The organism is Porphyromonas sp. COT-108 OH1349 (assembly GCF_000768755.1).
GTDB classification, from domain to species: Bacteria; Bacteroidota; Bacteroidia; order Bacteroidales; family Porphyromonadaceae; genus Porphyromonas_A; species Porphyromonas_A canoris.
The window spans coordinates 60,172-117,842 of record NZ_JRAH01000022.1 but is presented as its reverse complement, the minus strand read 5'-3'; the positions used below and the strand labels follow the sequence as shown (position 1 = coordinate 117,842).

Here is a 57,671-nt window from a genome sequence, read left to right as displayed (position 1 = left end):
GTCAAACTTTGCTCTTTTTAGTGGGGATGACAGCTCTACTCTCAGCTATATCTCTATGGGAGGAGACGGAGTGATATCTGTTATTGGGAATGCGCTTCCTAAAGAGTTCGGAGGATTGGTATCTCTCTGTCGTCAGGGGAAGTTTGCTGAAGCTGCCCATGTGCAAAGGTCTTTGGTAGAGCTTTATGAACTCTTGTTCGTGGAAGGCAACCCCAGTGGTATCAAGAGTGCCTTACACTGTATGGGGCTTATTGAGAATGTCCTTCGTTTGCCTCTTGTCCCTTGTACTCCGGTTGTTTATTCTCGTATTCGTCAGTTTTTGTCCCGGATAGGATATTGTAGAATAGACAATCCTTAGCTTCAAGTTGTGGAGCATCTTGTTTGAAACGAATGTGATGTAAAGCTCTTTTCATGTTATGGAAAAGAGCTTTTTCTGTTGTTTAGTGATAATTTTACTTATGATTTTGGGGATTTGCTGCTTCTTTATATCCGTTGTTTTCTATCTGTCAAAAATTTAAGAATCGTCTCTTTTGAAAGTCTCTTAAACAAATAGTTTTATCTATATTTGCACAGAAGCATCATCAATAGATAAATCCTCGCAATGCAGCAATGAATAAGAAGTTAGAACATTCCTTACAGTCAAGTGGAAAAAATCTTTTGCAGAAAAGAGAAATATTGGCATACTTGTTACGAGTAGGAAACTCTACCTTGACCAGTATCGCAAAGAATTTAGGATTGAGTCTGCCCACTACCAACAAGATTGTTATGGAGCTTTGCAAATCCGGCTGGATTGGGGATTGTGGAAAACTTGAAGCTGGTGGAGGAGGAAGACACCCATTCCTATATGGCGTGAATGCGGATTGTGCGCATTTTTTGGGGATTGATTTTGGAGTCAATACCATCAACATCGCTTTGATGAACTTTGCCGGAGAGATTGTGGAGACATCCATGGAGATGCCTTTTCGCTTTGAGAATACAATGGAGGGTCTCCAGAATATTGTTGCGGAGATAAAGACATTTTTGACTCGCCCGACTGTGGATCGAGATAAGATATTCAGTGTCGAGATCAATATGTTTGGTCGGGTAAATCCGGAGACCGGATATAGTTATAGCTACTTTAACTTCTTCAATGAGCCTTTGACTAACTATTTTAATGAGCACCTTGGCATAGAGACCTATATTGATAATGACTCAAGGGCGTGTGCTTATGGTGAATACATCACTCATTATGCTCCGATGGAGTCTAATATGCTTTTCGTAAATGCTGCTTGGGGATTGGGTCTCGGAGTTATCGTCAATGGTAAGCCCTACAATGGTAAGAGCGGATTTGCCGGAGAGTTTGGACACATCCACGCCTATGATAATGAAATCATTTGTCGTTGCGGGAAAAAAGGCTGTCTTGAAACAGAGGCTTCCGGAAGTGCCATACATCGAAAGTTTATAAACAGAATTCAGAACGGAAGTAGCTCTATTCTGCTTGCAGAAAAGAACTATTCTTCTGAGACAATAGAAAATGTATCGCTCGAAGAAATCTTGGAAGCTACCATAAAAGAGGATATTCTCTGTATAGAGATTCTTGAAGAGATTGGACAGGAGTTAGGTAAACATATTTCTGGATTGATCAATCTCTTTAATCCCAACGTTGTAGTTCTTGGGGGGCTACTTTGCAAGACAGGAGACTACATTATACAGCCGCTTAGGACGGCTATTCGGAAGTACTCTCTTAATATGGTCAACCAGGATACCACGCTCCGGAATTCACAACTCGGAGATATGGCAGGAGTCGTAGGAGCTTGTATGCTAGCAAGGCATAAAATTTTTACAGAAGGATTTTAAGGAGGTGCACACGTGTTAGGGCTTCTTCCCTATAATATCCGTAGAAGCAATGAGTCAGTATATTGTATCGGCAAGAAAATATAGACCTGCTACATTTAGAAGTGTGATAGGACAGGATGCCTTATCAACCACTTTGAAGAATGCCATTACGGAAGATAAGCTTGCACATGCTTATCTATTCTGTGGTCCTCGTGGAGTGGGAAAGACTTCTTGTGCTCGGATATTTGCGAAAACAATAAACTGTACTAATAGGACTTCAGAGGGTGAGGCTTGTAACGCTTGTGAGAGCTGTAAGATGTTCAATGAACAGAGCTCTTACAACGTTATAGAGTTGGATGCAGCATCCAATAACTCTGTGGATGAGATGCGAAATCTTATAGATCAGGTGCAAGTCCGTCCCATGACCGGAAGATATAAGGTCTATATCATTGATGAGGTACACATGCTTTCTTCATCGGCATTTAATGCTTTTCTTAAGACCTTGGAGGAGCCACCGGCTCATGCAATATTTGTTCTTGCTACAACAGAAAAACACAAAGTCCTGCCTACGATACTTTCACGTTGCCAGACTTTTGACTTTAATCGTATTTCTGTTCCGGATATTGCTAACCATCTTGCTTATGTCGCCTCACAAGAGGGAGTATCTGCAGAGCCCGAAGCATTACAGACAATAGCCGTACATGCCGATGGTGGGATGAGAGATGCTCTTAGCATATTTGACCAAATAGCGGGCTTTACACAAGGAAATATCACGTACCAATCTGTTCTGGAAAATCTTAGGAAGTTGGATGAGGCTCTTTATTTTAGATTCTTGGCCTATGTCTTAAGAGGGGACTATCATCAATGCCTGCTTTTATTGGAGGAGGTTCTTGTCAAAGGTTTTGATCCTCTTCAGGTTATGACAGGACTCTCGGCGTTCTTCCGTAATGTATTATTGGCTCAAGACCCTAGAACGGCCTCCATGCTTGAAGTAATAGATAGTGTAAGAGGACGCTATATAAAAGCTGCACAGACTTGCTCCAAAGCCATGATTTGGAATTGTCTGAAAGTCTCTGTCGGCTATGAGGAGAAGTATAGACAGCTTTCCAGTAAAAGACTTTCTGCGGAAGTTGCTCTCATCAATATGTGTGCACAGAATAGTTCGGAACTAAATTCTTCTACAAACACACCTCCTCAGACAGATCAGAGAGAACCTTCCGGACGAGATACCTCGAGGAGTAATGTAGAACCAAATCCTGCACTGTCAACTTCCATATTGAGGGAGTCTCCTTCTCTTACATATAATACTCCCGTAACTCCTCCGCAAAAGCTTCAGAGGGAAGCCTATAAGAGCAAGTTTAGCTTCTCTATTTCTCATGCCAATGATGATGACGAGAAGATACGGGAGAGTAGGTCCGAAACGAATCTGAGAGAAAGTGCTTTTACAGAGGAGCAGCTTGTTAAGGCTTGGCAGAAGTTTGCAGGAATGCAGGATGAACGTATAATCCTTAAAAGAACTCTTATGGATTGTAGGCCGGGTATTGGAAACTCTCCTAAAGACATCTGTGCTCCAACGTATAATCTTCAAAGCAAAATAGAGATAGAAAGAGTAAAGGATGAGCTTCTCGTATTTTTACGGGAGGAGCTATCCAATGATTATCTCTCTCTCTCCACGTTGCTACTGGATGGTCATAAGGATGCTATTCCGACGAAGATAGAAGATAAGTTGGAATATTTTAGAAATATCGACTCGCGCTTTTCGGAAATAGAGGAATTGTGGAAGCTTGTATTGGTGAGATAGGGCGTATATGAAAACTCTTACTATCCTTTATCTGCACGGTTTAACTTCTTCCTGTATGAGTTCTCGTGGGAGATTCTTGAGAGATCTTCTTCCTAAAGATCATATACTGACACCGGACATCCCTCTTAATGCTCATGAGGCTCTGCGTTTTCTTTCGGACATTGTGCATCGAGAAGAACCGGATGTGATTATAGGAAGTTCAATGGGAGGTCTTTTTGCTCATCAACTTCCGGCAAAGAAGAAGATTCTTATCAATCCGGCGTTTACAACATCTGAAGTGATGGGGCGTTATAAGGGACTTCGATTGAGATTTTATCATGAGAGATTTGATCCGGATGAGAAAGATTTTGAGGTAACAGAAGATTTGTTGCTCTCATACATAGAGGTTGAATCCGAACAGTGGAAAAGAATTTCTGAAAAGGATGTAGAAGCAACTGTAGGAATATTCTCCTTGCAGGATGAAGTGATAAAGCAAGACGATCTGTTTGATAAGTACTACAGAAATAAGATTTACATAGAAGCCATGCATCAGCTTTCTTATGAAGAGGTGGAGGCTTATGTTATTCCTGAAATTGAACATTTTAGATTATGCCAGAAATAGATATTCAACGAGCAACAAAAATTGTTCAGAAGATTTCCGGAAAAATTACTCCCGGACGACTCTTTGCCATACTGATTGCACTATTCTTGCTTTGGCCGAGCGATGATAATCTGTACAATCAGATGAAGTACTATGACCAAATCAATGAGTTGGAAAGAGAGAAAGCAGAGTTGCAAAAGCAGATTGCAACAGAGAAAGAGATGTTGGAGGAGCTACAGTTCGATAAGTCTGAGTTGGAGAGATTTGCTCGTGAGACATTTTTAATGAAAGCCCCCAATGAGGATCTTTACATCATAGATAGAGAGAAAGTGAAGAATCTATCAGGCTCATAGATAACAATATAAATATATAGAGATATTCATGTCAGCGGAAAAAAGAATGCCAAAAGGCTATATCGCCGTACTTTTAGGGACGTTCATTACAATGGGAGGAACGTTCCTTGTTTTTCTTGGATCTCAAAGCGGTTTTTTTATTTACACTTTTGGGGTGCTATTACTATTGTTGTACTATTTTCTCTCCATTCCTAAGAGAGATAAAGATATCTCTCCGACAAAACGGCGCTTACATCGCATAGGTTTCTTAGGTGCTGTTGCAATGGCTGTGGCTGCATACTTTGTTTACACGGCTTCAAATTTGTGGATGCTTTTATTTTGTATCGGCTCTGCGCTACACGCGTGGTACATATTTAGGGATGGTGTTAGAAGCTAAGCATATAAGATAGATTTCTTACCTTTGTAATGGTTGGTGTTGTTATTCTTTAATTCCTATTGAGCCATGAGTAGATCTGCAGATATTATATTTACAACAGAAAACGACAATATAAAAGTTCCCGGATTCAGGCGTCGTGTCATTACAAATTGGATTAGAGAAGTTGCGGAGTTGAAAGGTAAGCGTATCGGGGAGATCACTTACGTTTTTTGTGATGACCGCTTCATAAGAAGACTTAACAAGAAAAGTCTCAACCATGACTATGAGACAGATATTCTGACATTTGACAACTGCGTAGACGATCTTCTTTTTGCTGATATTGTCATCAGTCTTGAAACGATTGATAGTAATGCCACAATCTTTGGCGAACCTTCTTACCGAGAGCTTCTTCGTGTAATGATTCATGGCGTTTTGCATCTTTGTGGGTATAGAGATGCCACAGAGGAAGAGCAAGAGACTATGAGACAGGAAGAAGATGCAGCCCTTGCCCTTCTTCCGGAAAAATACGAAGAGATCTGGACTAAGCGTTCTTGATATTAAAACATCGCACGTTTTCGTGAACTTTCCCTTTTTTCCAAATCAATTTCAAGGGGAATCTCCTGAACCTCCCGGATATGACAGCACATTTTTTGTGTTTTCTCTTGTCTTTCTGTTGCTTCTTTTTGCCGTGATGTATGCGGTTCATCCCAACTATTCTCTTGGAAGTATCAAAGGAGCTTTAAGAATTAAGCCGCAGGATGCGCTGGGGGAGAGTGTCTATGGCTTCTCCTTTGGGATGAAATTCTTTTTAGGATTGCAAGGCTTTCTGCTGGCTTCTTGCATCCTGTTTCTTTCAGTAGAGTCTTATCTTTCCGATCCTTTCTTCTCTACATCTCGGTTCTTACTGATAGCCGCCGGAACTGTCCTTCTTTTTATAGTTTTTCATTGGATTATCCGGTCTGTTATAGGGGCTATCTTTATGACGGCAGAGGCAAAGAGACTATGGCAGTTCCAGGAGTTTGTCCTGTTTACAACGTGGGGAGCATTTCTCTATCTGCCTTTTGCCTTATTCTTGAGCTGGAGTAGCAACAAAAGCAGTGCTATATGGCTCTTTTTAGCTCTGTTTCTTCTTTACCGACTAATCTCCTTTTACAAGTCTTGGAAGTTAATAGAGTTTAATCTTCGTTATTCATTGCATCTAATTTTGTACCTTTGCGCCTTGGAAATACTACCCTTTGTTGCTGTGTGGCAATTTATTCGTAGTATGAGTGTGTGATAATCCTAATCTTAGAAGAACAGGATACGACTTTAATGAGCGCAAAAATAAAAAGAATATTGGTGTCTCAGCCGGCACCGGTAACAGGAAAGTCCCCATATATAACATTGTCTGAGCAGTATGGTTTTGAGGTGGACTTTAAGCCGTTTTTCTCTATCCAAACACTTGGAACAAGAGAGTTTCGTGATCAGAAAGTTAATATCTTAGATCATACAGCTATCATTTTTACCTCCAGAACAGCAATAGACCATTTCTTCAAGCTTACTCAAGAGCTACGTTTGACGATGCCGGAAGATATGAAGTATTTTTGTCATAGTGCAGCTATTGCATCTTATTTGCAGAAGTACATTGTGTATCGCAAGCGCAAAGTGTTTTATCACGAAAGCGGACAGGCGGCTCAGTTTCATGCTCTCTTGCTTAAGCACAATAAGGAGACTTACTTCATCCCCGGAATAGAAGGACTAAAGGAAGATATTGTTGCAGTATTGGACAGTAAAAAGATCCCTTATTCTACCAGTGCGATATACCGCTCTGTTCCTAATGGTTTTACAAAGGAAGAGATAGATGGATACGATCTTCTCATATTCTTTAGCCCCAATGGTGTAACCTCTCTAAAGAGCAACTATCCTGAGTATAAGCAAAACAAACAGCTTCTTGCTTGTTTCGGGGAGGCTACCGCTTCGGCTCTTAGAGAGAATGGATTTGAAGTGAATATCGAAGCTCCATCTCCGGAGTTCCCTTCAATGACTGCTGCTCTTGAGCACTATATTAAGAAGCATAAGTAAAACAGGTGTCCAAAGCTACATTCCCAAAGTCGCAGCGTCTCTATCTTAATTCTCATAAAGAAAGGGTATTCTCTTCTCGTACCGGATTTGTAGCTTATCCTTTCAAGGTTGTTTACGCTTGTGGAAAAGAGGTAGACATGCTTGCTCCCGTGGAACTGTTGGTAAGTGTTCCGAAAAAGCGGCTCAAGCATGCGGTGGATAGAAATCTGGTAAAAAGAAGAACCAAAGAAGCTTATCGTCTTCACAAGAACGAGTTGCTGGCTCAAGCCGAAAAGAGTTTCGGCCTTCTTGTTGCTTTTCTTTATATAGGAGATGGCATTTCCTCCTATTCTGCAATAGAGCAGGGGGTAAAGAAGGCTCTGCGAAAGCTCACTGAGGTTTGTCGCTCTTTGGAACGAAAGGAGGAAACAGAATGATAAAGAAACTATTGGTGCAGATACTGCTTTTGCCGATCTATTTCTATCGGAAGTGCATTTCTCCATATACTCCTCCGAGTTGTAGATTCTCGCCAACTTGTAGTACCTATGCTGTTCAGGCTCTTCGGAAGCATGGCCCGTTCAAGGGCTTATTTCTTACCGTTCGACGCATTTTAAGGTGTCATCCATGGGGAGGGAGCGGATACGACCCCGTACCATAGTCTTTTCAGGCGATAAAAATAATGCTATACATAGACAGCCATACACATCTATCGCATCTGCGACAATATGCAGATCGACCGGATTGTATGGCTCTTTTTGTGGTAGATCCCATACAAGAAGAGCTGCCTTCCGGCTCCAATTTTCTTACCATAGGCATACATCCGATGTCTCTTAGGCAAGATTTGACCCTGGAAGAGGGAGAATCCATTCTGCGTGAATACTTGCAGAATCCTAAGGGAAACAATATTGTGGCGATTGGAGAGATCGGTTGGGACAGACGTTCATCCATCTCTCTTGACGAGCAGACCGCATGGGTCGAAATGCAGCTGCGTATAGCATCCGAGTATTGCCTGCCCTGCTTCTTTCACATGGTAGGTGGTTGGGACAGGCTGTTGTCTCTTGCATCCGTGAGAGGGCTCTTGCCTCATCCTCCTGCTTGGATTGTGCATGGGTTCAGAGGCAAGCAGATGCTTTTGGAGCAGCTTTATCGGGCGAGCATTATAGTCTCTCTCCGAGTCGTTCCAAGTGATCCCGGTATTCTATCATGGCTGAAAGAGAAGCCGTTCCTCTTGGAAAGCGATGAGAGCAGTCAGGACATCACGGATGTTTATAGTGTATTTGCCGAGGCTTTGGGCATTTCGATAGGGGATCTCAAGGCTCACATTTATAAAGCATTCCTTGCTAATATCCATATTTAACCTTAACTTTGTCCGAGTAAATACCTTATTGTGAATATTTTCATGTTTTTAGATCGAGGCGAAAGTCTTGGTCTAAATATTTTTTATACCTCATCTCTATGGCGTGAGGTCTCAATATTTTGAAACAAACTTTATATTATGGCAGGATATACACTCCTTACGGAAGAGGGATACAACAAGCTTGTAGAGGAGATAAAGAAGCTCGAATCGGTGGACAGGCTTGATGTGATTAACCAGATTGCAGAAGCGAGAGACAAGGGCGACCTTTCTGAAAATGCAGAATACTCTGCAGCGAAAGAGGCTCAAGGGTTATTGGAAGCACGTATAGCTCAGTTGCGCTCCAAGTTGATGAATGCACGTATTGTGGATACATCTAAGATTGGTACGGACATAGTGCACATGCTGAATAAGGTAACCATAAAGAACAAAGCCAACAATGCTGTCATGACTTATACTCTGGTTTCGGACACAGAGAGCGACCTGCGTGCCGGTAAGATCTCCATATCCACTCCCATTGCTCAAGGTCTTGTAGGAAAGAAGGTCGGGGATGTGGTTGAGATAAAAGTGCCAAGCGGTACTGTAACATTCGAGATCATGAAGATTGAAATCTAAGCATACACATACACTAAGCCATATATACCAAGATGATAAATTTTGTCGAAGAACTCCGCTGGAGAGGTATGATCCATGACATGATGCCCGGTACGGAAGAACTCCTGATGAAGGAGATGACTTCTGCTTATGTGGGTATAGACCCTACGGCGGACTCTCTACACATAGGACACCTTGTGGGTGTCATGATGCTTCGTCACTTTCAGAGAGCGGGACACCGCCCCATAGCTCTTGTTGGAGGAGCTACCGGAATGATTGGAGACCCATCCATGAAAAGTGCCGAAAGAAAGTTGATAGACGAGGATACCTTGCGTCATAACCAGGAGGCAATACGCAAACAGCTGGCAAAATTCCTCGATTTTGAGAGCGATGCCCCTAATGCAGCCAAGTTGGTGAACAACTACGACTGGATGAAAGAGTTCAGCTTCTTGGACTTTATCCGGGATGTCGGCAAGCATATCACTGTAAACTACATGATGGCAAAGGACTCTGTAAAGAAGAGAATTTCCGGAGAGAGTGGAGAAGGGCTTTCATTTACCGAGTTTTCTTACCAGCTGATACAAGGCTACGACTTTACCTATCTTTACCAGCATGAAGGTTGTCGTTTGCAGATGGGAGGATCCGACCAGTGGGGTAATATTACCACCGGTACGGAACTCATTCGCCGGACATTGGGAGGCGAAGCATACGCTCTCACTTGTCCGCTTATCACCAAGGCTGATGGTGCTAAATTCGGGAAAACAGAGAGTGGAAACATCTGGCTGGATCCGAAATACACCTCACCGTATAAGTTCTATCAGTTCTGGCTCAATGTCTCGGATATAGACGCAGCCAAGTACATTAAGATCTTTACATCCCTTACCAAAGAGGAGATTGCGGCATTGGAAGAAGAGCAAGCTGCTGCACCTCATCTGCGTCCTTTGCAAAAGAGACTTGCAGAAGAGGTTACCTGTATGGTGCATTCAAGAGAAGCCTACGAGTCCGCCGTGGAAGCGTCTGCCATCCTTTTTGGAAATGCAACCAGAGAAGCACTTACCAAGCTGGACGAAGATACACTTCTTGCACTCTTTGAAGGTGTCCCATCTGCTACACTGCCCATGGATAAGATCAACGGGGAGGGTATCAACATATTGGATCTATTAGCCGATGAGGTTGCAATGTTCCCCTCTCGTGGAGAGCTTCGTAAGCTTCTAAAGAGTGGAGGAGTGAGTATAAACAAAGAGAAAGTAGAGAGTGAAGGGATGGTATTGACCTCTTCGGATCTTCTTGCCGGGAAGTATATCCTTGCACAGAAAGGCAAGAAAAACTACTTCCTTATCACTTTCGCTTAAACCATAAAGTAGAGGAGTCATGAATTATAAGAGAGTTATAGCAGCACTATTTGTGGTATCCGCTCTTGCTGTTGCTGCCTTGTTCGTCGGTTGCAAGAGTTCCTCTCCGCAAGAGACAGTCCAAACAATTACAAATGTGGAAGTATCACAGCTGGACAAACTATTGGCTGCAAATCCCAATATGCAGATTGTCGATGTTCGGACTAAAGCCGAGTATGATGCCGGCTTTATATCGGGAGCCATTCTGATAGATGTTACTCAGAACGACTTCCTGGAGAGAGCATTGAAGGTTCTTGATCCGAAAAAGCCCGTTCTTGTTTACTGCAGATCCGGAGGTCGTTCGCTCAGAGCTGCAAAGATGCTTTCTGCAAAAAACTTTACCATTTATAATCTGAATGGTGGCTATACGGCTTATGTCGCATATAAGAAGGGATAATAGCCGGATATTTTACGAGAAAATAAAACAGAGAATCGGGATTGTAATCTTTACGATCCCGATTCTTTTTTATGCCCTCTCTTGAATATCTGCCTCCTTCCAAGAACTATGCTAATAATACATTTACTGCTTTTATAAAATATCTATATTTGCAAAAAAGATAAAGCTTAATAACGAGGGCTGATTTCCAAACAATAGATGCTCTATACGTGCCGGTGTTGAAATTCCGACCGGAGAAATCGCCCCTTTAGTCTGATATTGCAGTATGAAAAAACTTCTTCTTTTACTTCTTTTCTGCCCCATGCTCTCCTTGATGGCACAGCACAACAGCTACAAGGTTTCGGGTCATCTCAAAGATCAGGCAGGAGAATCGCTGACCAATGCCATTGTTGTTTTCAAGAACATTCGGGATACAACACAGCTCTATCCGGCAGTATGTGATATTAAAGGATATTTTCGCCAGGAATTGCCACAAGGCAGATACCGCTTTCTGGTCTCTTATTTAGGGGAGCGTTACTATCCTCAAAACAATGCGGTAACCGTTTCAGAAAAAGAGGTAGAGCTGCCTCCGATCGTCATAAATTTGAGGTCGCAACAGTTGGACGAAGTGGTTGTTGTGAGCCGACGCCCGTTTGTGTCTTACAAAGGAAGCAATGCCGTATATAATCTGTCCGCCAATCCTGCTGCCGTGGGCGGAACTCTCTTGGATGGTATAAAGCTCCTGCCGGGTGTACAAGTGAATGAAAACAACAGCCTATCCATCTTCGGGTTTTACAATCTGACCGTTGCCGTCAATGGTCAGATACTTCGATTGTCAAATAATGAAGTGCATACCTATCTTGCTTCTCTCGGTATAGCCGATGTGGAATCCGTGGAACTCATCCGAAATCCAGGTCCTGAGTACGGCACACGTGTAGATGCAGTATTGAATATTATCACCAAGAAAAAGCCGAACGAAGGCTTTAACGCTTTTCTTTCTGCGGATATATCCTATCAGGCATTGCTGTCCGGCAACAGTCGTGTACGCCTTAATTATAACAAAGGAAATACAAGAAACTATCTTGCTTACCAATATTTCGACAATCGCCGAAAAGAGACACTGACAACATCCATAGGAGCCGATACAACCTCTGTAAATCCTTATCGGGGGCATGGTATCCAAATAGGATCGGAGTGGCAGGTATCTCCTCGGCATCTGATCGGGGTGAGAAGTTATCTTACCCTCTCTGACGAAAGATTGGAATACAATACCTCCAACAGGATAGATATGGATAGAAAAGTGGGAACGGTAAATCTTTTCCACTCTTCATCCGGGAAAAGGTGGAGCTGGAACAACTATGCGGACTACACTTTCAGCCTTAACCGTCGAGACTATTTTCACAACTCCGCCATCAACGGCGCATTGGAAGACCGGTATCATTACTTCAGGATCGCAACGGACTTCCTTTTCCGCTTCACCTCTACCATTAGTACTCAGTTTGGCGGTATCCGAAACGACAGCAGGTTTGACACCATGCCCCAAGACTCTCCCGATGGTAAGAGCAATGGCTATAAGGAGAGCAGCACTTCCGCTTATCTCTCTCTACGCTATCGCAAAGAGGCTGTAGATACTTATGCAGGGGTGCAACTCAACTATGACCAACGGGATAACCACTGGATCGGAATGGAAAAGAGCAAGGCGGATGCTTTCTTAAACTGGCAGCCTTACCTCTCTTTCTCTTACGACTTCTCCCGTAAGCATCGTTTTTCGACCATGTTGCAGACCTATTACAAACGCCCATCTTTCCGAGACCTCATGCCTTATGTCTCGTCCTCTTCGGGCTTTCTGTCGCGTGAAGGAAACCCTGATTTGAAAAACAGCACAAGATACAATCTCTCCCTCAGCTATACCTATTTGAGGGCGGCTATGCTGGAAGTGAGCCTGTCGGATGAGAAAAATCCGATCATCGAATACCTGAAGCCTCATAAAGGGGGCTATACTTTGGCTAAAACAAACCTTGAAAACAGCCGTTACTTGCGCTTTGTTGCCGGAGCACCGATACCTCTCATTTACCGGGAGAATGGTTTGCAGTGGTTTGCTTCAATCTATCTGGCATATCATCTTCAGCAGGATAGAGGTATTGTGAACGCTGCGGATTACAATCGTCTGTTCAATGCCTACTATGTCCAACACAAGCAGTCTCTGAACCTGCCTGCCCAATGGTATTTCGATGCCGGGATTACCTATTACAGCCCTCTTTTTGTGGGAGTTTACAAGACAGAAAAACAGTGGTGGGTAGACTTTACTCTCAGCAAACGTATGGGCAGCTGGAAATTCTCCTTAACGGGATACGACCTTTTCAATACCAATATTGCCAGGGGAGAGATAGTGGGAATGAATACCCCGATCTCCTTTTCCAAAAACTGGCATAGCCCTAAGCTCACGCTCGGTGTGAGCTATACGTTCGGCAACAAAGAGCTTAAATCTTCTATCCGAAAGAGTGTCAATGGAGAATCTCGTCTGAATCAATCGGCAGACGAAAGCATAAGTGTCGGTTCCGGCAAATAGTAGAAACACTATTCTGAAACAGGATAAAAAGAGATTTCAAAGCAGCTCCGGCAGTGGAGTTACCTTGAGATTTTTCTTTCTCCACTTTATTCACTTCTTCAGCTATTATTAGCCCTGATGGCTGTGATGGCAATGTTTCAAGCAGTAATCGGATGATAAAACAATCGTAAACCGGTTAATATTTTTGTTTGTAAGTGTATAGAAGTTGCTCTAAACCTTTTGGAAACTCTTTTTCAAGGCTTGATGTGTAGCAATCGGAGTTTGAAGGGTGGAAATCGGGGCTTGAATAATGGCAATCGTGCTTCGGTTTGGAGATGTGAATGCGTTGAGCGGAGAAAATGAATACGATAAAGAGAACTTTTGTACGCATTTATCCTCTTTTATGTCCGCACAGAAGAGAAAAAGGGGGAGGGGTGAGAGTGTGAGTATGGCTCTTTGCTTGTGATAAATATTCGTTATCTTTGTGAAAGGCAATGGCAGAAGAGCTAAAGCCTTGCAGGATAGAATTTAATTCACATACATAATCCATAGAAGATATCAGACATGAAAAGACTTGTCCTTATTCGCCACGGAGAAAGCCAGTGGAACAAAGAGAACAGATTTACAGGCTGGACAGACGTTGATCTTTCCGAGAAAGGCATAGAAGAAGCAATCAAAGCAGGTAAGGAGATGAAAGCTGCCGGATTCCGTTTCGGTAAGGCTTACACTTCATACTTGAAGAGAGCGGTAAAAACCCTTAACAATGTATTGGATCAGATGGATCTGGACTGGATTCCGGTAGAGAAGCATTGGGTGCTGAACGAAAAGCACTACGGTATGTTGCAAGGGCTTAATAAGGCGGAGACTGCAGAGAAGTACGGCGATGAGCAAGTACATATCTGGCGTCGTAGCTACGATATTCCTCCCACACCTCTTGACGAAAGAGATGAGCGTGCACCGCATAACGATCCTCGCTATGCAGGGGTAGACAGAAAGCTGCTTCCGCTTACAGAGTCGCTCAAAGATACCGTGGCTCGTATCTTGCCATACTGGGAGGGTACTATCTTCCCAACCCTTAAGGAGCATGACGATGTTCTTGTGGCTGCGCATGGCAATAGCCTTCGTGGTATCATCAAGGTGTTGAAGAATATTTCAGACGAAGACATCGTGAGCCTTAACCTGCCAACGGCTGTGCCTTACGTGTTCGAGTTTGACGACAACTACAATCTGGTAAAAGATTATTTCATCGGCGATCCGGAAGAGATCAAGAAACTGATGGATGCCGTAGCAAATCAGGGCAAGAAGAAGTAAAGATACTTTTATAGCTATCCGAAGCCATCGCAGAGCTGTTGCTTTGCGATGGCTTTTCTTATCTTTGTGTGGCTGTTTGTCGGCACTATCCGAAAAACCGAGTAGATGGAGAAAAAAAGTGTAGTATCTGTGTTGGGAGCATTGGGCAGAAGCTCTCGTACTCCTTTGGTGGTGTGGGGAGCCGTCTTGCTGTTTGCCTGCTTTAAGAAAATGGCAAGGGGGAAGTTTAACAACTATCGGATTTTCGAGAGGAGTTGGGATCACTTCCTGCAACATCAAGACCTGTATGCCTACTATCCGGCAGAGTATCACGACCGCTTCTTGTATGGTCCGCTCTTCACGCTGGTTATAGCTCCTTTCTCCATGTTACCGCCTGTTGCGGGTGTCGTGCTGTGGCTCATCGTGAGTACAGCCATGCTTTTCTATGCCATCAAGAGCATTCCCGGTCTCTCCATGTCCGGCAGGGCGGTGATCTTTTGGGTTACAGCCAATGAGCTGTTGCTGGGTCTTCTGATGGAGCAGTACAATGTCCTCATTGCCGCACTGCTGATTTTCTCCTATGTTTTCACCGTCAAGGAGAAGCCTTGGGCTGCTACGTTTTTCATCGCTTTGGGCTTTCTGACCAAGATATATGGCATTGCGGGGCTATGCTTCTGGCTCTTCTCCAAGAAGAAAAAGAGCTTCCTGCTCTCCTTCTTCTTTTGGACGCTTCTACTCGGACTGCTTCCGATGCTCGGCGGATGGGATTATGCCGTGAAGCAGTACCGAAACTGGTTGGCGGCTTTGGGTGGAAAGAATACGCAGAATATGTTTGCTCTGATGCAGAACATGGGTCTGGTGGGAATGATTCGTAAGCTGTCGGGAGCCGAACAGTATAGCGACCTGCTGGTGATAGTGCCGGGGATGTTGCTTTTCCTCCTTCCGCTTCTTCGCTTCAAGGCTTATGAGAGTGCGCTGTTCAGGCGTTCGGTCTTGGCATCACTGCTGTTATTTATTGTGCTGTTCAGCTCCGGAACGGAGTCCAACACCTATATAATAGCCTATCTCGGCATTGCGCTGTGGTGGATAGACAGAGACCGGAACAGCCGGTACCGTATATGGGATGCCGTACTGCTTACGGGAGCGATGATTTTCAGCTTTACCACCAGCGATCTGATGCCGAAAACGCTTAAAAATGAGATACTCCTTCCTTATGCCATAAAGGCTCTCTTCCCTTCGCTGATATGGTTGAGGTTGCAGCTCTCCCTGCTCTTCTCCTCTCGTTATCTGCTGAAAGAGAAAGCCTGACAGGGGTAAAGTGACGGCAAGAATATGAAAAAGGCACGTACCGGACAGGTGCGTGCCTTTTCTCTTATGTATCGGATGTTCCGAATGTTACTCGTTGTTGTTTCTGCGAGGTCTGTGTACGAATCGCTCTTGTCGTTCCGGTCTCTCTTGACGAGGAGGTCTGTTGTTGCCTTCGGGTGCTTTGTAACCTTCGGGTTTCTCCAACAACGCCTTTCTCGAAAGCTTGAACTTTCCGGTCTTTGGATCTATTTCGATCAACTTCACTTCTATTTCCGCTCCTTGTTGCAAACCGGTTTCTTCGATTGTTTCAAAGCGTTTCCAATCTATTTCGGAGATGTGAAGAAGTCCGTCTTTACCCGGCAAGAACTCTACGAATGCACCGTAAGGCATCAGCGAGCTTATCTTTCCGGTGTAGACTTTATCCACTTCCGGAACGGCAGCAATAGAGTTGATCATCGCCAAAGCCTTGTCGATGCTCTCTTTATTTGTACCGCTCACTTCGATGAGACCCATTCCGTCCACCTCTTCAATATTGACATTGGCTCCGGATTTCTCTTGTATGCCTTGGATGATCTTGCCTCCGGGGCCTATCACAGCACCGATAAGCTCTTTCGGTATGCGTAGATTGACGATGCGTGGAGCGTGTGGCTTGAGATCTTCTCTCGGTTCGGTGATCGTCTCCATGATCTTACCCAAAATGTGCATACGTCCCTCACGTGCCTGTGCCAGCGCATTTTCAAGGATCTCATAGGATAGACCGTCCACCTTGATGTCCATCTGTGTTGCAGTGATACCTTTCTCCGTACCGGTTACCTTGAAGTCCATGTCTCCCAAGTGGTCTTCATCGCCAAGGATATCCGAGAGTATCGCATAGTTTTGACCCTTGTTCTCGGAGATAAGTCCCATGGCAATACCACTGACAGGGCGGGTAATGTTAACCCCTGCATCCATAAGAGCAAGTGTTCCGGCACATACGGTAGCCATGGAGCTGGATCCGTTACTTTCAAGGATATCGCTCATCACACGCACGACGTAAGGATAGTCTTTCGGTATCATGCGTTTGAGCGCACGGTGAGCAAGGTTTCCGTGTCCGATCTCTCTACGTCCCACTCCGCGTTGAGGGCGAGCCTCTCCTGTGGAGAACGGAGGGAAGTTGTAGTGTAGCAAGAATCTCTCCTTGCCGTGGAAGAGTACATCGTCCACCAGTTTCTCATCACTCTTTGTTCCGAGCGTTACCGTTGTAAGCGATTGGGTCTCTCCACGTGTGAAGATAGAGCTGCCATGAGGTCCGGGAAGGCAGTCTACCTCCGACCATATAGGGCGAATGGTGCGAGTGTCTCTACCATCGAGACGCTTGCCTTCGTCGAGTATTGCACGGCGCATAGCCTCTTTCTCTACATCGTGATAGTAACGAGCGATGAGGGGAGCCTTTGTTTCGAGCTCTTCTTCTGTGTATTGAGCCTTGAACTCTTCCACTATCGCTTCAAATGCTGCTGCGCGTTCGTGCTTGGACGATCCGCTTACAGCCACGGCATAAACTTTGTCGTAAAGATCTGTTCGTACCTTTGAGCGCAACTCCTCATCGTGCTCTTCGTGGCAGTATGTACGCTTTTCGGTTGTGCCGCAAGCCTGCATAAGCTCTATCTGTGCCCGGCATTGCGCTTTGATCGCTTCGTGTGCAACCTTTATGGCATCCAGCATTTCTGCTTCGGATACTTCGTTCATTTCGCCTTCGACCATCATGATATTGTCGAGCGTTGCAGCCACTACCATGTCGATGTCTGCGCTTTCGAGCTGTTCAAAGGTCGGGTTGATGACAAACTTACCATCTATTCGTGCCACTCTCACTTCGGAGATCGGGCCGTTGAATGGTATGTCTGAAACGGCAAGAGCAGCAGATGCAGCCAATCCTGCAAGTGCGTCCGGCATATCTACGCCATCGGCTGAGAAGAGTATAACATTAACGAAGACTTCTGCGTGGTAATCGTCCGGGAATAGAGGACGAAGGGCACGGTCGATGAGTCTGGAAGTTAAGATTTCGTAGTCTGAAGCCTTACCTTCACGTTTGGTAAATCCTCCGGGAAAACGACCGAACGCAGAAAACTTCTCTTTGTAATCTACTGAAAGGGGCATAAAATCGACGCCCGGATTGGCGTCTTTTGCAGCTGTCACGGTGGCCAACAATACGGTGTTGCCCATGCGCACCGTTACCGAACCATCTGCTTGCTTGGCGAGTTTGCCGGTTTCAATGACAATCTCTCTACCATCAGCCAGCGTGATGGTTTTTGAAATAGGTTGAATCATACTTGATTTGTTTATTTAATCTTTTATCCGCTGAATTATCGTACAAATGTAGCTAAATATTTGGTCTCCACCATGTATCGGTATCATTATTTCTGTTTTTGTACTCTGTTTCACGGTTTGTTGTGTACTATTTTTTGTGTTTCGGGGGAAAAAGGAAAAAACGAACCCGAAAATCTCCTCTCCGAATGGTGATTTTTATATATTCCATACCGATGTCTCCGGCTTATTTTTGCCCTTCTCTATTTTGATCGGAGGGGTCGTTTTCAGAGGTGTGCCGGATTTGTTAAATCAGCTCGTTTTATTAACACAAATTTCGATGTCTGTTAAGCCAAAACGCTAAACGAGCATATTCTTTCGGCTTAACGTGTTTAATTTTTCAACGAACACGTTTAGTGATTTCATTTAATACGTTTACCGGATTCGATTAAAGTGTTTAGCTAAAACGATTAAAACACTAACAATCAATCGTCTACGTATTTTTGCCCTAAAATGCCCCTGAAAAGGCAAATTTCTTTATTAGGAAACGTTTACAGGAATGGATGTTAAAATTTACACCTATTAACGCGAAAAAGCCCCATCAAACGGACTGAGAAAAAATTTTTTGCGAATTCGCAATGGTTTGTAAGTATCTTGTTTGTAGTAAGTTATGGGTTTTCGTCTGAAAGGAGAGTGTGAGCAAGAGAAATTTTGAGTGCTTCCGACGCAAAATTTTGGAACTCCGTTTTTATATAAAAGCTCCCGAAAAATGCCCCCTTTTTATGCTTCCCTTTATTCTTTTTGCTGTCACGGATTTTCACTTTATATAGCAAACACTATGGAAAACAAGAATTTTTGTTAGCTTTGCACATAAACCGTCTAAAAATGCCATTTGCATATGCATAAGATCTTTTACACTCTTTTCTTAATGCTTGCGCTATCTTTTTGGGGCGTGGAAGCACAGACAAAAGTGGAAAAACATACAGACACAGGCGGAAAAAAGTCGCCGGGAGTCGTCTATTCACTGCCTGAGACTAAGATTCGCCTGCATCTGCTGGTGGAGAAGAAAGTCTCTACTCCCGGAATCTACGCACGTTTCTCCAGACAACATTTAGGCTTAGAGGCTATTTCGGTAGCGCGTACTCTGTACGAACTAAAGGGTATCCGGCTTGAAACCTATGGTGTACCCGATAGAGACAAGGTGTATCATGTTCAGTTCAAAGAGGGTAGCGTGGCTCCTTTTGTGATGCTGACGGAGGACGGATTGCTTTGTGCCATCAACACGGAGTACACTCCCAATGAGATACAACCGTTTGCAGAAGAGATTCGCAAGGCGGAAGAGGCAAATGTTCGTCGCTCCGAGCCATCGTTCTCTCCGGAATATCTGCAAGCCACATCCCCTCAAAAGCGAGCAGAGATTGTCGCTCGTGAGATACACACACTGAGAGAAGCGCGCACTTCTATCGTTAGTGGCGAAGCGGAACAGTCTTTTCCCGATGGGCAGGCATTGAAGTTGGCATTGGACAATATCAATGCTCAAGAGAGAGCGTTATCCGAGCTGTTTACAGGCTATACTACTTCGACGCTCGAACGGATCACCATAGATAACCTCTCCGCTGACTCTATATCCAACAGTGTGGCTTTCAGATTTTCCGAAATGGAGGGTGTACTGGATAAGGAAGATCTTTCCGGCGAACCGATCTATATGGGTGTGAAGATAGAAGATCAAGCCCCGGCACTCACTCCGAAAGAGGCAGAAAAGGCAGAAAAATCGCTCAAAGGGATTGTCTATAATCGTCCCGGACGTGTGGAGATTACCCTTAGGAGAGATGGTAAGATACTGTTGCAAGAGAAGGTATATATCGCTCAGCTCGGAACGAAAGAGGCTTTGGCTCCGGCTCTTTTCAATAACAAAAAGCACGCTCCTGCCGTTATCCGCCTTACTTTCTTCCCTGCAACGGGAGCGCTGGAAAGGATCTACGAGCAGTGATGCCCTCTTTCTTTCTCTTTCATAAATGAAAAAATCAATATTTATAAACTTATAATCCAATCACTTAATTTCAATGGGACAGAACGTAAAGCAAAAGACGAAGCACCCTAATGGGCTTATAGCGGCAGCTCTGGCGAATATGGGAGAACGCTTTGGTTTCTACACGATGATGGCTATCCTTGTACTCTTCTTGAGTGCAAAGTTTGGCTTGGCTGAAGATGAGGCAGGACTTATCTACTCTTTCTTCTATTTCGGAATCTACGCATTGGCTATAATCGGAGGACTTGTAGCAGACCGTACTCGTAACTACAAGAGAACGATCATCATGGGACTTGTCATGATGACTGTCGGATACGGTATGCTCTCTATTCCTACCACAATCACACAGGACTCGAAGACCATTATGCTCGTCTTTACCTGCGTGGCTCTTTTCGTGATAGCCCTTGGTAACGGTTTCTTCAAAGGTAACTTGCAGGCTCTTGTAGGACAGATGTACGACAAGTCCGGTGTGGATAGCAAAACACGTGATGCGGGTTACACCATCTTCTACATGTTTATCAACATCGGTTCTATCTTTGCTCCTTGGGTGGCTCCTGCCGTTCGCTCCTGGTGGTTGAAGATTCACGGATTCACTTATAACGGTCAGCTTCCTGAGCTTTGCCACAAGTATCTCAACGGTGAAACGCTTTCGGACACTGCTGCTGCCAACTTTACAACATTGGCGGGAGAGGTATCTTTGAACGGCGCACCTACCGATCTTGGTTCTTTTGCAGCGGAATACTTGCACGTTTTCAATACCGGATTTCACTACTCTTTCGGTGTTGCCATTGTAGCGATGCTTATTTCATTTGCCATCTTTATGCTTAACAAGAAGAAATTTCCGGATCCGGGAACTGCTGCGGTTAAGCATGACGGAAAACCTGCAGAGCCTGTTCAAGAGATGGATCCTGCAGAAGTACGTCAGCGTATAATGGCTCTTGGTGCTGTTATGCTCGTTGTTATCTTCTTCTGGTTCTCATTCCACCAAAACGGTTTGACGCTTACATTCTTTGCTCGTGACTTTACGAGGCTCGATCTGTTCGGCTTTGCCTTAGAGCCTGAAATGTTCCAGAGTGCGAATCCATTCTTCGTGGTTACTCTTGCGCCTATGGTCTTGGCGTTCTTTGGCTTGTTGGCAAACAGTGGTTACAACGTAAGCACCCCGATGAAGATTGCCATCGGTATGGGACTTGCCGCTATCGGTTTCATACTTATGACCATGGGATCTTTCGATCTTCCATTGTTGTCAGAGATGAAAGAGATGAGCACCGAACAACAAAACTTGGTTAAGGTTACTCCTTGGTTGCTTATCGGTACATACTTTGTTCTTACTGTTGCAGAGTTGTTTATCTCTCCGCTTGGTTTGTCGTTCGTATCTCAAGTGGCTCCTCCAAAGCTTCAAGGTTTGATGCAAGGTATGTGGCTTCTTGCGACAGGACTTGGAAACCAACTCCTATTCATTGGTGCAATCCTCTACAAGAACGTTCCTCTATGGCTCACATGGTCGGTATTCGTTGTAGTATGTCTGATCTCCATGGTGATTATGTTCTCTATGGTAGGTTGGTTGAACCGAGTAACTTCTCAAAAGAAATAATTGATCATCCGGATAGATGCTTATCCTGACACATAACAGAGGCAGTAAAGCCTTACGGTTCCGCAGGTGGAGCCGTAAGGCTTACGCCGTTTTTATGAGTGTCGGCAGGGTTGTAACCATCGGAACTCTCCATTTGTCTGTTGCCGAAAGGCTGTTGCAAAAGTCTCGGAACACCGTTTCGGCAGCTGTTCAAGAGTTTCTTTCCGCCATCAAAGAGCCTTTCTGCGAAGAAGAGGAACAGGAAAAGAGCATGGAGATACTCTGCACAGCATCTTTCGTAAACGAATCGGACTGTAGCACTGCTACCGTCTCATCATATCCATACCCACTTTTCGGCTTTTGTCGAAAGGTGGGTATTTTCTTATCCTATGTTTCACAATGACAAAGCGAGAGTATAGAGACTTACCGGAGACCGCTTCCGAGTTGGCACAAGATATTATTGGCGGCAGGCGTCTTCGGAGTATGGAAGAAGTAGAAAAAGCGATAGAAAAGTATCCCATAGAGGAGCTTTATGAAGCGTGTCATACCATAACCCGGACGCTGCATGGGGACGGATTCGACACTTGTAGCATCATCAATGTAAAGAGCGGTAAATGTCCGGAAGATTGCAAGTGGTGCGCCCAGAGTGCGCACTACAATACCGGATGCAAGACATACCCTATACTCTCTCCCCAAGAGTGTTTGGAGCAGGCGCTGCATAATAGAAACAAGGGGATCAAAAGGTATTCACTCGTAGCGAGTGGCAGGCGTCCGAGCATGGTGGATACACTTCGATATGCCGCCATATACAGGGAGATCCGAAAAGCCGAACCCTCTTTGCATCTTTGCGCATCGCTCGGATTGGCTACGGAAGATACCCTAAAGGTGCTTCATGAAGCCGGTGTTACCACTTATCATTGCAATATGGAGAGTGCGCCGTCCCACTTTATCACACTCTGTTCCACGCATACACAGCAGCAGAAAGAAGAGACCATTGCCGCAGCCCGAAAGGTCGGGATGAAAGTCTGTTCCGGAGGAATCATCGGCATGGGCGAGAGCAGACGACAGCGTATAGAGTTTGCTCTCTATCTCCAAACGCTTGGAGTGGAAAGCATACCCATCAATATGCTCCAGCCGATACCGGGAACACCGCTTGGAGATACCGCACTGCTCTCTGCCGACGAACTCCTTTTGGCGGTGGTGATTTTCCGTTTGGTCAATCCCACAGCCTACCTTCGCTTCTCCGGCGGACGTGCACAGATGGATAGAGAGACACAGAAAAAAGCACTCTATATCGGTATTAACTCCGCCATCACAGGCGATTTACTCACAACCACTGCATCTGTTACGGACGAAGATATGCTGCTCTTCCGGGAGATGAAGTACGATACTAAAGCAGAGACAACATGGGAACGATGAACCATTTATGGCAGGAAAGACTCCGCTGGGACAGGGATCATCTTTGGCATCCTTACACCTCAACCATAGACCCTTTGGAGGTTTATCCGGTGGTTTCAGCCAAAGGAGCTACCATTACGCTTGCGGATGGAACAGAGCTTACAGACGGTATGAGCTCCTGGTGGGCGGCTATACATGGCTACTCTCACCCGGTACTGGTGCAGGCTCTTCAGGGTCAGGCAGAGACGTTGAGCCATATCATGTTTGGCGGATTGACGCATGAGCCGGCTGTGGAGTTGGGCAAACTCCTGTGCGAGTCGGTATTGCCCAAAGGGGTAGATACCATTTTCTATGCCGACTCAGGCTCCGTAGCCGTGGAGGTTGCCATGAAGATGGCATTGCAGTATCAGCATGCCAAAGGGGAGCGACAGCGTACACGATTTGCGGCACTCTCTTCCGCTTATCATGGCGATACCTGGCACGCAATGTCCGTATGCGATCCGATCACCGGCATGCACGGGCTCTTTGCCGGAGCACTTACACCTCAATATTTCCTTCCACAACCTTCCATCCCTTTCGGGGGAGTATGGAGCGAAGAAGCGATGCGCCCTCTGCAAAATCTCTTGGAAGAGAAAGGCGAAGAGATCGCTGCTCTTATCCTTGAGCCGATAGTGCAGGGCGCAGGAGGGATGTACTTCTACCATCCCGAATACCTGAGACAGGCAAGAAGACTCTGCTCTCATTTCGGACTGCTGATGATATTCGACGAAATCGCCACAGGCTTTGGGCGGACGGGCGAGATGCTTGCCGCTTATCATGCAGATGTGTTGCCCGATATTATCTGTATCGGCAAAGCCTTGACGGGAGGGTGTATGACGCTTTCCGCAACGGCAACCACCAAAGAGATAGCGGATATTATCTGTTCCGGAGAGGCGGGTTGTTTCATGCACGGGCCCACCTTTATGGCAAATCCTCTTGCCTGTTCGGTTGCTCTTGCATCTACCCGGCTGCTTCTCTCCAAGCCATGGAGGAAGAGGGTCAAAGAGATAGAGCAGACACTCCGAAGCGAGCTATCCTCCCTTGCCGACCTTTCCACCGTGAAAGAGGTACGCTGTCTCGGTGCCATCGGAGTGGTAGAGATGAAACAGCCGGTAGATATGAAGCGGCTCATCCCGCAGTTTATCGAAGAGAAGATCTGGGTACGTCCGTTCGGCAGGCTCGTTTATCTCATGCCGCCATTCATGGCGGTTACGGACGAGGAGCTGTTCAAACTGACCTCCGGACTCTCTAAAATAGTAAAGCAAAATGCAGTACAGCGATAGAATAGATGCCTTGAAAGCAGCAGGCACTTACCGTAAAATTCCTCAACTTAAAGTGGAGGGGAAATACGTATGGGCAGATGGTAAGAGGTATATCAATCTTGCCGGGAACGACTATCTCGGTATCTCCACCGATACAGACCTTAGAGATAAGTTCGGAAATCGGGCATTGGAGCTGCCTTTCTCCTCTTCATCTTCTCGTCTGCTCACGGGCAACTCTCCCGAACATGAGGCTTTAGAGGCGGAGTTGTCCCGGCTCTATGGCAGAAAATCCGCTCTGCTGTTCGACAGCGGATACCATGCCAATCTCGGCATTCTGCCCGCACTCTCCGATGATAAGACGCTCGTCCTTGCGGACAAACTGGTACACGCCAGCATCATAGACGGTATAAGGCTCTCCGGACGGGAGTTCCGCCGTTTCAAGCATAACAGTCTGCCCGACCTCGAAGCCCTTCTGCAACGCTTTGCATCCGAGTATGAGACCATATGGGTCGTGGTTGAGAGCCTTTACAGTATGGATGGAGACTTTGCGCCCTTGACCGATATTGTGGCTCTCAAACAGCACTATCCTCAGCTCCGTATCTATGTGGACGAAGCTCATGCCGTGGGTGCAACAGGCGAGAAAGGGCTTGGCTGTGTCGAGGATTTAGGACTGTTGGAGCAGGTGGATATTCTCATCGGAACCATGGGAAAGGCTCTCTGCAGTGTCGGAGCGTTTGCACTTTCCGGTGCGGAGGTGCGCGAGCTGTTGGTCTCTACCTGCCGACTGCTTATTTTCTCCACGGCTCTTCCTCCTGTCTGCACGGCATGGTCGCTTCATGTGGTGCGTCATCTCTCCGGTATGGATGCGCAGAGGGCGCATCTTAACCGCCTTGTTGCTCTGCTGAAAGAGCGTACCGGTCTGCCTCTCTCCTCTTATATCGTGCCGGTTCATGCCGGAAGCGAAGAGCGTGCAGTACGGATGGCAGAGGAGTTGAAAGCCTCTGGTTTCTTTGCTTTACCCATACGTAAACCGACCGTTCCTCCCGGTGGGGAGCGGGTCCGACTCTCTCTCTCGGCAGCTCTTACCGAGCAGGAAGTGGAGCTTTTGGCGCAAACTATTGTAAGGGTAATGCAGACCGCCTGATATATATCGCTTTAGAGAAAATGTTTTTGACACTATCACAAAATATTTTAATCACCTTAAAGAGTTTCGATGAAGCCGAACAGAGTTGTAAACCAAGCACCGGTTGGTGGAAATCAAGCTTTGAAAAGAGCCAACCAAAGCTTGATTTCCACTCTTCAAAGTTCGACTTCAAGTTTTTAATCCGTTCAGAGAAGAAAACAGAGCCGTTCGGCACTTTTTCCGAACGGGTTCAAAGAAATTTATAAAAGGAATAGAAACAAGAGATCACAGAGATGAAGATAAAGCAGATCGCGACTCCTCACTCCGCCAAAGCCCTTCTCTACTTCGGGGGATGGGGTTCTACGCCCGAATCGGTCGGGCATCTTTCCCTGCCGGACGGGACGGATTATTTTGCATTTTACGACTATCGGGAGGTCTCACCCGAAGAGCTGCCTCCGTTGGAGCGGTACGAAGAGATTGCCGTAGTAGGCTGGAGCATGGGGGTATGGGCTATCTCCGTCCTGCGAGAGTATCTGCCCGACAGAGCAAGGCTGATAGCCGTGTGCGGTACACCCTATCCGATGCACGACGAATGGGGCATCCCGGATGAGATATTCCGCGCCACGCTGACCAACTTGGACGAAATGAACAGAGAACGATTCAATAGACGGATGTGCGGAGGGCGTTCTCTCACGGCTCTTTACAACAGCTTTGCTTCTCGCTCTACGGAAGATCTCAGAGAGGAGCTTACCTCTGTTTTTGAGCATCAATCCTCTCGTCTTGCCGTCATAGCTTCTCGATACGCTCCCGATAAAGCTCCCTCTCCGTTCCATCAGGCTTGGATTGCCGAGAAAGATCTTATCGTTCCCACCCCCAATCAGGTCAGATATTGGAGCCATGTAGGTGTGGATGCCAAGATTATCGAGGGCGTGGGGCACTATCCATTCCTCTCTTTCCGGAGTTGGAACGAACTTATTTATCCCTTGGCGGATACGAACCGATGAATAGCAGCAGTAACATAGACAAACAACTTGTGCAGAGACGCTTTGCCAACGCTCTGCACACCTACGATAAAGAGGCTTCCGTGCAGCAGCAGATTGTCCGGCACATTGCCGAACTGCTTCCTGCCTCTCTTCCCGACGGGGCTATCTTCGAGGTGGGATGCGGTACGGGATTTCTGAGCCGGGTGTTGGCGGAGCGTTATCCGCTGCATCCGCTTCTGCTCAACGACCTCTGTCCGGAAGTGGAAGAGAGTCTGGAGGTGTACAGCGAGTTTATCCCCGGGGATGCAGAGCTTCTAAACTGGCACAACGATCTTGCAATGGTGGCATCGTCATCGTGTATCCAGTGGTGGCACCAGCCGTTGGGCTTCTTCTCCAAAGCATACGATGCGCTCAAGAGAGGCGGTGTGCTGCTCTTTTCGACCTTCGGACCGGAACAGATGCACGAGCTTAAAACCATCTTTCCCCCGGCTACACTCTCTTACGATACCGTTTCTGTTTTGCAGGAAGCCATGGAGCAGGCAGGGTTCAGGCATATCTCCATCCGTCGGGAGCAGACCACGCTCTACTTCGACTCTTTTCTTCTGCTCTTGAAACACCTCAAGCAGACAGGAGTAAACGGCATCCGGCAGGAGGAGAACCTTACCCCGGGAAAGATGCGAGAAATGGAGGAGGCGTACAGAAAGGCTTTTGCCAATGAGACAAACAACTTCAGGCTGCCCCTTACTTATGATGCGATATGGGGTAGAGCCGAAAAAATATAATGCGACCAGATGAAATATTTTAAGAGCAACGGCATAGACCGGCTTTCGGATCTCCTGACAGAGAGCGTTTACTTCGTTTCCGGCATAGATACAGACGCCGGGAAAAGTGTGGCAACCGGTTTGCTTTCCAAGCAGCTGCTATCGGAGGGTGTCAGGAGCCTTACTCAGAAAATGGTGCAGACCGGTGTAACCGCTCCGGTGGCAGAGGATATCGTTACCCATCGCCGTATAGAGGGGCGTCCCTTGCTGGATGAAGACCGGAATGGGAGTACCTGTCCGCTTCTGTTCAGCTACCCTTGCTCTCCGCACATGGCTGCTTCGAGGGATGGGAAACCTCCGATAGATACCGCTCTTATATCGGATGCAACGGCGAAGCTGACCGCTCTTTGCGATTGTCTTCTCCTTGAAGGAGCGGGCGGACTCATGGTTCCTCTCACGGAAGATCGCCTTACAATAGACTACATCGAAGAGCAGAAGATCCCCACGATACTGGTTGCCACCGCCAAGTTGGGCAGCATCAACCATACGCTTCTCAGCCTCGATGCTTTGAGACAAAGGGGGATAGCCGTGCCGTTGTTGGTCTATAACAGACACATCGCAACAGATTGCGAGATCACGGAAGAGACACTCAGATGGCTCTCGCAATACCTTTCCCGTCACTATCCTGATACCATACTTCTGGAGATGGAGAGCATCGTTCTGTGAAACGGTATATTATAACTACTTTTGTATATAACATTACGTAAGAAATGAAACATAGGACAGAGTATAACAGAATGGGAGTCAGAGCAATCCTCAGCTCTGTTTTTCTCTTCTCCATAATCCTTTCCGGGTGTGTCAGTCATAAGAAAGCGTTGGAGCGGAAAGAGCAGCTGCATTACAAGAAAACCTATCACTCTCCCAAGCGAGAGATGCGTGCGGCATGGATTCAGACCGTTCACCAGGGGGAGTATGCACGCATGAGCGTGGAGGAGATGCAGCAAGACTTCTTGCGAAAGCTGGATAAGCTGCAAGAGCTTCGTTTCAATGCCGTTTTCTTTCAGGTTCGTCCGGAGAGCGATGCGTGGTACCGGAGCCGTCTGGAGCCTTGGAGCCGTTTCCTTACCGGCACTCAGGGTGTTGCGCCTTCGCCTCTATGGGATCCGATGCGCTTTCTTATCGCAGAGTGTCATAAGAGAGGGATGGAGTTTCATGCGTGGATCAATCCTTATCGTGCCGCAGCCAATGCATCTATTCCTCTTGCTCCGGAACATCCCTATTCCCGTAATCCGGAGTGGTTTGTGAGGTATGACAATCAGCTTTTGTACAATCCTGCTCTTGAGCAGTGCCGTCGGCACATCTGTTCGGTGGTGGATGACATTGTCTCCGAATACGATGTGGATGCCATTCATATGGATGACTATTTCTATCCATACCCTAAGCCCGGTCTTCCTTTAAGGGATGAAGCTTTTTTTCAAGCAGACCCAAGAGGTTTCGAGAACATCGCAGACTGGCGGAGGGATAATGTCAACAAGCTCATTAAAGAGATCAGCACCACCATTCGGACACGGAAACCGTGGGTGAGGTTCGGTATCAGTCCTTTCGGGATATTCCGAAACAAGCGCACGGCAAAGATGGGTAGCGAAACCAACGGACTGCAAAACTATGATGACCTTTATGCGGATATTCTGCTCTGGGATCATGAAGGCTGGGTGGACTATATCGTTCCGCAAATATACTGGGAAATGGGTCATTCGGCGGCTGACTATACTGAACTGGTTTACTGGTGGGGCAAGAACATCAAGCATGCTCACTATTACGTGGGACAAGATATAAAGCGTACCATGAACACGCAACAGCTACACCCGAAGCTCTCGATGGCTGCGGAGGTGGCGCAAGGCAATGTAATGTGGCCCGCCAACGAGGTACTCTGGAATACCGGAGGGGTTCAGGATCTGCTCAAGAGGGAGTATTACAGCCACTATGCACTTATTCCGCCTTACACACACATTGCCGGTGATGCTCCGAAACAGATACGAGGCATCAAAGCACTCTGGACAGAGCAAGGCTATACCCTTACCTGGCTTCCGGACGAAAGCTGTGAGGGACTTCCTTCTGCACCTCACTATTATGTGGTTTATGCCTTTGCCGGAAAGGAGAAAATCAATACTTCCGATCCTGCACATATTGTGGCAGTCTGCCGAAGCCCTTACTACATTCTGCCATACAGGGATGGCAAAGAGAAGTTTACCTATGTGGTTACTCCGGTATCCCGTATGCACATTGAGGGTAAAGGGGTGAAGATTAAGGTTAAACTCTAACCCCGATCTTATTCAAAACTATGAGTAAAACATTACTGACTTATCAAAGAAGAGTCTCATCTCCGGTAAGAGTGGGAGATATTATTATAGGCGGAGATGCCGATATTGTTGTCCAATCCATGGCAAGCGTAGACACCATGGACACGGAGGCATCTGTCGCACAAGCCGGACGTATAGCGGATGCCGGCGGACAGCTTGTCCGTTTTACGGCACAAGGTGTACGCGAAGCCAATAATCTGAAAGCCATCCGTGACGGACTGCATGAGAGTGGCTACGATCTGCCTTTGGTGGCGGATATACACTTTAATCCGGCTGCCGCTTATGCTGCTGCCACCAGGGTTCAGAAGGTTCGGATCAATCCCGGAAACTTTGTCGATCCTGCCCGAAAGTTTATCTCCGTCGAGTACAGCGAGGAAGAGTATGCGCAAGAGTTGGCTAAGATAGAAGAGGTATTCGGAAAATTCCTCGACATCTGCATTGCCAACGGAACGGCTATCCGCTTGGGAGTCAATCACGGATCACTTTCGGATCGTATCATGACCCGTTTCGGAAACACACCGGCAGGGATGGTGGAGAGCTGTATGGAGTATCTTCGCGTCTGTCGAAAGAAGTCGTTTCACGATGTGGTTATCTCCATCAAGTCGTCCAATACGGCAGAAATGACCACCACAGTGCGTCTCCTGGTAAAAAGAATGGATGCGGAAGATATGCACTACCCGTTACATCTTGGCGTTACAGAGGCCGGAGACGGAGAAGATGGCAGGGTAAAGAGTGCCGTAGGTATAGGTTCTCTGCTTGCCGATGGTATTGGCGATACGATCCGGGTATCTTTGAGCGAAGAGCCGGAAGAGGAAATCCCCGTGGCGGAAACGCTTGTCGCTTGCGCCAAAGCGATGAAAGAGGATAGCACACCCATATATATCTATGGAGAGGATGCAATGAGTTCCCCTCGCATAGCGTTGTTGCAAGGCAAGGTACACCCTGTTGTCGTGAGCCGTTGGCACCCTTCTCTTTTGACGCTTTCGGCTTCGGAGCAGCCCGACTATATTTTAACCGAAGAAGACATGGCAGATGTGCCGTCCGATTGGCAGGACAAAATCCTGAACCATAAGGATGGATACCGGGCGATGAACTGGGACGAACTCTTGAATATGCCGGATGAAGCCCTCTCCAGACTCTCTTCAAAGGATATACTTCTCGTTTCTTTCTATCCTCCGACAGTTGTCAGAGCACTCAAAGCAGTAGAGTCGCGTCTGAAAGAACTGGCTCCGAACACTCCTCTCATTGCTCGTCTTGTGATGCCTAAGCAGGATCGGGGCAAACTCTATACGGAAGCCGGCTTCTATCTTGGCGGTTGGTTGCTCTCGCGTAACGGTGCCGGCTTGATGATGGATATAGCCGGAGAAGATCATACGCACCTTTCTTTCTCTCTTCTTCAGGCGAGTCGTCGCCGCATTACAAAGACCGAGTACATCTCCTGTCCGGGGTGCGGACGGACACTGTTTGCATTGCAGTCCACCGTTGCGCGTGTAAAAGCTGCCACCGAACACCTCAAAGGGCTGAAGATCGGGGTGATGGGCTGTATAGTGAACGGACCCGGAGAGATGGCGGATGCCGATTACGGCTACGTTGGAGCCGGTCCCGGAAAGATAGACCTCTATAAGGAGAAAAACTGCGTGGCTAAAGGTATCCCTCAAGACGAGGCTGTGGAAAGACTTGTACAGCTTATTAAAGATTGCGGAGACTGGAAAGATCCCGACTAAACAGATGAAACAACAGACCATGAAACTGAACATAGAAAAGATAAGGGCAGACTTTCCTGCACTTGATACAACCGTTTACAACAAGCCGCTTGTCTATCTCGATAATGCAGCCACTACACACAAACCGAAGAGCGTCTTGGATGCCTTGACGGACTCTTATACCCACCGGAACGCCAACATTCATCGGGGAGTGCATCGCTTGAGTCAGGATGCCACAGAAGCGCACGAGGCGGCTCGTACCCATATTGCCTCTTTTCTCTCTGCACCTTCAAAAGATGAAGTGCTCTTTACTCGCGGAACGACCGAAGGTATCAATCTTGTCGCCTCTTGCTACTGCGAGAAGTTCTGTAAACCGGGTGATGAGATCCTTGTTTCCCGTATGGAGCATCACTCCAATATCGTTCCATGGCAGATGGCAGCGGAGAAAACGGGAGCGGTTGTCAAGGCTGTGAATGTTACGCCGGAGGGTTTACTCGATTTGGAACACCTTGCTTCTCTTCTCTGCGAACGCACCAAAGTGGTCTCTCTTTGCCATGCTTCCAATGTGCTGGGTACTATTAACCCCATCTCCCGAATAGCGGAAATGGTTCATGCCACAGGTGCTATTCTCGTTGTGGATGGCGCACAAGCCGTGGCGCATACTGCGGTTAATGTACAGGATTTAGGAGCAGACTTCTATGCCTTTAGCGGACATAAGATTTACGCTCCTACCGGTATCGGCATCCTTTGGGGCAGGTCGGATTTGTTGGAGAGTATGCCTCCGTATCAGGGAGGAGGCGAGATGATCCGCACCGTTTCCCTGGATCACGGCACCACTTACAACGACCTCCCTTTCAAGTATGAAGCCGGAACGCCCGACTTTATCTCCAGCGTTGCTCTCAGCGAAGCGGTCAGGTATGTCGAGGAGACAGGTTTTGTGGAGATAGCAGCATACGAAAAAGAGCTGTTGGACTATGCAACGGCACAACTCATAAGCGAGATTTCCGATGTTCGTCTCATAGGTACAGCTCCTCAAAAAGAGGCGGTACTCTCGTTTCTTATAGGGGATCTTCACCCGTTTGATGTAGGTACTCTTCTCGACAGACAAGGCATTGCCATCCGCACCGGACACCATTGCGCACAACCTCTGATGCACCATCTCGGCATAGAGGGAACGATGCGAGCCAGCTTCTCGTTCTACAATACAAAAGAGGAGATAGATGTTTTCATCCACGCTCTTAAACGTGCGGTGGATATGCTGAGGTAAGGAAGAAAAAAGGATTAAAAGAGTGAAAGAGATTGTCCGAAATATGCTCCGGATAATCTCTTTTCTTTTGCTCTTTTGGGGATGAATAAAAAGCCTTTTTGGTGGGAGCTTTTATATAAAAACGGATAGCCTGAAAACGATTCCGAAATCCTCTTCTCCGAACCGATTTAAGATTAGTAAAATTTCTTTATTCGTCCAAAACGCTATATATCAGCCGAGTAAGAAAAATCGCGAATTTGGAAAAAATTTTTTCTCAGTCCGTTTGATGGGGCTTTTTCGCGTTAATTGGCGTGAATTTTAACACCCTTTTCTGTAAACGTTTCCTAATAAAGAAATTTGCCTTTTCAGGGGTATTTTAGGGCGAAAATACGTAGTCGGTTGATTGTTAGAACTTTAGTGATTCTGGCTAAACACGTTAATCGAATCCGGTAAACGTGTTTAATGAAATCGGTAAACGTGTTCGTTGAAAAATTAAACACGTTAAGCCGAAACAATATGCTCGTTTACTGTTTTTGCTTAACAGGTATCGAAAATCGTGTTAATAAAATGGCTCTGATTTAACAGTTCGGTCGTGCTCTGAAAACGACCCCTCCGATCAAAATAGAGAGCGAGAAAAAAGCGAGCATTTTTCGGTATGGAATATATAAAAAATCACTTTCTTCCGCCGGCATAAAACGGGAGGATTTTTTCTCTACTCTGTTTCCAAAAACAGTCTCCTGCTTTTACCTTTTTTCTTATCTTGCCACCATGTTAGGGCAGAGAGTGGAAAAGTGCTTTCCGATGCCTTTATACACACCACCATTACAAGACTGTTTCCCATGAAATCCAAGCTGATATTTTCTCTCGTTACCGCCATTCTCTATCCCGTACTCGCAGGAGGACTGGCTTATCTCTTAGCTTCGTTGGCTCGTGATCAGGGTGCGGACACTCCAAGTGCAGGTATGTTGCGAGGTTTTCTGCAGATATTCTTGTCGATACTCTTTTCTATTGTTCTGTTTGTCGTGAGTCTGCTGCTTTCCAAACGCTGGTTGGACAGCTATGTGCCTGCTTTCATTGCACCGCTTATTATACTTCTGATTTATTGGCTTGTCGGTACTGTTCGAGAGGTTATAAAGAGTCGGGGTACCCCTTATGTGGAGTATTATGAGAGCGGTGTCCTGAAAGAAGAGGGCAGGAAGAGAGGGCTTTATGGCGAAAGAATCGGAAAGATAAAGCAGTATAGACCGGACGGCTCTTTGGAAGCTGTGGAAACGTACAGAGAAGGTACGGTGGATGGAATGTGTCGTTACTATCATCCCAATGGGCAGCTGTGGGCAGAGGGGGACAAAATACCGGTGGATAAAGGGACCTATTGGGATCATATAGAAGTAGGGAAGTGGCACTATTACAGAGAGAATGGCGAGCCGGATGATGTTCGGAGCTATTCCGAAAAAGGTGTACCCAAAAGGTCCAAAGCGTATAAGCTGTACAAAGATTCTGTCGGTCTGATACGCCGGATAGGAAGCAATGACCCTTTCTCCGGAGAGATGGATATGGTGCCTGTCGTCGAGAGCGGTATGTTCTTTCCGAGACACTACAAAGGGGCTGTGGTAAACGGAATGTTGAATGGCAATATTCGGATATACTGCAATACCGATGAGGGTTTTGTGCCGGTTTTTGAAGGCAGCTTCAAAGATGGAGAGCGGCATGGAAAAGTGAGACGATTCTATCTGGACGGACAGCTGGAAATGGATGGATACTATCTCAACGGGCTGTTGGAGGGAGAGTTGATCTATTACTATCAAGATCCGTCCGGTACTCAGCCTCACGGACAGATAGAGTACTGCTGCTATTACAATAATGGTGAAAGGAACGGCACAGCACGTTGGTACGAAGAGGATGGTACGCTCTCGGAAGAGGTTGAGTTCAGAAATGGTGTGCGTCACGGCATATCCCGTATTTACAATAAAGACGGATCTTTCGAGGAGTATATCTATGAAGAGGGCGAGCGGATAGAGGAGGAAGATTAGAGAAAGATTGTCGCGGAGTTGTCCTTGTGCCGGTCGGATATAGCCCGAACCGGATGGAACCGTATCGCAGATGTGTAAGATCTTCTTAAAGAAGAGCTATCCAACAGAGAATCAAAAAACTATTATTAACTTTGTACCATAATCTCTTGGAGGAGGATAGAAGAAAATCCTGCTTCGGGAAGCACCTTACGGAGAGACACTAACAGGGGTGCTGCTTTTAGATTTGGTATGAACAAAAACTATGGAAGTAGGAAGAGAATGAGGCTGGGGCATACACTTCCCAAACTTCTGCTTTTTATAATCTTTACAATTACGATCTCCATGCCGGCTCTCGCCATAAAAGTGACGGGAAGGGTATTAAGTGGCGAAGGGACAAAAGCTCCGCTCAAGAGAGCTTTACTCGTGATTAAGGGGTCTTCTTTACGAACCATGACCGACGGCAACGGGGTGTACGAGATGGATCTTCCTGTCGGTCGTTACACCTTTGTGGTCTCTTATGTGGGGTTTAAGCCGGAAACACGTTTGGTTAATATCACCGGGGAGTCTGCCGTAACGCAGGATTTCATTCTCGAACCTCTGGATATCGAAATAGAGGAAGTGGTAGTAACCGGGACAGGGACAGAGCACAGACTCAAGAATGCACCGGTTCAGACGGAGGTAATGACCTCTCGAATGCTGAAAGCATACGCCGGTAGGACTTTGAGTGATCTGCTTTCGGGGTTGAGTGCTTCGTTCGACTTCTCTTCGTCGGATATGGGTTCGGGAATCTCTCTTGGCGGTTTGGGCAATGCTTACATACTGATCCTCATAGACGGAAAACGCATTCACGGAGATACCGGAGGGCAGAACGATCTTTCGATGATCTCTGTTTCGGACATAGAGCGTATAGAGTTGGTCAAAGGTGCAAGCTCTTCTCTCTATGGCTCTGATGCCATGGCAGGCGTTATCAATATCATAACCAAAAAGAACTATCGAACAGCTCCGCTGATGCTTGAAAACAGCACCAGAGCAGGCTCTTATGCCGATATACGGCAGAGCAATATGTTGTCTTTCAAGGTGGGATCCTTTACTTCTGCCACACGCTATGCCTATCAACACACCGACGGATGGCAGAACAGCTCTCAAGAGCTTTACCGTAACAAACTCTATGAAGGCTCTACGACGCAGACGGTAAGCGAGTATTCCAATCACCGCATCCAGCAGGATTTCGAGTATCAACCCGGGAAAGATCTTCTGCTCTATGCTTCCGGGATGTACTATTATAAGAAACTGCTTCATAAACCGGGCGCACCACGCTGGCGGACGTTCCACCCATTCTATCGGGATATGGCGGTAATGACCGGAGCGCAGTACAGGTTGAACGGAAAGAGTATACTCTCTTTGGATGCCTCTTTTAACCGCCATGCCTACTTCTATTCTTACTACGAGCGGACGATGGATGAGTATTTCCGTAAAGAGATGATAGATGGCAAAGAGGTGCATGTGCCGCATCACATCTTTTACTATCCCGGTCAGGAGAGTCGCGAGAGCGATCAACGCCGTTGGCTTGTACACCTTAAAGGGGTATTCGATCTATCTTCCAGGCATAAACTTTCCGCCGGTGCGGAGTATATCGGAGAGCATCTGATAGCTCCTCGAAGGCTTATCACAGACCGGGTTTGGACTTATACGCTCTCTGCTTATGCGCAAGACGAGTGGAATGTAATGCCGGATCTGAATGTAACGGCAGGTGTTCGGCTCGTGGGGCATCAGGCTTTCGGGATGACGGTTACACCCAAGATTTCGACCATATATAAGATTGGCAATGTCAATCTTAGAGCTACATATTCCAATGGATTTAAGGCTCCCACACCGAAAGAGCTATATTACTTCTATGAGAGAGCCATGATGGGCAAGTTGCGTGTATATCTTGGAAATCAGGAGTTGAAGCCTCAACGCTCTCACTTTTTCTCCGGAGGGCTGGAGTACAGAACACCTAAAATCACGGCAGGAGCAACGCTTAGTCATAATCGGGTCAAGGATATGATCGCGCTTGTAAGGGTTCCGATTCCTCCTCAATACGAAAGCGATGAAGGCTCCGATTACGATGGCGCGATGCAGTATATCAATATGGAGAGTGCCGTGATTACGGATCTTGATCTCTCTTTCACTGTACGTCCCATCCGCTCACTTGCCATAGGAGCAGGATATAACCTGCTTAGTGCACGGGCGCATCTCATCAACAACGAAGAGAGTGAGAAAGCAGGCAAACCCGTATTGGAGCATAGAACAATAGATGGAACGGCAACGCATCGTGCAAATATCCGTGCCACATGGGATAAGAAATGGGGAGACTATGCTCTCGGAGTGGGTCTGTATGGCAGAATACAATCGGAACGCTTCTATCGTGAGTACGGCAATGCTCCCGGCTATATGCTTTGGAGGCTCAACACGACGCATACATGGAAAAACGACCGAACAGGGCTGCTCTTTGAGGGGTCCGTAGGTATAGATAACATATTGAACCATTACGAGCGTCATCCCTACGGCTATAACTATGGTACTACATCGCCCGGACGAACATTTTATGCCGGGCTGACCATAAGATGGGGCAAGGCTCAACGCAAGATGAGAAACCTGAACAGTATGATGGAAGAAGAGTAACACAATTACTTTATACCGAGAATAAATAGGAATACTAACATTTAACTTTTACACAGATCGTTATGAAACCATTACGTAATCTTTGGGCAGTGATGCTTTTACTATCTACAGCCCTCTTGTTTTCCTGTAAACAAGATGCACCCGATGTGCCTCAATCTCCTGTTAAGTATGAGAAGAAGCACAACACAGCCATTCTTCTTGTAACATTTGGCTCTACTTGGGACGATCCTCATACAACTTACAAGGCTCAGATCAACCAGTTCAAGAAGGAGTTTCCTAATACAGACATTTTCTTCTCTTTCACTTCAAAGACCTGTATCAACCGCTGGTATGCCGAAAAGAAAGAGCAGTTTATCACACCGGATCTCTATTTGAAGTCTTTCATTGACAAGAACTACGAAAATGTTTACGTGCAAAGTCTTCACGTCATACCGGGAGAAGAGTATATGCTTCTCAGGGACGGATATGTGAAGAGCCACTATAACTTCATCGTACAAGACCTTAAACCGGAAAGAAAACCTGCCGTTTGCGGTAAAGCTCTTCTGGTATCGGACGAAGATATTGAAAGTGTCGGAAAAATCCTTGTAGATGCTTTTGCCGAAGAGCTGAAAGCCGGTCATGCGGTGGCTTTCATGGGACACGGCAATCCGGTATCCGATTATGATCATGCCAATGCTTCTTATATCAAGATCGAAAAGAAGATGAAAGAGTATGCCAAGAAGACCTATAACAATGAAAATGTTTTCGTTGGAACGGTGGACTATCCGGCTATGCTTGTGGACTATGTTATGGATGGTCTGAAAGAGTCGAGCTGTAAAACAAAGACCGTTTACCTGCATCCTCTTATGTCTATTGCCGGTGATCATGCCAACAATGATATGCAAGGCGAGTACGATAAAGATGCTCCGGAAGACGAACAGAGCTGGAAAGTTCAGATAGAAAAGAAGCTTGGCTGGACCGTGAAGACCGTTACAAAAGGACTTGGAGACTATCCATCCATCAACGCTATCTGGATAGGTCATCTTAAAGATGCCATCAAAGACGCAGAAGAAGAGGAATAAGGTCTTTTTCTCACAACCGGTAATATAAATTACTTACAGGCAAAGCGGCCGCAGTGAAGAGGGTTACCTCTCACTGCTACCGCTTTGTCATGAAATACCAAATATGATGTTCAAACAAATTATTACAGCACTAATCATTATTCTTTCCTGTACCGCCACTGCTTTGGCACAGGATACCACAGCAAAAGGATACGTAATAGATGCCGATACGAAAAGGCCTGTCGAAGGCGTTGTCATACGTGTAAGCGGAACACTTGCCAGGGCAACAAGCAACAGCAAAGGCTATTTTGAGATACAGCGAGTCCCTTCGGATGCGGTATTGAAGTTTAGTCATGTCAGCTATCTGGCACGTACAATCTCGGCGGCAAAGCTATCCAAAGATCAAACCGTAGCCCTAACATCTTCCATGGTGAATATAGAACAAGTAACCGTTACAGGCACCGGAACACACAGACGAAACAAGGATGTTCCCATTCCGGTTACTGTTTTTACAGAAAAAGATCTGAAGAGACAAAACATCTCCAATCTGAAAGAAGCTTTGCTCAAACTTATTCCATCCGTGACAGAAACACCTCTGGGAAGCATGGGATCCGTCATGACATTGAATGGTTTGGACGATAAATACATCCTTTTCTTAGTGAATGGGCAGAGACTCTTAGGCAGTGGATCTTCTGCTCTGGACCTTAGCAGAGTCAATCTTTCTAACGTTAAACGGATAGAAGTATTGGATGGAGCCGGTTCAATGATTCACGGATCGGATGCCATAGCAGGAGTAGTAAACATTATCACGAACGATATTCAGTCCGGAGTGGAGTTGGCTCTTAGCTCTTCGCTAAAAGATCACGGACGTCAGACCTATTCGGTTAATTTGGATGCAAAAGAGGGAAAATTCGGAAGCTATACTTCTTACAATAAACAGCTTACAGATGGTTGGATTCTTAATCCAATGGAAGAAGACAAAGAGGGCAAGCTTGTTCCCACGACCCGAATGGTGGTTATGGCATCCACAACTCACACGCTTTCTCAGCGTTTTACGTATGATTTCATGAGAGGAATGTCCCTGTATGCCGAAGGCTCTATTTCTCGTTTTATCCAAAACAGACCGGAGATGATCAATGGAACTAAAACGTCATACAACTACGATTTAGAGCATAAAAACGACTCTTATGCCTTTGGCGGACGATACGCAGTATCTCCAAAACTCTCTCTCTTTGCCGATTATTACAGAGATCACTACACCAGCTCTTACAACTACTTCCTTCCTGTGGGCAAAACAATCCGTCCGGGAGACAGTCAACTGCGTGTAGAGACTCGTTGGCACAAGACTTCCTTAAAAGGGATATACAATCTCAATCGCCAACACAAACTATCCTCCGGCATGGAGTACACCCTCGATGCGCTGGACAACTACTTCTCCACTTCGGACAAACTGAGAGAACCCGTAAGTACCGGAGCATTCTCTTTCTATGCTCAAGACGAAATGCGTTTTTCAAGAGCCTTTCAAGCGGTTGTCGGAGCAAGGGTTACACGCCACGATGTTCTCGGAAGCTATGTTACTCCGAATGCGGCAGTGATGTACACATTAGGGGATTTGAAGTTCAGAGGATCGTATGCATCCGGATATAAGACACCTTCCCTGAATGCAATCTATACCTTTAACGTCAATAAGGATGGTACTCTGACCATTGGTGATGAGTCTTTACGCCCGGAACGCAGTCAGTTTTTCTCTGCCTCGATGGAGTACGCAACTAATCGTCTTGCCCTCTCTGTCGGAGCATATGCCAACTATCTCAGAGATAAAATAGAGCTTGTGGCTTTTGAAGTAACTCCGGAAGAGTTGGCACAATATCAAGCCAAGTATGGACCGGAAGTTACTCAAAACGTGGTGCGAAAGCGCAGTAACATAGACCGTGCAAGGGTTATGGGGCTCAAGGTTGGAGCAAAAGCATACCTCGGAGCCGGATTCATGTTGCAAGGCGACTACTCTCTTGTCGATGGCAAGAATCTGTCTGCGAAAGAGGGTGAAGACGACAGGCTGGACAAAACAATCCGTCATGCCGGAAATGTCTCCGCACAATGGACGCACTCTTGGGGTGGATACCATCTGAACGTAAACCTTACGGGAGAGTTGAGAGGACCTCGTTTCTCTTCTATTTATTCTCCAAGGATAGGGGATGCACCGGGTTATTCGCTTTGGAATATCAATACAACCCATACTTTTGAACTGGGTAAGCTGATACTGATGCCAACGGTAGGTATAGAGAATATCTTCAACTATGTGGACAATCGTCCCGGTTATCGTCATTATCTTAACGATAAAGGCAAAGGAGCCACAACGATGTCTCCTTATGCGACCATTACTCCGGGACGGACTTACTACCTCTCTCTCAGTGTAAGATTCAAGCAGTAAGGGAGGCATAGAGATTTAGACCATTCTCGGAATGGATCGGAGCGGGGATCGGATATGTATGGGGCATATATATTTCGATATCCGCTCTTTTTTATTCCCATTGCTCCGGAGTGTCTCTGCTTATTATCCACTCGGAGAGTGCAAGAGAAAGATGAAATAAATAGGTCTCAAAAGCAGACTGAACGCTTATATTGTTTCATCCGAACAGGTTAAGAGGTTAAAGTCAGGGTTTGATTTGTGGAAATCAAGCTTTAGGATTTGCAAATCAAGACTTGAATTGTGCCGTTCAAGGTTCGGTTTTTGGCAATTGGGTCTTGATTTCCAAAATTGTACGTATTTAAGACATTTTTTTAGAGAGATAAACCGATTTTGTGAACGGGTTTAAGTTTTAGTCGGACTTGGCAGAAGCAAAAGAAGTCCGATATTGTGCATATTTTTGTAACCTTTTAATTTATAATTGTTTAGTGTCTGTTTTGGGAAGCGAATGTGGGAAAAATCTGCCCTTAAACAATCGTCCGGCGGTATTGTTTCTTTCTTTCGTTATTGTTAAATTTGCGTAGACCTTCGCAGGGGGAGTTACGCCCTGCGTTCTAATATTGATGGCTATGCATAATAAACAAACTTATTGCGTCATACTTGCGGGAGGAGAGGGAAACCGATTCTGGCCTTATAGTCGCAAGAGTATGCCCAAACAGTTTTTGGACTTCTTTGGTTTGGGTGAGACACTTCTTCAGATGACTTATCGTCGCGTTTCAAAATCTTTTTCAACGGAACGGATTTTGGTTTCTACCAATATCAACTATGTGCAGATCGTGCAGGAGCAGCTCCCCGAACTGCCTCTCGAAAATATCATCGTAGAGCCGTGCCGCAGAAATACCACAGCCACGTGTGCGCTGGCAACTCTTCATCTGTTGAGTAGAGATAGAGATGCGAAGGTCTGCTTTGCTCCATCGGACCACTTGGTATTGGATCACGACCTGTTCATAAAGACGATGAGGCAGGCATCTGCATACATTCACGAAAACGATAATGCACTACTTACGATAGGCATTGCACCCTCTCGTCCGGATGTCGGATACGGCTATATCCAAGTGGATGGTAAGGGAATGCCGGAAGATCCACTGGGTCATGTCTTCAAGGCAAAGACATTTACCGAGAAGCCCAAGGCAGAGATAGCGAGAATCTTTATCGAGAGCGGGGAGTTTTTCTGGAACTCCGGGATGCTCTTCGCAACCGGAACAGTCCTCCTCCAATCCCTTAGAGAGTATGCGCCCGAACTGATGGAGCGTCTGGAAGGACCGGACAAAGAGAGTCTGGCGCCCTATGGCACTCCCGATGAAGATGCCCATGTGGCAGAGACTTATCCCTACTGTCCCAATGTCTCCATAGACTATACGGTGTTGGAGAAAGCGGAAAACGTACACGTCTTGGTGGCAGACTTCGGATGGGCAGACCTGGGTACATGGGGTTCTGTCTACGAGATAGGGGAGAAGGATGCACGGGAAAATATGACGCTGCATGCTTCCGTGCTGGAAAATGAGAGTCGTCGCAACCTCGTGGTGAGCGATACTCCGGGTCGTCTTGTGGTGATGCAAGGTGTGGAGGATCTGTTCATCGTGGAGAAAGATGAGGTTCTGCTCATCTGCAAACGAGGTGAAGAGCAGAAGTTGAAGCAGCTTCACCTGGCAGCGATGTCGAAAGGAAAAGAGTATGTATAACCTTACAGAGAAAAAGAGAAACTATGAAAAAGCTGTTTTTGACCGCATTGGTCGTTCTGCTTGCCGTTGCAGGCTTGTCTGCGCAAGAGAGTATGGAAGTGATGAAGAGCTATGAAGGGGTCTACTCTTCCCCTCAGATTCCGATACAGCTCCATATCTCCGTACGAGGAGAGCATCTCACCGCTCAAGGTACGGGGCAACCCTCTTTCGAGCTGACCTATATCTCTCCTGCCCGATACGAGAACAGGCAGGCCGGGATCGTGATAGAGTTTGTTACAAAGGAGAATAAGCTCATCATGGAACAGAGTGGTATGCGCATAGAAATGACCCGATCCGCTGCCGGTTCTGCTACAAAAGTGGTGGTAAAGCCTGAAGTACTCGACACTTATGTAGGGGTATATGGTTCGCCGAACTTCCCTGCAAAGATTACGATAAAGCGTACCGGCAACGACCTTACGGCTCAAGTGACATCGCAACCCACGGTGGCTCTCGACTGTAAGAGCGAACGTCTGTTCGTGAATGCCGCTTTGGGACTTGAGATAGAGTTCTTCCCGAAAGAGAAGAAGCTCGTTTTGAGACAGATGGGACAGACTTTGGAGATGAAAAGAGAAGAATAGCAAGGTGCAAGCATGAGATATATCATGATGGTTGTGGCTGTTGCAGCCACATTTTATTCCCTTACTGTTCAGGCGCAGGATACTACTATCCTCCGCCTGAACAGGTTTTTGGAGATGGTGGAGCAGGAGGAAATGGTGATGGGAAATATCTCTGTCTTCCATTCCGGAAAGGAGATCTGCTCCAAGGTAATGGGGTTCAGAGATGTGGAGCATGGGGTAAGGGCAGATTTGGAAACACGTTATCGTGTCGGCTCTGTAAGCAAAACCTTCTGTGCGGTGGTGATACTACGCCTTGTGGAAGAGGGCAAACTCTCTCTGCAAGACAAGTTGAGCCGTTTCTTTCCTTCTGTTCAAGGCTCCGAAAATATCTCCATAGAGCAGATGATGAGGCACAGAAGCGGTCTGAAAAATTTCCTTGAAACGCCCGACTATATCCACTGGAAGCAGCAGGTGCACACGAGAGAACAGCTGCTGATCCGTATTGAGACTGCCGGCTTGTCGTTCGATACTCCCGATTCAAAAGCGGAGTATTCCAACAGCAACTATGCCCTTTTGGCGATGATAGCCGAGCAGGTCTCCGGAAAGAGCTATTCCGCACTGGTGCGAGAGTATATCACCGATCCGCTGGGGCTTTCCGCTACTCGTGCAGAGGGAAACATCGAGCCGAAAGAGAATGAAGCGCTCTCTTACCGTAGAAGTTCGGAGTGGAGCTTTGCCGGCTATACCGACAGCTCCATTCTGCTTGGTGCCGGAGATGTGATCTCCACGCCAACGGAGCTGAACAAGTTCATTTCTGCCTTGATGAGCGGCAGGCTTCTATCTTCAGCCTCTTTGGTAAAGATGTTGGAACTGAAAGAGAAATACGGCATGGGGATATTACCGCTCTACTTTAACGATAAAGTGGCTTACGGACATACGGGAGGTATAGATGGTTATGCCTCTGCGCTCTTCCATTTCCCGGACTCCGGCTATTCGTATGCCTATACATTCAACGGTGTGCAAGAGGATCTTTCCGTCGTTGTTGCCGGTCTGGTGAGTGCCATATACGATATGCCGTGGCAAAAGCCGCAGTCGGACGATCCTTCTACCTACCATCGCTACGAGGGGATATATGTTTCGTCCGACTTCCCTCTGCCCATATTTATTGGTGTACAAGAGGGTAAGCTCATGGCACAAGCACTCGGACAGTCCTCTTTCTCTTTAAAAGGTGCCGGCAAAGGGGTATTTGTCTTTGTCCCGGCTGCAATAAGAGTTATCTTTGAACCGGAGAAAGATGAAATGCTATTCCTGCAAGGAGGATTCCAAATCAGGATGAAAAAGATGTCTAAATAACCATAAAAACAGAGCTGCTGTATGAAAAAGAAGAAGATTGTGTTCTTAACCGGAGCCGGAATGAGCGTAGAGAGCGGTCTTGAAACATTTCGAGATGCCGACGGACTCTGGGCAAAATATAGAATAGAAGATGTATGTACTCCGGAAGCACTGCGCCGAAACCCCGATCTTGTCCGTGAGTTTTATAACATGAGACGGGAGGAGATCGCGAAAGTAAAGCCTAACGGAGGTCATCTTGCCATAGCTGCGTTGGAAGAAGAGTACGATGTTGTGGTGGTTACTCAGAATATAGACGACCTGCATGAACGTGCCGGCTCCACGCAGATAGTACATTTGCATGGCGAAGCAATGAAGTGCGCCTCTCTCTCCGATCCGCATACTCCTCTTCCATTACCGGAAGGAAGGCTTGCGCTAACTGCCGAAGATGTGGATGCCCGTGGTCTTCCTCTCAGACCTTTTGTGGTATTCTTCGGAGAATCTGTGCCTATGTTGGATGAGGGTATTCGTCATGTTTCGGAAGCGGATATATTTGTCATCGTCGGAACAAGCCTGAATGTCTATCCTGCCGCAGGGCTTATACACTATGCCAAACCGGATACACCTATCTTTCTGATAGACCCGAAGGAGGTTGCGATGAGTGGATTGGAGTTTACTCATTTCCGTTGCGGAAGCAGTGAAGGCATGCAACTCCTAACCGCGAAACTGGAACAACTAAAACAACATTCGTAATATGATGAGATGGGAACAGCTCCTGCAAGATACGCGTCTGGGTATGGAGGACTATCATGTCAAGTCTGTAGGACGGACAGACTTTCAGAGAGACTATGACAGACTGATCTTTTCCGCTCCTTTTCGCCGTTTGCAGAACAAAACACAGGTATTCCCTCTGCCGGGAAAAGTGTTTGTTCACAACAGGCTTACGCACAGCCTTGAAGTTGCTTGCGTCGGACGCTCGCTGGGTAACAATGTAGGACGTATTCTGAGGGAGAAATATCCTCAAAGCGAAGCTACATTCGAGGAGATCGGAAGCATTGTCGCCGCTGCCTGTCTGGCGCATGATATGGGAAATCCTCCCTTTGGACACTCCGGAGAGAGGGCTATATCCGCCTATTTCAACGAGGGTAACGGGGCAAAGTACAAGGAGGAGGTGATCAGTGAAGGCGGCAGATGGTCGGACTTTGGACATTTTGAAGGCAATGCCAACGCTTTCCGCCTGCTCACTCACAGCTTCAAAGGGCGTCGCAGTGGCGGTTTTGCTCTCACGTATAGTACACTTGCATCTATCGTCAAGTACCCCTACCCTTCGCACTGTTCCCTTGCGTTGAGAAAGAAGAAGTACGGATATTTCCAGACAGAAGAGCAGACTTATGCCAATATAGCCGACCGGCTCGGCATCCCGGTAGTGGAAGAAGATAACGGTATCCTGCTTCATGCCCGATACCCTCTTGTTTATCTGGTGGAAGCTGCCGATGATATATGCTACCAGATCATGGATATGGAGGATGCTTTTAAGCTGAAGCTGATTGACGAAAAGGAGGTCAAAGATATTATGTCCCGCTTCCTCAGCCCGGAGAAAACCGATAACGTGCAAAAAACAATGGACCGGGTGACGGACAAGAACGAGCAGATTGCTTACATCAGATCGGTTGTGATAGGCACTTTGGTAGAGGAGTGTACTCGCGTATTTGCGGAAAATGAAGAAGCTATCCTTGGCGGTACATTCAAGGGAGCACTTACCGACAACCTTTCGACCCAGGTACAGGCTGCCTTTAAGCATTGTGCCGAAACGGCAAAAACAAAAGTCTACTGCGCCAGAGAGGTTAAGGATATAGAGATGGCAGGTTTTACCATTTTTGCAGACCTCCTCGAACGCCTTATCATTGCCCAAAAATATCCTCAGAGAGCCTATTCCCAACTTTGGTTTGGTCGTGTCCCTGAACAGTACAACCTCAAACACGCCACACTTTATGGCAAGATCCAGACAGCTCTGGATTATATTTCCGGTATGACCGATATATATGCACTGGATCTTTACAGGACATTGACCGGAATGAGTCTTCCTGCCGTTTAGACGAACTATGAGAGAATAGATGAAAAACCACATATTTATTCTGATACTGTTGCTCCCTTTCTTTTGTGAAAGAGTTCACGGAGCTACTCCTCCGCAGTCTCAATGGAGCGGAGATGTCGAAGCATTTTTATGGCAGGGCGGACGGCTTTCGATAAGTCCCGAAACGCCTTTGAGCCGGGCGTCAATATCTCACGACTACGCATGGAGAGGGAATGAAACCACCTGGGTAATGCAGACTGCTTTTACAGGTGTGCCTACCGGCAGAAACGGTTTTCGCTGGACGCTGTTTGCTTTGAAGAGTAACCGGAAGATGCTGTCCTATCTCATCACACCGGAAGAGAACGGATCTGTTTTGTTGTTACAAGAGAGGAGTCGGTCGCTGTCAAAAGAGGATCAAAACGATGTCTCTGTCCGAAGCCTGCTACGAGTATCTCTCTCGCCGGCACAGATGGCTTGGCAGGAACTGAAGATTGTGGTGCGCTATTCCGACTCTCGCCTCAACCTTTCCCTTTCCGGCGGTAATGTCGCCGAGCAGAAAGATGTCGAAATACCCGATGTGTCCGATTGGGAGATCGTCTCTACCATGACACTCGAAGCCTTTTATACGAAGATAAAACGCTCCATGCTTGTTTGGGATAATATCGAAGCGGGAGGAGACGAAGTATTGGATGCAGATCCTAAAATCGTGGATATGGGTTACGATCCGGAGGAGAGTGTCGCAAGACTCACTTTTACCGAATCTGTCGATCACTCTTCCGCCATGGCAAAGATTTCCGATGAGTCTGTTGCCGTATCTCTACGTGAAGGGGCAAAGCCGGAAGAGCTGCTGCTTCATTTTTCTCCAGCACTACTTCTTAGCCATACCTATACTTTAAGTATCGAAAATCTTCGAACAATAAAAAGTTCAAAGGTTTTTAATGTCAGTTTCACATTCTCTTTGGAAGATACGGAGGCCGTTTCATCTCTTCTCCTTTCAGAGTTTCTCACAAAACCTTTACCCGGCAAGGCGGAGTATATAGAGCTTTTTAATAGCTCTCATTCCGAGCTTCCTCTCTCCTCTTACACGCTATACTATAATAACACAGCCTATGAACTGCCGGATGTAAAAGTGCCTGCTCGCTGCTTTGTAGTGCTTTATAGAGAGGGATTGCCGGCTCCTATTCCCGAAGCGATCCCTCTCAAGCGGTTTCCGACACTCGCCAACACACGTTTCTCCCTCTCTTTATTCTTGGAGGAAGAAGTGGATAGAGTGGTTTATGGAGACCATATTGCCGGGAAAGATGGGCAGAGCGTTGAGCGGTTGGATATTCTCAGTCCACACAAGACATCGGCACAGTGGAGACCGACACTCTCTCCTTCCGGAGGAACACCCGGTATGCCTCCCGTACAGCAACCTTTTGAAGAGATTGCCGTTTCCGATATTGTCATCAACGAAGTATTGGCACACCCTGTATCGGGAGGGGATGAGTTTATAGAGCTGTACAACCGTTCCGATAAAGAGATAGATTTGAAAGATTTGGCACTTGAGATACGCACCGGAACAGAGCTTAAGAACATCAAGAGCTTTGCGCTTTCCGATACCTCTTATATCCTTCCGGCTTCCGGCTTCATTGTCCTTACCCGATATAAAAAGTCTGTTTCATCTTTCTATCCGCAGACAGATCCGAAAACATTGTACGAGAAGATACATCTCCCTGTACTGCCCAATACCATCTTCTCTCTGCATCTGCGTTCTCAAGCAACGGGTCAAGTCATAGACGAGATGCTGTACAGACGTCAGTATCTTGGTGTATCTCCGAAACCTCAAACCGGAACATCTTTGGAGCGAATAAGTCCGGATGCTCCCGGAATGGAGCCGACATCGTGGCGTGCTGCCCTTCTTTCTGCCGGGAAAGCCACTCCGGGTCTTCCGAACTCTGTATTGGGGCTGCCTTCCGATTCCGATGACGGAAAGGAGCAAGCGTGGCCGAAAGAGGAGGTAATTCCTTTTGACGATATTGTGCGTCTGGTTCAAGCCTATTCGCAGAATGCTTCCGGCACTGTTTTCAGCCTTAGAGGAGTACCGGTTTTGAATATCCGAAAAGAGGCATTGCTCCTTTTTGTCGAACAGATAAAGCAGGGTGAAAACAAACACCATCTGCCGTCCGGCATTTACATCCTCCACATTCATTTGGATGGTCCGGAGGGGAAACATCCTGTCCGTAGCAGTCTAAAATGGCTCTCTCCATTCCCTTGATTTACCTCATGAAAAGGTGAAATCTCTATACTTGTCCGTTCTTCTCATTCCGTTTTTCTAAATATCAGTCAATTTTAATGTGGTAATCTTTTGATATGTAGAGATGTAAAGGTTTTTTGATGCCGTTGAAAAAAAAGAATTGTTCACTGTCAAGAGAGTTATTATATCTGTTCGTGATAACCTCTTTGCCGTTCTTTGCTGTGAATGAATGCTCTTAGCTCCATGAAATTAGGCATCTTGACACCATACTTTTTTCCGCTTGCTATCACATCTTCCAGCATTTGCTGAATTTCGTCAGGAGAGTGATTGATGTGTCCGTCAAATATAGACTGCAAAGCTTTGCCGGAATAAACTTTCTGCGCAAGAGGGATGAGAAGAAGCAGAGGTAGCTTTTGGAGTCTGTTAGTAGGCTCCACACCAAGATCCACGCCCCTTTTCACACAAATCTCAAAACCTTCTCGAATGCAGAATATTGTCTTTTTCAAGATCTCTCTATCCCGTACAAACCTTTCTGCACTTCCTGCACAAAGTACACCTGCAGAGAGTCCGGCAGCTACTGCATAATGGGAAATCAGCCAATCTGATATACGTTTGTAGATGCGAGGTTTCAGGTTTGCTCTTTCGAGGATCTCTGCAAAGAGCCTGACCCTACCGCTTATCGTGCCATCTGCTTCCCCTATCGGCGTATGTGAGAAGGTCAGTCCGGAGATCGTTGTCCGTATTTCATTTTTGTTGCGTCCTCCTCCGACCATGAAGGGGAAGCTGAAGAAATACTGCTCCGGACGCAGATAGGAGGCAATCTCATCGAAAGAGTCCCACAGGTTTAGAAAGAAGACGATGTTGGCTCTCCCCGAACGCTCTTTCAGTACAGGTAGTACTTTGGAGATTTGCAGCTTGTTGGTGGCTACGATGATGTAATCAAAGTCGTTGTCCGGAGAGAGTTCGTCTATCACATGAGGCTTGAAGATAACATCCGAAATCTTCTTGTCTCTTCGTCTGAAGTCTTCACAGATGATGTGTATGCCCTGTTTGGAGTAGAGCTTATGCTTCTCTTTGCGAACAAGGACCGAGATGTCGTGCCCTTGTAAATGGAGTTGCCAGCCGTACGTGCTACCTACAACTCCCGGTCCGTAGATGAGTATTTTCATGGAAAGGCCTGTCAGTGTCGTTCGATATGAACAAATGTACCCCAATAATAGGGCAGTTACAATCGCTAAGAATAGGGATTTTGGTAACATTTCAGGTAGATGACGAGGTGAATAAAAGCCTTTTCCTCCGAAAAGGGGAATATTCGGCACGCTTTTCAGAGCTTTTCACAACGCTCTCGCTATGCCTTTTCCCTTCACGGAATGAGTGAACGAATTAAGGCACAAAGCCATAGATTATATAGGCAGAGTCCGAAAGGTTTTGTACATTTGCAGTAAATACTAAAGAAAACAAACCATATCATGGAACTTTTACAATCATTTGTACAGCGTGCGAGCGGTAATAAGCAACGTATAGTGCTACCTGAAGGAACAGAAGAGAGAACGCTAAAAGCAGCGGACCGACTAATAAAAGATGGTGTAGCAAATATTATTCTTATCGGAGATGAAAAGGAGATTGCTGCGAAAGCAGCGGAGCTGTCTCTGAGCCATATTGCTCAAGCAGAAATCGTTAATCCTGATACTCATGCAGAGATGGAGAAGTACACCAACCTCTTATTCGAGCTTAGAAAGAGCAAGGGAATGACTATCGAAGAGGCTCAAAAGAAGGCTAAAGATCCGCTATATCTATCTTGTTTGATGATCAAAGCCGGAGATGCCGATGGAGAAGTAGCCGGAGCGAAAAACTTTACAGGCGATGTGCTTCGTCCTGCATTGCAGATCATCAAGACCGTTCCGGGTGTAAATACCGTATCGGGCGCATTCATCATGATCACTCCGGCTAAAGAGTATGGTAAAGATGGTGTACTACTTTTTGCCGATTGTGCCGTTACTCCAAATCCGGATGCACAGCAGTTGGCTCAGATAGCGGTATCTTCCGCTCACACCGCAAAGGATCTTTTGGACATGGAAGCCAAGGTGGCTATCTTGAGTTTTTCTACCAAAGGAAGTGCTAAGAACGAACTTGTGGACAAGGTGATAGATGCAACACGCATTGCAAACGAGATAGCTCCTCAGTTGAATATTGACGGAGAGTTGCAGGCAGATGCTGCTCTTGTGCCTAAAGTGGGTGAAATGAAAGCTCCAAACAGCAAGATAGCAGGACATGCCAATGTTCTTGTATTCCCTTCTCTTGAAGTGGGAAATATTGCATACAAGTTGGTTCAACGTCTTGCAGGCGCAGAGGCCGTGGGTCCGGTACTTCAAGGTATCGCTGCACCGGTGAACGACCTGAGCCGTGGATGCTCTGTGGATGACATCTATTACATGGTGGCTATTACGGCATTGCAGTCTATCGGCCTAAAGAGTGCCAAGTAAGCAGTTTCGCAATAGAAGAAATACATTACAATAATAGCGATATGAAAATCCTCGTATTAAATTGTGGCAGCTCGTCTGTAAAGTACAAGTTGTTCAACATGACCTCTAAGGAGGTATTGGCAGAGGGTGGAGTAGAAAAACTCGGCCTGCCGGGATCATTCCTTAAGTTCGTTGGGAAAGACGGCAAAAAGGTAATCCTGGAAAAAGATCTCCCTGAGCATACTGCCGCGGTGGAGTTTATTTTGTCTGTGCTTAAAGATAAGGAGCACGGTTGTATCTCCTCCTATGATGAGATAGAAGCTGTGGGACACCGTCTTGTTCACGGAGGAGAGAAATTCTCCAAGAGTGTCCTCATAACGGACGAAGTGATCAAGCAAGTTGAAGAGTGCATAGAGCTTGCTCCTCTTCATAATCCACCCAACATCAAAGGAGTGGATGCAATAAAGGCTCTTCTGCCTAAAGTTCCTCAGGTAGGTGTGTTCGACACAGCATTCCATCAGACTATGGAGCCGTTTGCATATATGTATGCTCTGCCATACGAACTGTATGAGAAGTACGGTATTCGCCGTTACGGATTCCATGGAACAAGCCACAGATATGTGAGCCAACGTGCTTGCGAGGTGCTTGGGCTGGATATCAACAAGACAAAGATTATTACCGCACACATTGGTAACGGAGCTTCTATCGCGGCCATAAAGGATGGTAAAGTGATGGATACCTCTATGGGACTTACTCCTACCGAGGGTCTTATCATGGGAACACGCTGTGGAGATGTTGATCCGGGTGCGCTTGCGTTCTTGGTCGAAAAGCTTGGCTTGGATGGTGAAGGCCTTAGCAATCTTATCAATAAAAAGTCCGGTGTTCTCGGTGTTACGCAGATCTCTTCCGACATGAGAGAGGTAGAAGCCGGTATCGAAAGAGGTGATAAGAAAGCGATATTGGCTATGGAAATGTACGACTATCGCATTAAGAAGTACATCGGAGCCTATGCTGCCGCAATGGGAGGTGTGGATCTTCTCATCTTTACAGGTGGTGTGGGAGAGAATCAATGGACTACCCGTGAAACCGTATGCGAGGGTCTCGGCTTCCTCGGATTGGAGATAGACAAAGAACTCAATACCAACATGAGAGGTAAGGAGATGGTTATCTCCAAAGATGGATCAAAGGCAACCATCATGGTAGTGCCTACGGACGAAGAGCTCATGATCGCAAAAGACGTTCAAGCATTGGTATGATTTGCTCTCGTGTAAGCGAGAAGAGATAAAGATAAAGACCGGTATCTGTTTTGAGATACCGGTCTTTTTTTGTGCTGATGCTGCAATTTCCCAACAATTAGGTACGATCTCTTCCGCCCCAAATACCTAAAATTCGGGAGTTCGGCATGTATTCGAAATCTTTAAGTTTGCATTCCGTAAACAGTACACTAAAACATAATCTTTATGAAAAACAATCTCAAATTTATTTTCATGCTGCTTGCTCTTGTGAGCTTGCAGTCTTGCGACAAAAAAGGAAAAGGTCCGGATGGACCGGAAACAGGTCCATTCAATGTAGAGATAAAGACTCCTAATAGCTCTTTGCAAGAAGGAACCGTAGGCGAGTTCGTTTACTTCTCGTTTGTGAATAATAAAACAGTAGAGGTAAAGGCTGCCGATGTTGCATCGAGCAGTGAATGGGATATTGCATTTCTCGGTTTGGAAGGTCGTACAAATAGCGGAGAGAGCGGAAAAGGAAAGGGCTCTGTTTATAAGACCAATACGAATGACTTTGACGGAATAGAGAGTGCAGAGCCGTTTTTGAAAGAGCCGGGTCTTTGGGAAGAAGACATCCGTCGCGAGCTGGCACCCTCTGTGGTTCTCTCTACCAATCCTCTTCTTGCCCAAGGTGGATGGTACACCAAGGATGCCGAAAGTGCTGCTTTGAAAGTGTCTGACCGAGTATTCATTATTCGTATAGCGAAAGAAAATCGCTACGTTAAGCTACAGCTCATAGAGGCAAAGGGTAAAGATGGTGCAGTAGAAAGTGTTCGTTTCAGATACGACTTCATCAAAGATAAAGGAGGCAATAGCAAACTGAAAATAGTACCACGTGAAAATGAGAAGGTTGTTACCGGAGAGGGTCGTCTTTCTGAGAAGATTTCAGAGCAAGAAGCCGGTACGATAAAGTATCTTGTCGTAAAGAATATGGCAATAAGGCAGGTCGACTTCTCTTTCATAAAGAATAAAATGAAAACATTGGAAGAGATAGACATGGCAGATGCAACATTTGATTTGGACTATGACGACTCTGTTTTGAAAGACAATAAGACCGTAAAGAAGTTCATTGCTCCACGCAATCTTGAGAGTGTCGGCAGGGGCTGGTTTGGCTATTGCAATCTTGAGACTATCGTCTTCCCCGGTACTTCTCTCAAACGAATAGGGGATGGAGCCTTCTGTGCTTCTCAAAAACTAAAGAATATTAAGCTTCCATCATCTGTGGAGAGTATCGAAAATAATGCTTTCTGGGCAGATATGGCATTGGAGCATATCATTATTCCTGCGGGAGTGGAACTAATACCGGAGGGAATGTTTCTTTCTTGTAGAAACTTGAAGAGTGTAACTTTCCTCGGTAAGATTAGAAGCATCGGGTACGATGCGTTCTCCGGATGTTCCAGTCTTCGTTCCATAAGATTTCTCACTTCTACTCCTCCTGCGTACGAAGGCTTCCCCTTTGAAGGTGTTCCATTTGTAAAAGATGGCAAGCAGTATTTCCGTTTTTATGTGCCTAAAGGATCGGCTCAAGCTTATCTTAAGTCGTTCAATGGCTTTAAGAAGGATGAGCTTATTGTTTTCTTCCAAGAAGATGAGAAGTAACAGTGTGTCAAAAGCCGGTTTCGCTCTTCTGCTGTTCGGAGCACTGCTCTTATCTCCCGGTTGTAGGGCGGACAAGCCGGAGGCGGAGGACGAAGGAGCGAAACGAGAGGAGTTTATCTCCAACGATCGCATTGTATCCTTTCTCAAGCAGCAGCTCGATAAGGAGGATATTGCATTGGCTCCTGTGGCGATGTACAGAGAGTACATCACACCGGACGAACTGAAATCCGAAAGAGATCAGATATGGATGCTTTGGAAAGAAGCCAATAAAGAGCGACTCGAAAAGTCCGGTCTGGCGGTCGAGCTTCCAAGCAAAGAGATCATCTGGAATATCCCTCAGCAGGAGCGCATGAAGATCAAGTGCTTCCCGAAAGGGGATATGCCCGGCGGAGGATACCCTATGGTCATCAATCTTCATGGCGGTGGCTCTTATCCCCAAACACTTTCGGAGTGGGGCTCTACTATCAATGAAAACGAGTGGAATGCGGCACTCTCGCTGAGCCGTCAGTACGACGATGCGCCATCTTTTTACTTTGTACCCCGTATGTCGGACGACCGTAAAGGTCGCTGGTACTACCAACCGCAGAGAGCTGCATTCCTAAGAGCTTATCAGCTGGCAGTGTTGAGCGGAATAGCCGATCCCGATAGAGTCTATCTGACGGGTATCTCTGAGGGCGGATACGGAACGCTTCGTCTGGCTCTGTTCATGCCCGACTACTTCGCAGCCGCAGGTGTTCTTGCCGCAGCGGAGAAGCCCTCTACGGAAGCTGTAAACCTTAGAAATCTCCCGTTCCGTATGGAAGTGGGCGCCAACGATTTCGGTTTCAGCAGAAACCTCTACGCATACAAGTGGAAAGACAGGCACGAGGAGCTTCAGAGAGAAAACCCTGCGGACTATGAGGGGATGGTGATCATCCAACCCAACAGAGACCATCTGGGTACACGCTATTTCGATATGGCTCCTTGGTTTATCAAGCAGAGACGCCGGAGCAATCCTCGCCACGTTACCTACGAATACTACAACATATTCCCCGGAGGTAAGGTCGGCACGGGAGGTTATGCCAATGCCGTTTACAACTTGGACTTTCGTTCGCTCAAGCGTTCATCGGATACAGACCGGATTCTATTCGATCTCGTGAAAGAGGGAAACAAGATAGAGCTGAAAACCAAAGAGATTGCCGGAAAGGTTACGGGCACACTCTCCATCTATGTAGACGATATAAACTTTGCCTTACCGGTGCAAGTCTATCTGAATGGAGCGTTGGTCAAAGAGACCAAGCTCAAACCTTCAAGAGGCGTTATGGCTGAAACGATGGCTCTCTTCGGGGATCCCAAGAGAATATATCCGAGCAAAGTGGAGATACCGCTCTGATAAAGCACATCCCTTTTGCCCGATAATAGAACAGGCTACTTCGGAAAGGTTTCCGGAGTAGCCTGTTTGCTTCTATTTTACTCTTGAAAAAGGGGAAAGTGGGAGAGGTTGTTTTTATATATTCCATCCCGAAAAATGCTCGCTTTTTTCGGTCTCTCTATTTTGATCGGAGGGGTAGTTTTCAGAGCATGACCGAATTTGTTAAATCAGCTCATTTTATTAACACAAATTTCGATAGCTGTTAAGCTAAAATGGTAAACGAGCATATTTTGTCGGCTTAACGTGTTTAATTTTTCAATGAACACGTTTACTGATTTCATTAAACACGTTTACCGGATTCGATTAACGTGTTTAGCCAAAATCATTAAAGTGCTAACAATCAACCGGCTACGTATTTTCGCCCTAAAATACCCCTGAAAAGGCAAATTTCTCTATTAGGAAACGTTTACAGAGAAGGGTGTTAAAATTTATACTAATTAACGCGAAAAAGCCCCATCAAAGGGACTGAAGAAAAATTTTTTCCAAATTCGCGCTGATTTATATTCTGCTCTATTTCAATCTCTTACGGCTATAAACAAAAATCTCCACTCCCCAAAGAGAGGGAGCGGAGTAGTTTTGGAGCAGAATGTGAGCACTCCGTTTTTATATAAAAATACCGGTAAAAAGCCCCTTTTTTCGGGTCGTTTCGGAGCAGTTTTCGGAGACGATTTATACCGTTTTTATTCTGATTCGGAAGCGTGTCTTGCCATCCTCTTCCGTCCGAAGCGAATAGGTGAAGTGGTGTCTGTCCAACACCTCCATGATGAAGAGCAGTCCGATGCCCTGCCCATTGGGTTTGGTGGAGAAGAAGGGGTTGAATATCTTGTCCGAAAGCTCCTTTGATATGCCCGGTCCGTCGTCGGTAATGACAATCTCCGGAGCAGGAGAGAGCGAGGAGGATAGCGTGATATTGCCATCGGTGCCTATGCTCTCCATGCTGTTTTTGAGGATATTGAGGATGACCTGCTCTATGAGTCCGTCGTCGAAAGAGGTGTTGAGCGGCTCGGGGGACAGCTCCAGATGGAGGGCAATGCGGTTCTCGCTGAACTGGTGCTCCATGAATAGAGCACACCGTTTCAGCAGAAGATTGATGTCCGAAGTGGCAAACTGTGGCTGCGGAATGCGGACAACATCGGCAAACTGCGTGATGAAACGGCTCATCTGCCTTGAGCGGTGATTGCAGCTGTCGAGTACCTCCACGAGATCTGCCTTGTCCGGCTCTTCCTGCAAAATGTCATGCAGGCTTTGGAGAGTGGATGTGAGTCCGGCAGTGGTATTGTTTACCTCATGGGCTATCATGCGTATCACTTTGGAGTAAGCCTCTTTTTCCGCTTTTCTCACCTCGTCCGTGAGACTCTCTATGAGGAAGAAAGGCTGCTTGAATCCCTGATTCTGAAAGGTAAGATGAGAGCATCGCAGGATGGCAGAGCCGGATGGCTGTGCCGTAATGGAAGATCCCTGCGGAATGTCGGACAGGGTCAGCGTGAAGAGCCGTTCGGCTTCTTGCAGCTTCTTGCCCAGTATCTCCGTTTCGGGATCTATGCCGAGCAGGGAGAGCGAAGCCGGATTTACACTCTTGATATTGTGATCCAGATCCAGGATGATCACTCCCATGGGAGAGGCGTTGATGAGCAGATCGAGCAGTGAATTGGCTTCTCTTACTTGCAACCGCTCTTTGCGCAGCTGCTCTATCATTTCATTGAATATCGCAACAAGGTTATCGGCATCGTTTTGCCCCACCGTGGCAAGTCTTGAGGAGAAGTCTTGCGAGCGCAGAAGGTTCATCCCGCTGTCCAGAATGTGCAGAGGCATCACGATGCGTCTGAAAAAGAAGATGAGCAGAACCAGCAAGAGCAAGCTGTTGATACCGAGAGCGACGAGCGACCATGGTGTTCGGGTCTCGACATAGAGGGCTGTAAAGAGAATGGTGCCCATGACCAACAGAACCAACAGATAGTAAGAGAGTCTGTAACTCATAAGGAAAGGAGGAGGTAAGATTCGGTTAGTACTTGATGCCGTAGCGGTCGAGCCTTCTGTATAGTGCGCCTCTGCTTATGCCGAGAGCCTTTGCCACACGGGAGAGATTGCCGTTGTATTCCGTAATTTTCTGTCTTATGGTTTCGGCTTCTATCTCTTCGAGCGTCTGCTCGGAAAGCGGTGGGGTGTCCGGCAGATACTGCTCCTCTCTGTGCTGAATGTCTCCTTTGTCCAGAACGGACTTGCCGGAGATGAGGATGGAGCGTTCGATGAGGTTTTTCAACTCCCGAAC

At 46.5% G+C, this 57,671-nt stretch carries 48 protein-coding genes (2 of these 48 only partly in view); 44 read left to right on the top strand and 4 right to left on the bottom strand.

Annotation, left to right across the window (positions count from 1 at the left end; translation table 11 throughout):
- From dapA to JT26_RS06125, 18 genes are all read left to right on the top strand, one after another.
- Positions 1-358, top strand: the final stretch of a protein-coding gene (gene dapA, locus JT26_RS06205; protein ID WP_036847668.1) for a 4-hydroxy-tetrahydrodipicolinate synthase. Its footprint begins 557 nt before the window's first position; the window shows 358 of its 915 coding nt (coding positions 558-915); the start codon falls outside the window, past its left edge; the stop codon is at positions 356-358.
- A 251-nt stretch (positions 359-609) separates the two neighbouring features.
- Positions 610-1,836, top strand: a complete 1,227-nt coding sequence (locus JT26_RS06200; RefSeq protein WP_036847666.1) for an ROK family transcriptional regulator — start codon at positions 610-612, stop codon at positions 1,834-1,836.
- Between the two features lie 49 nt (positions 1,837-1,885).
- On the top strand, positions 1,886-3,616 hold the full coding sequence (gene dnaX / locus JT26_RS06195; protein ID WP_036847664.1) for a DNA polymerase III subunit gamma/tau: 1,731 nt from the start codon (positions 1,886-1,888) through the stop codon (positions 3,614-3,616).
- A 7-nt stretch (positions 3,617-3,623) separates the two neighbouring features.
- Positions 3,624-4,217, top strand: coding sequence for a YqiA/YcfP family alpha/beta fold hydrolase (locus JT26_RS06190; RefSeq protein WP_036847662.1), 594 nt, complete (start codon positions 3,624-3,626; stop codon positions 4,215-4,217).
- Positions 4,205-4,549 (top strand): septum formation initiator family protein, encoded by a 345-nt coding sequence (locus JT26_RS06185; protein ID WP_052090051.1) that lies wholly within the window; start codon positions 4,205-4,207, stop codon positions 4,547-4,549. Before JT26_RS06190 ends, JT26_RS06185 begins: the two co-directional genes overlap by 13 nt.
- 28 nt (positions 4,550-4,577) lie before the next feature.
- The gene (locus JT26_RS06180; RefSeq protein WP_036788279.1) at positions 4,578-4,925 is read left to right on the top strand and encodes a hypothetical protein; all 348 of its coding nucleotides are present in this window, start codon (positions 4,578-4,580) and stop codon (positions 4,923-4,925) included.
- Between the two features lie 66 nt (positions 4,926-4,991).
- A complete protein-coding gene (gene ybeY, locus JT26_RS06175) occupies positions 4,992-5,459 on the top strand; it encodes an rRNA maturation RNase YbeY (protein ID WP_052110398.1) in 468 nt (155 codons plus the stop codon).
- 97 nt (positions 5,460-5,556) lie between these two features.
- On the top strand, positions 5,557-6,180 hold the full coding sequence (locus JT26_RS10190; protein WP_160217640.1) for a DUF4271 domain-containing protein: 624 nt from the start codon (positions 5,557-5,559) through the stop codon (positions 6,178-6,180).
- Positions 6,181-6,215: 35 nt separating this feature from the next.
- Positions 6,216-6,965, top strand: coding sequence for a uroporphyrinogen-III synthase (locus JT26_RS06165; protein ID WP_036847660.1), 750 nt, complete (start codon positions 6,216-6,218; stop codon positions 6,963-6,965).
- 5 nt (positions 6,966-6,970) lie between these two features.
- Complete coding sequence (locus tag JT26_RS06160) at positions 6,971-7,381, top strand: ribonuclease P protein component (RefSeq protein WP_052110396.1); 411 nt, start codon at positions 6,971-6,973, stop codon at positions 7,379-7,381.
- Positions 7,381-7,602, top strand: coding sequence for a membrane protein insertion efficiency factor YidD (gene yidD, locus JT26_RS10450; protein WP_081966398.1), 222 nt, complete (start codon positions 7,381-7,383; stop codon positions 7,600-7,602). The genes JT26_RS06160 and yidD overlap by 1 nt, the downstream gene beginning before the upstream one ends.
- 21 nt (positions 7,603-7,623) lie before the next feature.
- Entirely contained in the window at positions 7,624-8,301 is a 678-nt protein-coding gene (locus tag JT26_RS06155) for a TatD family hydrolase (protein ID WP_081966395.1), read from the top strand.
- Positions 8,302-8,439: 138 nt separating this feature from the next.
- Positions 8,440-8,913, top strand: coding sequence for a transcription elongation factor GreA (gene greA / locus JT26_RS06150; RefSeq protein ID WP_036788268.1), 474 nt, complete (start codon positions 8,440-8,442; stop codon positions 8,911-8,913).
- 35 nt (positions 8,914-8,948) lie between these two features.
- Positions 8,949-10,244 (top strand): tyrosine--tRNA ligase, encoded by a 1,296-nt coding sequence (gene tyrS / locus JT26_RS06145; protein ID WP_036847792.1) that lies wholly within the window; start codon positions 8,949-8,951, stop codon positions 10,242-10,244.
- A gap of 19 nt (positions 10,245-10,263) precedes the next feature.
- Positions 10,264-10,680: a rhodanese-like domain-containing protein gene (locus JT26_RS06140; protein WP_052110395.1), complete on the top strand. Its 417-nt coding sequence runs from the start codon at positions 10,264-10,266 to the stop codon at positions 10,678-10,680.
- Positions 10,681-10,945: 265 nt separating this feature from the next.
- Complete coding sequence (locus tag JT26_RS06135; RefSeq protein WP_052110394.1) at positions 10,946-13,228, top strand: TonB-dependent receptor; 2,283 nt, start codon at positions 10,946-10,948, stop codon at positions 13,226-13,228.
- 543 nt (positions 13,229-13,771) lie between these two features.
- Positions 13,772-14,518 carry a 2,3-diphosphoglycerate-dependent phosphoglycerate mutase gene (gene gpmA / locus JT26_RS06130; protein ID WP_036788258.1) on the top strand — a complete coding sequence of 249 codons (747 nt, stop codon included), beginning with the start codon at positions 13,772-13,774 and terminating at the stop codon, positions 14,516-14,518.
- 105 nt (positions 14,519-14,623) lie between these two features.
- The gene (locus JT26_RS06125) at positions 14,624-15,805 is read left to right on the top strand and encodes a glycosyltransferase family 87 protein (RefSeq protein ID WP_052110393.1); all 1,182 of its coding nucleotides are present in this window, start codon (positions 14,624-14,626) and stop codon (positions 15,803-15,805) included.
- An 87-nt stretch (positions 15,806-15,892) separates the two neighbouring features.
- Here the strand turns inward: JT26_RS06125 and pnp are convergent, their stop codons facing one another.
- Complete coding sequence (gene pnp, locus JT26_RS06120) at positions 15,893-18,109, bottom strand: polyribonucleotide nucleotidyltransferase (RefSeq protein ID WP_036847652.1); 2,217 nt, start codon at positions 18,107-18,109, stop codon at positions 15,893-15,895.
- An 874-nt stretch (positions 18,110-18,983) separates the two neighbouring features.
- Between pnp and JT26_RS06115 the strand changes: the two genes are divergently transcribed.
- From JT26_RS06115 to JT26_RS06010, 22 genes are all read left to right on the top strand, one after another.
- Positions 18,984-20,075 (top strand): DUF4831 family protein, encoded by a 1,092-nt coding sequence (locus tag JT26_RS06115; protein WP_036847650.1) that lies wholly within the window; start codon positions 18,984-18,986, stop codon positions 20,073-20,075.
- 73 nt (positions 20,076-20,148) lie between these two features.
- Positions 20,149-21,708, top strand: a complete 1,560-nt coding sequence (locus JT26_RS06110; RefSeq protein ID WP_036847637.1) for a peptide MFS transporter — start codon at positions 20,149-20,151, stop codon at positions 21,706-21,708.
- A 16-nt stretch (positions 21,709-21,724) separates the two neighbouring features.
- Positions 21,725-22,090 (top strand): hypothetical protein, encoded by a 366-nt coding sequence (locus JT26_RS06105; protein ID WP_036847634.1) that lies wholly within the window; start codon positions 21,725-21,727, stop codon positions 22,088-22,090.
- On the top strand, positions 22,087-23,106 hold the full coding sequence (bioB, locus tag JT26_RS06100) for a biotin synthase BioB (RefSeq protein ID WP_081966394.1): 1,020 nt from the start codon (positions 22,087-22,089) through the stop codon (positions 23,104-23,106). Before JT26_RS06105 ends, bioB begins: the two co-directional genes overlap by 4 nt.
- Positions 23,103-24,407 carry an adenosylmethionine--8-amino-7-oxononanoate transaminase gene (gene bioA / locus JT26_RS06095; protein WP_036847781.1) on the top strand — a complete coding sequence of 435 codons (1,305 nt, stop codon included), beginning with the start codon at positions 23,103-23,105 and terminating at the stop codon, positions 24,405-24,407. Before bioB ends, bioA begins: the two co-directional genes overlap by 4 nt.
- Entirely contained in the window at positions 24,391-25,530 is a 1,140-nt protein-coding gene (locus tag JT26_RS06090) for an 8-amino-7-oxononanoate synthase (protein WP_036847631.1), read from the top strand. The genes bioA and JT26_RS06090 overlap by 17 nt, the downstream gene beginning before the upstream one ends.
- A 272-nt stretch (positions 25,531-25,802) precedes the next feature.
- Entirely contained in the window at positions 25,803-26,513 is a 711-nt protein-coding gene (locus tag JT26_RS06085; RefSeq protein WP_036847628.1) for an alpha/beta fold hydrolase, read from the top strand.
- On the top strand, positions 26,510-27,274 hold the full coding sequence (locus JT26_RS06080) for a methyltransferase domain-containing protein (RefSeq protein WP_036847626.1): 765 nt from the start codon (positions 26,510-26,512) through the stop codon (positions 27,272-27,274). Before JT26_RS06085 ends, JT26_RS06080 begins: the two co-directional genes overlap by 4 nt.
- 9 nt (positions 27,275-27,283) lie before the next feature.
- A complete protein-coding gene (bioD, locus tag JT26_RS06075; RefSeq protein ID WP_052110392.1) occupies positions 27,284-27,979 on the top strand; it encodes a dethiobiotin synthase in 696 nt (231 codons plus the stop codon).
- A 44-nt stretch (positions 27,980-28,023) separates the two neighbouring features.
- On the top strand, positions 28,024-29,574 hold the full coding sequence (locus tag JT26_RS06070) for a glycoside hydrolase family 10 protein (protein ID WP_081966393.1): 1,551 nt from the start codon (positions 28,024-28,026) through the stop codon (positions 29,572-29,574).
- A 20-nt stretch (positions 29,575-29,594) separates the two neighbouring features.
- Complete coding sequence (gene ispG, locus JT26_RS06065; RefSeq protein ID WP_036847623.1) at positions 29,595-31,337, top strand: (E)-4-hydroxy-3-methylbut-2-enyl-diphosphate synthase; 1,743 nt, start codon at positions 29,595-29,597, stop codon at positions 31,335-31,337.
- Between the two features lie 4 nt (positions 31,338-31,341).
- Positions 31,342-32,583 (top strand): aminotransferase class V-fold PLP-dependent enzyme, encoded by a 1,242-nt coding sequence (locus JT26_RS06060; RefSeq protein WP_235300029.1) that lies wholly within the window; start codon positions 31,342-31,344, stop codon positions 32,581-32,583.
- A gap of 818 nt (positions 32,584-33,401) precedes the next feature.
- On the top strand, positions 33,402-34,592 hold the full coding sequence (locus JT26_RS06055) for a hypothetical protein (RefSeq protein ID WP_036847620.1): 1,191 nt from the start codon (positions 33,402-33,404) through the stop codon (positions 34,590-34,592).
- 228 nt (positions 34,593-34,820) lie between these two features.
- The gene (locus tag JT26_RS06050) at positions 34,821-37,235 is read left to right on the top strand and encodes a TonB-dependent receptor domain-containing protein (RefSeq protein WP_052110391.1); all 2,415 of its coding nucleotides are present in this window, start codon (positions 34,821-34,823) and stop codon (positions 37,233-37,235) included.
- A gap of 62 nt (positions 37,236-37,297) precedes the next feature.
- Complete coding sequence (locus JT26_RS06045; protein WP_036847617.1) at positions 37,298-38,296, top strand: sirohydrochlorin cobaltochelatase; 999 nt, start codon at positions 37,298-37,300, stop codon at positions 38,294-38,296.
- A 103-nt stretch (positions 38,297-38,399) separates the two neighbouring features.
- Entirely contained in the window at positions 38,400-40,706 is a 2,307-nt protein-coding gene (locus tag JT26_RS06040; protein ID WP_036847614.1) for a TonB-dependent receptor, read from the top strand.
- Between the two features lie 605 nt (positions 40,707-41,311).
- Positions 41,312-42,424, top strand: a complete 1,113-nt coding sequence (locus JT26_RS06035) for a mannose-1-phosphate guanylyltransferase (protein WP_036847769.1) — start codon at positions 41,312-41,314, stop codon at positions 42,422-42,424.
- 23 nt (positions 42,425-42,447) lie between these two features.
- The gene (locus JT26_RS06030; RefSeq protein ID WP_036847611.1) at positions 42,448-43,041 is read left to right on the top strand and encodes a hypothetical protein; all 594 of its coding nucleotides are present in this window, start codon (positions 42,448-42,450) and stop codon (positions 43,039-43,041) included.
- Between the two features lie 12 nt (positions 43,042-43,053).
- Positions 43,054-44,373, top strand: a complete 1,320-nt coding sequence (locus JT26_RS06025; RefSeq protein WP_036847608.1) for a serine hydrolase — start codon at positions 43,054-43,056, stop codon at positions 44,371-44,373.
- 21 nt (positions 44,374-44,394) lie between these two features.
- Complete coding sequence (locus JT26_RS06020) at positions 44,395-45,102, top strand: Sir2 family NAD-dependent protein deacetylase (RefSeq protein ID WP_036847605.1); 708 nt, start codon at positions 44,395-44,397, stop codon at positions 45,100-45,102.
- 4 nt (positions 45,103-45,106) lie between these two features.
- Entirely contained in the window at positions 45,107-46,444 is a 1,338-nt protein-coding gene (gene dgt / locus JT26_RS06015) for a dGTP triphosphohydrolase (protein WP_036847766.1), read from the top strand.
- 19 nt (positions 46,445-46,463) lie between these two features.
- A complete protein-coding gene (locus tag JT26_RS06010; protein ID WP_036847601.1) occupies positions 46,464-48,680 on the top strand; it encodes a lamin tail domain-containing protein in 2,217 nt (738 codons plus the stop codon).
- Positions 48,681-48,841: 161 nt separating this feature from the next.
- Here JT26_RS06010 and JT26_RS06005 read toward each other — a convergent pair whose 3' ends face one another.
- Positions 48,842-49,828, bottom strand: coding sequence for a ketopantoate reductase family protein (locus tag JT26_RS06005; RefSeq protein ID WP_036847595.1), 987 nt, complete (start codon positions 49,826-49,828; stop codon positions 48,842-48,844).
- 300 nt (positions 49,829-50,128) lie between these two features.
- Between JT26_RS06005 and pta the strand changes: the two genes are divergently transcribed.
- The 4 genes from pta to JT26_RS05985 all read left to right on the top strand — a co-directional run bounded on the left by pta (position 50,129) and on the right by JT26_RS05985 (position 55,363).
- Positions 50,129-51,142, top strand: coding sequence for a phosphate acetyltransferase (pta, locus tag JT26_RS06000; protein WP_036788224.1), 1,014 nt, complete (start codon positions 50,129-50,131; stop codon positions 51,140-51,142).
- A 41-nt stretch (positions 51,143-51,183) separates the two neighbouring features.
- Complete coding sequence (locus JT26_RS05995; protein ID WP_036847589.1) at positions 51,184-52,377, top strand: acetate/propionate family kinase; 1,194 nt, start codon at positions 51,184-51,186, stop codon at positions 52,375-52,377.
- A 204-nt stretch (positions 52,378-52,581) separates the two neighbouring features.
- The gene (locus JT26_RS05990; RefSeq protein WP_036847583.1) at positions 52,582-53,991 is read left to right on the top strand and encodes a leucine-rich repeat protein; all 1,410 of its coding nucleotides are present in this window, start codon (positions 52,582-52,584) and stop codon (positions 53,989-53,991) included.
- The gene (locus JT26_RS05985; RefSeq protein ID WP_036847763.1) at positions 53,981-55,363 is read left to right on the top strand and encodes an alpha/beta hydrolase-fold protein; all 1,383 of its coding nucleotides are present in this window, start codon (positions 53,981-53,983) and stop codon (positions 55,361-55,363) included. The genes JT26_RS05990 and JT26_RS05985 overlap by 11 nt, the downstream gene beginning before the upstream one ends.
- A gap of 708 nt (positions 55,364-56,071) precedes the next feature.
- Here the strand turns inward: JT26_RS05985 and JT26_RS05980 are convergent.
- Both JT26_RS05980 and JT26_RS05975 read right to left on the bottom strand, forming a co-directional pair.
- Positions 56,072-57,379, bottom strand: coding sequence for a PAS domain-containing sensor histidine kinase (locus JT26_RS05980; protein WP_036847578.1), 1,308 nt, complete (start codon positions 57,377-57,379; stop codon positions 56,072-56,074).
- Between the two features lie 25 nt (positions 57,380-57,404).
- Positions 57,405-57,671 carry the end of a sigma-54 dependent transcriptional regulator gene (locus JT26_RS05975; RefSeq protein ID WP_036847571.1) on the bottom strand. It continues 1,098 nt past the right edge of the window, so the window shows 267 of its 1,365 coding nt (coding positions 1,099-1,365); its start codon lies beyond the right edge, outside the window — the gene reads right to left on this strand; its stop codon occupies positions 57,405-57,407.

What these genes read in the sequence shown, in the direction of transcription:
- JT26_RS06200 (WP_036847666.1), top strand. Translation starts at nt 610, where the DNA reads ATGAATAAGAAGTTAGAACATTCCTTACAGTCAAGTGGAAAAAATCTT.
- dnaX (WP_036847664.1), top strand. Translation starts at nt 1,886, where the DNA reads ATGAGTCAGTATATTGTATCGGCAAGAAAATATAGACCTGCTACATTT.
- JT26_RS06190 (WP_036847662.1), top strand. Translation starts at nt 3,624, where the DNA reads ATGAAAACTCTTACTATCCTTTATCTGCACGGTTTAACTTCTTCCTGT.
- JT26_RS06185 (WP_052090051.1), top strand. Translation starts at nt 4,205, where the DNA reads ATGCCAGAAATAGATATTCAACGAGCAACAAAAATTGTTCAGAAGATT.
- JT26_RS06180 (WP_036788279.1), top strand. Translation starts at nt 4,578, where the DNA reads ATGTCAGCGGAAAAAAGAATGCCAAAAGGCTATATCGCCGTACTTTTA.
- ybeY (WP_052110398.1), top strand. Translation starts at nt 4,992, where the DNA reads ATGAGTAGATCTGCAGATATTATATTTACAACAGAAAACGACAATATA.
- JT26_RS06165 (WP_036847660.1), top strand. Translation starts at nt 6,216, where the DNA reads ATGAGCGCAAAAATAAAAAGAATATTGGTGTCTCAGCCGGCACCGGTA.
- JT26_RS06155 (WP_081966395.1), top strand. Translation starts at nt 7,624, where the DNA reads ATGCTATACATAGACAGCCATACACATCTATCGCATCTGCGACAATAT.
- greA (WP_036788268.1), top strand. Translation starts at nt 8,440, where the DNA reads ATGGCAGGATATACACTCCTTACGGAAGAGGGATACAACAAGCTTGTA.
- JT26_RS06140 (WP_052110395.1), top strand. Translation starts at nt 10,264, where the DNA reads ATGAATTATAAGAGAGTTATAGCAGCACTATTTGTGGTATCCGCTCTT.
- JT26_RS06135 (WP_052110394.1), top strand. Translation starts at nt 10,946, where the DNA reads ATGAAAAAACTTCTTCTTTTACTTCTTTTCTGCCCCATGCTCTCCTTG.
- gpmA (WP_036788258.1), top strand. Translation starts at nt 13,772, where the DNA reads ATGAAAAGACTTGTCCTTATTCGCCACGGAGAAAGCCAGTGGAACAAA.
- JT26_RS06125 (WP_052110393.1), top strand. Translation starts at nt 14,624, where the DNA reads ATGGAGAAAAAAAGTGTAGTATCTGTGTTGGGAGCATTGGGCAGAAGC.
- pnp (WP_036847652.1), bottom strand. Translation starts at nt 18,109, where the DNA reads ATGATTCAACCTATTTCAAAAACCATCACGCTGGCTGATGGTAGAGAG.
- JT26_RS06115 (WP_036847650.1), top strand. Translation starts at nt 18,984, where the DNA reads ATGCATAAGATCTTTTACACTCTTTTCTTAATGCTTGCGCTATCTTTT.
- JT26_RS06110 (WP_036847637.1), top strand. Translation starts at nt 20,149, where the DNA reads ATGGGACAGAACGTAAAGCAAAAGACGAAGCACCCTAATGGGCTTATA.
- JT26_RS06105 (WP_036847634.1), top strand. Translation starts at nt 21,725, where the DNA reads ATGCTTATCCTGACACATAACAGAGGCAGTAAAGCCTTACGGTTCCGC.
- bioB (WP_081966394.1), top strand. Translation starts at nt 22,087, where the DNA reads ATGACAAAGCGAGAGTATAGAGACTTACCGGAGACCGCTTCCGAGTTG.
- bioA (WP_036847781.1), top strand. Translation starts at nt 23,103, where the DNA reads ATGAACCATTTATGGCAGGAAAGACTCCGCTGGGACAGGGATCATCTT.
- JT26_RS06090 (WP_036847631.1), top strand. Translation starts at nt 24,391, where the DNA reads ATGCAGTACAGCGATAGAATAGATGCCTTGAAAGCAGCAGGCACTTAC.
- JT26_RS06085 (WP_036847628.1), top strand. Translation starts at nt 25,803, where the DNA reads ATGAAGATAAAGCAGATCGCGACTCCTCACTCCGCCAAAGCCCTTCTC.
- JT26_RS06080 (WP_036847626.1), top strand. Translation starts at nt 26,510, where the DNA reads ATGAATAGCAGCAGTAACATAGACAAACAACTTGTGCAGAGACGCTTT.
- bioD (WP_052110392.1), top strand. Translation starts at nt 27,284, where the DNA reads ATGAAATATTTTAAGAGCAACGGCATAGACCGGCTTTCGGATCTCCTG.
- JT26_RS06070 (WP_081966393.1), top strand. Translation starts at nt 28,024, where the DNA reads ATGAAACATAGGACAGAGTATAACAGAATGGGAGTCAGAGCAATCCTC.
- ispG (WP_036847623.1), top strand. Translation starts at nt 29,595, where the DNA reads ATGAGTAAAACATTACTGACTTATCAAAGAAGAGTCTCATCTCCGGTA.
- JT26_RS06060 (WP_235300029.1), top strand. Translation starts at nt 31,342, where the DNA reads ATGAAACAACAGACCATGAAACTGAACATAGAAAAGATAAGGGCAGAC.
- JT26_RS06055 (WP_036847620.1), top strand. Translation starts at nt 33,402, where the DNA reads ATGAAATCCAAGCTGATATTTTCTCTCGTTACCGCCATTCTCTATCCC.
- JT26_RS06050 (WP_052110391.1), top strand. Translation starts at nt 34,821, where the DNA reads ATGAACAAAAACTATGGAAGTAGGAAGAGAATGAGGCTGGGGCATACA.
- JT26_RS06045 (WP_036847617.1), top strand. Translation starts at nt 37,298, where the DNA reads ATGAAACCATTACGTAATCTTTGGGCAGTGATGCTTTTACTATCTACA.
- JT26_RS06040 (WP_036847614.1), top strand. Translation starts at nt 38,400, where the DNA reads ATGATGTTCAAACAAATTATTACAGCACTAATCATTATTCTTTCCTGT.
- JT26_RS06035 (WP_036847769.1), top strand. Translation starts at nt 41,312, where the DNA reads ATGCATAATAAACAAACTTATTGCGTCATACTTGCGGGAGGAGAGGGA.
- JT26_RS06030 (WP_036847611.1), top strand. Translation starts at nt 42,448, where the DNA reads ATGAAAAAGCTGTTTTTGACCGCATTGGTCGTTCTGCTTGCCGTTGCA.
- JT26_RS06025 (WP_036847608.1), top strand. Translation starts at nt 43,054, where the DNA reads ATGAGATATATCATGATGGTTGTGGCTGTTGCAGCCACATTTTATTCC.
- JT26_RS06020 (WP_036847605.1), top strand. Translation starts at nt 44,395, where the DNA reads ATGAAAAAGAAGAAGATTGTGTTCTTAACCGGAGCCGGAATGAGCGTA.
- dgt (WP_036847766.1), top strand. Translation starts at nt 45,107, where the DNA reads ATGAGATGGGAACAGCTCCTGCAAGATACGCGTCTGGGTATGGAGGAC.
- JT26_RS06010 (WP_036847601.1), top strand. Translation starts at nt 46,464, where the DNA reads ATGAAAAACCACATATTTATTCTGATACTGTTGCTCCCTTTCTTTTGT.
- JT26_RS06005 (WP_036847595.1), bottom strand. Translation starts at nt 49,828, where the DNA reads ATGAAAATACTCATCTACGGACCGGGAGTTGTAGGTAGCACGTACGGC.
- pta (WP_036788224.1), top strand. Translation starts at nt 50,129, where the DNA reads ATGGAACTTTTACAATCATTTGTACAGCGTGCGAGCGGTAATAAGCAA.
- JT26_RS05995 (WP_036847589.1), top strand. Translation starts at nt 51,184, where the DNA reads ATGAAAATCCTCGTATTAAATTGTGGCAGCTCGTCTGTAAAGTACAAG.
- JT26_RS05990 (WP_036847583.1), top strand. Translation starts at nt 52,582, where the DNA reads ATGAAAAACAATCTCAAATTTATTTTCATGCTGCTTGCTCTTGTGAGC.
- JT26_RS05985 (WP_036847763.1), top strand. Translation starts at nt 53,981, where the DNA reads ATGAGAAGTAACAGTGTGTCAAAAGCCGGTTTCGCTCTTCTGCTGTTC.
- JT26_RS05980 (WP_036847578.1), bottom strand. Translation starts at nt 57,379, where the DNA reads ATGAGTTACAGACTCTCTTACTATCTGTTGGTTCTGTTGGTCATGGGC.